Source organism: Paraburkholderia humisilvae (genome assembly GCF_902859855.1).
Classification (GTDB): Bacteria; Pseudomonadota; Gammaproteobacteria; order Burkholderiales; family Burkholderiaceae; genus Paraburkholderia; species Paraburkholderia humisilvae.
On the sequence record NZ_CADIKH010000050.1, the window covers coordinates 1 to 46,632 of the forward strand.

Here is a 46,632-nt window from a genome sequence, read left to right on the forward strand (position 1 = left end):
CACGGGCTCGGTCGTGCCCGGACGCGGCGTGCGCGACACCGTCAGCACGTTGTGCGTGCAACCTTTCACATAGCCGGCGGCCGTCGCGCACGTCGCATCGTCATACGTGTAACCGATCAGCGCGATCCGAAGGGCAGGAAGCTCTTTTTTCTGCGCCGCATTCCACCTGATCCGATGAGCCGAACCTCATCCGGTCCCGCCGGCGGCGACGACTGGGGCAAGCGAAGTTATGCGAGCGAGGCGGACGATCCTCAGGAAGGAAGCGACATCTATGACGTGTATTCCCGCAGCAACCGGAAAGGGCTCAATGGCACGCCCTATCGCGACTGGTGAACCGGAGATGACCAGGCGCAGAAGGAACGACGCGTTCACGCTCATCGAACTGCTTGTCGTCCTGGCGATCGTCGCGACGCTTCTTTCGATCGTCGCCCCGCGCTACATTCATCAGGCCGATCGCGCCAGAGAGGCCGCATTGAAGGAAAATCTGTCGGTACTGCGCCGCGCGCTCGACGAGTACTACAGCGACACAGGCAAGTATCCCGACAAGCTCTCCGAACTCCCTGAGCGTCGCTATCTGCGCAGCTTGCCGCTCGATCCGGTGACCAACCGGTCGGACACCTGGATACCGGTGCTGGGCAAGGACGAAGACGAAAAGACCGTCGTCGACGTGAAAAGCGGCGCTCGAGGCGAGGCGCAAGATGGGTCCGAGTACAGTGCATGGTGAAACATCACCGTTGCGCGAGGCGTCAGCGAGGCGTCAGCGAGGCGTCACCTATTTCTGGGCGCTCCTGCTCGTTCTGTTCATCACACTTGCGCTCGGCACGCTCGTCAATAACGTGAAGTCATCGGGGCAACGCGCCCGTGAAGCCGATCTGCTCGCGGTTGGCGACCTCTATAGGAACGCCATCCGCCAGTACGTCGCGAGCACGCCGGTCGGCGCGAGACGATACCCCGAAAAACTGGACGACCTGCTACGCGATCCCAGGTATCCCGTCGTACGCCGCTATCTGCGCCAGCTCTATCCGGACCCCATCACCGGCGCGCCCTTCGTCGCTATCCCTGCTCCGGAAGGCGGCGTGATGGGCGTGCGCAGCGCATCGCACAAGCAGCCTCTCAAGACAGCTGGACTCCAAGCGGAGACGGCGGGTTTTGTCAGATCCGGCACGTATCGGGATTGGGCGTTCGTCTACGCGCCGTAAGCGCGTTGCTATGCCTCGCCGTCAGGCAACGACTGGCGAATCTCTCGCCATTGAACCAGCTTGGCCGCATAGGACAGCGAGGCATGCGCGGGACTCGTCGAGGGAAGCCTGAGTATCCGGTACCGGCTGGCGTGACTACCGAGCGCGCGCTCGCCGAGCTTCGCCGCCGTGCCGCCGTTGAATGCAATCGCTGATAGCGAGGGCAGCGTCTCTATCAGGGCGAGCAGATCGTTGCTGGCATGTTCGCGTATCTGGCTGTCGAGACTACCTGTGCGCCTTGCCTGTGCCACCACGTCCCAGAGGCCAATCCCGCGCTTAAGAAGCGTATGCAAGCGGTCAGCGTATTCCATATTAACGAGGTGCTCGCCAATGACATCGCCGACCAGGGCCCAGAATCGATTTTGCCTGTGCGCATAGTACTGGTTGTGCGCAAGCGAAGCTTCCCCGGGCAGGCTGCCGAGTATGAGTATTCTCGTGTTGTGGTCCGCCACTGGCGGAAAGCACTTTTTGAGGGTCATGGGGCTTCGGGGATTCGGCGCTCGCGCGATTTCGTGCGCTACAGCACGCGCGTGCCGTCGCGCCCACCATGCGCGACCTGATGCGACCGCGCCGCCGTATGCTCGAGCGGCCGGCCGTGCTCGCGCGGAATCTGACGTTGCGGTTCCGCCGTCCGCGCCTCCGACCGCGCCGCGAGATGCGCCCACAGCGCAGGCAGCATGCATTCGGTGACCATCAACGGCGCGCGATGGCGCTCGAACACCGAACGGCGCGCGACTAGCGCATGCGCGCGCCGTTCGTCGACGCCTTCGATTTCGCGCGCCGCAAGCCGGAACAACGGATGTCGCGCGGTGAGCCGGCGGCTCACCAGCGCCGAACGCGCGACACTGCTGTCGCTATACAACAATTCAGCAAGGGGCCGCGTACGCAGCCGCCGCATCGCCTGCCAGACGCCCGTACTCGCCGCAACCGGCGCAATACTATGCGCCGCGACGAACGGCACACCGTCGACCGACAACACGACTTCGCGCACCCACACCGGCGCGCGCGGCGCGATAGCGAGTGCGCGATACTCATCGGCCCACGGCAATGCGACCGCCTCGCGGGTCACATGCACCGCAACCGCGCCCAGCGTGCGCAAATGCGCGGTCAGCGAGCCGCCGCGAGTCAGCCAGTCTTTCTGGTGGGGGGAAAAGGCCGGAAGTGGAGCGACGCGCCAGTGCGCGTCGGTGGGATCGAAACAGATAGGCATGCGCCAAATTATAGGGTGCGCGGAAAACCGGCGCAGTCACGCCGGCGCGACGCCTTTCCCGCGCGCATATTTGCGCAGCCGACCCTGCTTCAAAGCGGAAACGCCGTGACGATATGCGTATCGCCCGAGTGCTTGACTTCCAGGACTAGCCGCACGTGCGTGGTCTGACTCCCACTGAGGCCGGTCCCGACCGCTTCCTGCACGTCGACATCCACGACGGAGCGCCCGTCGCCGTCCTGTTGCAACGTGACGGTGCCCTGTTGCTTCGCATGTTGGCGAAACATGTCGAAGGCTCGATTGACTTCCTCCTTGATACCCTCCTCGCCTTTCGCGTCGTACCACTTCGACTTGCGTTGCCAGCCAGAAGTCATCGCCGCATTGCAGCCTTCCAGTCCGTGCTGCGTAAGCAGATGGTCCCAATCGACCGATTTGACGTTAAGGTCATCCCCTGCAACAGTAATGGGCATTTCATCTCTCCTGTTCCGCGTGAATTGGAGTCAACATGCCGAATCGCGGAGGCTCGTGCGACCCGGCTGCAGAACAGGTTAAGTGCGCCTTTGCCCCGCTATCTGACGGTTTCTGTTGACCCGCGCGGCGACCGGTCGACTTCATGCGCCAGCCGCGCCGCGACCCGTTCGACCACCGGCGCCCATGCGGCCGCGAACGGCTGCCTGAACAGTTCAACCGAGTCATACCAGCGCTGCGTCTCTGCGACGCCCCAGCACCAATGCGACACGTGATCAAGCATCGCCAGTACCGGCTTGCCTAGCGCGCCGGCCAGATGCAACGGAGCGCTGTCGATGGTGACCAGCACATCGAGCGCCTCGATATGCGCGGCAACATCATCGAAGCCGCGCGAATAATGCGCCGTCAGACTGCAGACGTTGCAGCCCAGTTGTGCGAGCGATTCGCTTTCGACTTCCTTGCCCGGCGTCAGCGGATAAAACGCGACGTTCTTCAACGCGCGCAGCGGCAACAACGCTTCGAGCGGCATCGATCGTTGCGCGTCCCGCCGATGCGTCGGACTGCCCGACCAGACGAGGCCCGCATGCAGCACACGGCGGCCGGCTAGCCCGCTTGCTGCCGCTGCCGCACGCACGCGTGCGTGCCACGCCGCGGTCAAGTCGCTGTCCGCCTGCAAGTACGCCGCGCCGTTCACCTGCTCCGGCTGCAAGCCGAGCGCAAGCGGCACGCTCATCATCGGTAGCGCGTAGTGCGCGTCGGCAGGCAGACCGTCTTCGATTGCGATGCACGAGTCAACGACCCTCGCGAACAGTGGATGCAATGGGCGCCGGCAGGCCAGCACCACGTGCCCGCCTTCGTCACGCACCCGCGCGGCGAGCCGCGGCAGAAAGCGCACCATCTGGATGTCGTCGCCATTGCCCTGCTCGCTATGCACAACGAGCGTCTTGCCGAGCAACGGTTCGCCGCGCCAGCGGCGATAGTGCCGCTCGATCACCTTGACGATGTTGCGCGCATCGCGGTCTGTGCGCGCAAGCCGCGCTTCGTAACGCGGCCATGCGCTCGCCCAGTCATCCCGGCGCAATTCGAGTTCAGCGAGATCGACAGCTGCCTCGACGCAGGTCGGGTCTACTGCGAGCGACGCGCGCAATGCAGCCTCGCTATCGCGATAACGCGCCTGCTCCAACCGATACATGCCGATCGCCGCCTGTACCGCCGCGTTGCCGGGCACAGCCGAATCGACCGCGCGCATCGTCGCTTCGGCCGCCCGTGCATCGCCCAACTGCCATTGCGCGTGACTGAGCTGCCACGCAAGCTCCGCATCCGCCGGATTACGCGACAACGCGCGCCGCGCGACCGGCACGACCGCATCCCAGTCACGTTTCTCGCGCAATGCCAGTGCAGCGTGCAGCGCCAGTGCAGGATGAACGTCCGGATCGAGCGCATAGGCGCGCAGCAACGCCTCGCGACGCTCTTGCGCGGCACGCTCGCCCGGCACGGCGGCAAGCACCTGCGCAAGCCACCACGCCGCTCGCGCATCATCCGGCACACGCTTTTCGTAGGCACGCAACAGGTGAATCGCCGGCGCCGGCGCACCGCATTGCTCGATGATCCACGCGATCCATGCAATCGAGCGATCCGGCGGTGACGTGTCAATCGCCCGTTCGCTCGCCGCGGCCGCCGCCACGTGATCGCCGAGGACATCGGTCAGTAGCGCGAGCCGTACGAAGCGATCGCCGGGATAGGCATCCACGTCCGCGTCAGACGCACTGTGATATGCGCGCTCGAATTGCCCCGCGCTCGCACATAGGTCCGCATGAATCTGCGGCGAAGCGCCGTCTTCCACCAGCGCGCTCGCGCACGCTTGAGCCGCATCGAACCCCTGCTCGCGCAAGGCCGCCCAGACTGCACGCAAAGGCCCGGCATCCAGCACCGACACGGATTGCAACATTTAACACTCCCTGCTTCGAATCAGACAGACAACACCCACTCGCGAAACACACTCATCAAAATGAGCGACACAGTTTCGTTGAAAATTTTTAGTTAGTAAACCATACTTAATTGGCGTTCATGATGGCCGCTTGAACGCAATCGCGTTAAATCAAGAAAAATCTTAAAGGAGTAGAAATTGACTAAGAATTCGAAAGAGACGTCGGATAGAATCGCGCATCTCGCCGCTGTGATACTGGCGAAACTCAATGTATCTCCGATCGAGAAGGAGCTTGCCGGCTCGGCGCTTGCACAGCATCACACGACGAAGCACACCAGTGCCGCGATCGGTAAGGTAGCGGCCAAAGTGCTGGCCGATTCGCGCGCATGCCCGGAAGCCAGGGAACTCGCAGGCTCCGTCCTTTCGCAGGTGCGCAATATTAATGAACGCGCGCCGGCGCGTTGAACCGTTACGCGCGCCTCGCGTCATTGATGAAGCAAAGAAAATGCGCTGCCGAAGCAGCGCATTTTCAGACTTCAGAACCCGGTCAGTTGCGGCGCGGCAACTCGACGCCCGCTCAGACCGCCCGCTCAGCCCGCCCGCGTAAGCAGCAACGCGTTGGTCCGCTTCACGAAGCTCGCCGGGTCTTCGAGCGAACCGCCTTCGGCCAGCAACGCCTGGTCGAACAGCAGATGCGCCCAGTCGTCGAAGTTTGCGCTGTCCGTATGCAAGCCCTTGACGAGCGGATGCTCCGGGTTCACTTCGAGAATCGGCTGCATCGCCGGCGCCTTCTGGCCCGCGGCCTTCAGCATGCGCTGCAGGTAACCGCTCATATCGCCTTCATCGGCGACGAGGCACGACGGCGAGTCGGTCAGCCGGAACGTCAGGCGCACGTCCTTCGCCTTGTCCTTTAGCGCCTCTTTCATCCGCTCGACGAGCGGCTTCAGTGCTTCGCCAACCTTCTCTTGCGCCTGCTTTTCCTCGTCGTTCAACTGACCCAGATCGAGGTCGCCGCGCGCGACGCTGGCAAGCGGCTTACCGTCGAACTCATTGAGGAACGACAGCATCCATTCATCGACGCGGTCCGTCAGCAGCAGCACTTCGACGCCCTTCTTGCGAAACACTTCGAGATGCGGGCTGTTCTTAGCGGCCTGCCACGTATCGGCGGTCACGTAGTAGATTTTCGACTGCTCGGGCTTCATCCGCTCGACATACTGAGCAAGCGATACGTTCTGCTCGTCAGTATCGTTGTGCGTCGATGCGAAACGCAGCAGCTTCGCGATGCGGTCCTTGTTCGCGAAGTCTTCGCCCATGCCCTCCTTCAGCACCTGGCCAAACTCCTTCCAGAACGTCGCGTACTTTTGCTTGTCGGCGTCGGCTTGCGCGTCGGTTTCAAGCGTCGCCAGTTCCTCGAGCATCGACAGCGCGCGCTTGGTCACGCCTTCACGGATCGACTTCACGTCGCGGCTTTCCTGCAGCAGTTCACGCGACACGTTCAGCGGCAGATCGCTCGAGTCGACCACGCCCTTCACGAAACGCAGGTAGAGCGGCAGCAATTGCTCGGCGTCGTCCATGATGAACACGCGCTTCACGTACAGCTTGAGCCCGCCGCGGTGATCGCGGTTCCACAGGTCAAACGGCGCATGCGCGGGCACATACAGCAGTTGCGTATACTCGCTGCGGCCTTCGACGCGGTTGTGCGTCCAGGTGAGCGGGTCCTGATGATCATGTGACAGATGCTGGTAGAACTGCTTGTACTGCTCTTCGCTGATGTCGTTCTTTGCGCGTGTCCACAATGCGCTCGCCTGGTTGACGGTCTCGTCTTCATCCTTCGTGACCATCTCGCTTTTTTCCGCATCCCACTCTTCCTTCTTCATCAGGATCGGCAGCGCGATATGGTCTGAGTACTTCTGGATGATCGACTTCAACCGGTACGACGACAGCAGTTCGTCCTCTTCGGCGCGCAGATGCAGCGTGATGGTCGTGCCGCGCGCGACGCGCTCGATCGTGTCGACCGCGAAATCGCCCTCGCCGGCGCTTTCCCAGTGTACGCCTTCCGATGCGGGCAGCCCCGCGCGGCGCGTTTCGACGGTGATCTTGTCGGCGACGATAAAGCCCGAATAGAAGCCGACGCCGAACTGGCCGATCAATGCCGCATCCCTCTGCTGATCGCCCGACAGCTTGCCGAAGAATTCCCGTGTACCCGAACGCGCGATCGTGCCGAGGTTCGAGATCGCTTCGTCGCGGCTCATGCCGATGCCGTTGTCGTCGATCGTCACCGTGCGCGCCGCTTTGTCGTACGACACGTGGATACGCAGATTCGGATCGTCCTCGAACAGCGCGTTGTTCGCAATCGCTTCGAAGCGCAGTTTGTCGGCCGCGTCCGATGCGTTAGAAATCAGCTCACGCAGAAAGATTTCCTTGTTGCTGTACAGCGAATGGATCATCAGATGCAGAAGTTGCTTCACTTCTGCCTGAAAGCTCATGGTTTCTTGTGCCATGGTCGAAGGTCCTCTCTATTGCGGGTTGATTCGGAATTCAGGTGGAACGGCGGCCTATGCGCAGCACTGCGCCCATGCGGCGCGCGGAACTCGCACACGCCGCGGCACACGCCGATCGTCGGCCAAAGTGGGGGCGCGGCCGCCCATTTCAAGGGCTCAGGAGGCGCGCCGGATCACGCTGTCCAGATACTCGCCGAGGAATGCGGGCAGCGCCGGATCGCCGCAATTCGCCACATTAAAGCGCATCCACGTCGTAGGCGACTGCTGCGGCGAAAAGAGACTGCCCGGCGTCAGCAGGAAGCCCGATTCGTGGCCCGCGGCGGCCAGCGCATCCGCGTCGACACCGGTGTCGGTCCAGACGAACATGCCCGCGCCGGGTGTCTGGAAGAGTCGCATGCCGGTCTTCTCGAGCATCCGGCACGCCTTGTCGCGCACGCCGTCCAGACGCGCGCGCAACCGCTCGACGTGGCGCCGGTAGTGTCCTTCCGTCAGGATTTTATATAGCACGCGCTCGTTGAGCTCCGGCGTCGTCATATTGACAAGCATCTTCTGGTCCGCCACCGCCTGCGCGATCTCGGGCGCGCACGCGATAAAGCCGACCCGCAGATTCGCGGCGAGCGTCTTCGAAAAGCTGCCGAGGTAAATCACGCGCTTCAACTGATCGAGGCTTGCCAGCCGCGTGGCCGGATAGCCGGGCGGACACAGGTCGCCGTAGATATCGTCTTCGACGACGATGAAGTCGTACTCCTCGGCCAGACGCAGGATGCGAAACGCCTGCGCGGCCGTCAGCGATGTGCCGGTCGGGTTCTGCAGCACCGAGTTGATCACGAGCATCTTCGGCCGCCACGTCTGCACGAGCGTCTCGAGCGCGTCGAGATCCGGGCCCTCCGGCGTGTACGGCATGCCGACCAGATGCGCGCCTTGTGACGCGATGCGCCCGAACATCTGGAACCATGCCGGGTCGCCGACGATCACCGCGTCGCCGGCCCGCATATAGAGCCGCGACAGCAGATCAATGCCTTGCGTGATGCCGGACACGAGCACGATGCTGTCCGGCGACGCGCCGATCTCGAGTTCTTCCAGCCGCGTCTGCAATTGCTGGCGCAGTGGCAGAAAGCCTTGCGGCGTGCCGAAGCCGAGCATCTGCGCGCCGCTTTGACGACCGAGCGTGCGCAGCGCGCCCGAGATCAGTTCGCCGTCCAGCCAGCGCGACGGCAGATAACCCAAACCGGGTCCGCGTTCGGGCTGCGTCGACGTATGCAGCATGTTGCGCAACAGCCAGACCACGTCGATCGTGCTCGGCCCCGGCGCGGCCTCGCTGGCCGCCCGGCGTTCGCCGGGTATGGGCGCCGCGAGGCGTTCGCGCACATAGAAGCCCGAACCGCGCCGCGAGTCCAGATAGCCCTGCGCGACGAGCCGCTCGTAGGCCTCGACGACGGTAAAGCGCGACACGCCCTTGTCGATCGCGAGTTTGCGGATCGACGGCATGCGCATGCCGGGACGAAACACGCGTTCGTCAACGCGGCGGCGCGCCCATTGGACGAGCTGGTCGACCAGCGTCAGCGAAGACGCGTCATGCGGGGCGGGAATCTGTTCGAGCGGGACGGACATAGCTGACTCCAACTGTACCGAAGACTACCTGCGCGATTGTACCGTTACTGTGCCGGTGGCAGACGTTACATTCGACTGTCACCGGGCCGGAAAATGGGCGGCGGTCTGGCCCTGGAAGCTGGCCGAGTCCACCCGGCAGCCGTTTGTATCAGGGGCTGCCGGGGCTTGCCAACGGTAACTGTACGTGTCGGATCGAAATACCCCAGCTGCGGCGCTGCGTATAGCCCGACCGGCACGTGAACCGTTATTCTTGGACATTTCACCGCAAACGCGTGCGCAACCGCGCAACGCGACGCTGTCCACGCGCCCGCTGCCCAACTGTTCTTTCGATCCACCATGACTGTCCATTCGCTTCGCCTCGATCATCTCGTCGTCTCGGCCCGCACGCTCGACGAAGGCACGCAGTATGTCGCCGATACGCTCGGCGTCGCGCCGTCCGGCGGCGGTGTGCATCCGCTGATGCGCACCTGCAACCGGCTGTTGAACCTGTGGGACGGCGTCTATCTCGAGGTGATCGCGCTCGACCCGGACGCGCCCGAGCCTGCCGCCGGCGCTGCGCGCCCGCGCCTGTTCGCGCTCGACGATCCGTCGGTCGCGGCGCGGCTCGCGAACGGGCCGTACCTGTCGCACTGGGTCGCGCGTGTCGAGCGGCCGAGACACCTCGCGCGCTGGCAAGCGCAGTACCCACAACGAATTGCGCCGGTCGTGCCGATGACACGCGGCGATTTCACCTGGGGCCTGACGGTGCCGGACGATGGCGCGTTCCCGAGCTGGCAGAACGCCGGCGACGGCATCGTGCCGAGCCTGATCCAGTGGGATACCACGCTGCATCCGTCGGCGCGCCTGCCCGAATCGGGCGTCGCGCTGAAGACGCTCAGCGCGATGCATCCGCGGGCCGACGTGATCGCCGCGCAGCTCGACTGGCTCGGCGCCGCGCATCTGATCACGCTGATGGACACAGACGGAGCCCCCGCGCTGATCGCCGAATTTGAAACACCCGGCGGTGCGCGCACACTCAAATAAGCCGTTCCGGCGCGGATTGCGCGCCCTTGCAACAGATAACCGACTCGGAGACACCCACGCCATGAATTCGCGCGAAACACAAGGCATGCTGCTCGGCCTCGTCGGCGTGATGGTTTTCAGCCTCACGCTGCCGATGACGCGCATCGTCGTCGCCGAATGGCATCCGCTGCTAAACGGTCTCGGCCGCGCGCTCCTCGCGTCCGTGCCGGCGGGCGTGTTGCTCCTATGGCGCCGCGAACGCCTGCCGAACTGGGCGCAACTGAAAAGCCTGTTCATTGTGTCGCTCGGCGTGATCATCGCGTTTCCGGTGTTTTCCGCGTGGTCGATGAAATACGTGCCGGCCTCGCACGGCGCGGTCGTCAATGGGCTGCAGCCGCTGTGCGTGGCGATTTACGCGGCGTGGCTGTCGCACGAGCGGCCGTCGAAACTGTTCTGGGTCAGCGCGCTGGCGGGCAGCGCGATCGTCGTCGCGTTTGCGCTGCATGCGGGCGGTGGTGCGCCGCAGGCGGGCGATCTGCTGATGCTGATCGCGGTCGGCATCGGCGCGCTCGGTTACGCGGAAGGCGCACGCCTGGCGAAACAGATCGGCGGCTGGCAGGTGATCTGCTGGGCGCTCGTGGTATCCGCACCGTTTCTCGCCCCGCCGGTCGCCTGGCTCGCGTGGCAGCAACACGTGCTGCATCCGGGGCCGGTCGCGCTGAGAACCTGGCTCGCATTCGGCTACGTCACGTTTTTTTCGCAATTTCTCGGCTTCTTCGCGTGGTATGCGGGCCTCGCGATGGGAGGCATCGCGCGGGTCGGCCAGGTGCAATTGCTGCAGATCTTCTTCACGATCGCTTTTTCGGCACTGTTCTTCGGCGAAAGCGTCGCGCCGTCGACGTGGTTATTCGCCGCCGCGGTCATCGCGACCGTGATGCTCGGTCGCCGCGCGGTCGTGCATCCGGCGCCGCACGCGGCGCGCGCGGGCTGAGGGGCCGTTCGAAGCGGCGCGGTTTCAGATCATTCACCGATCACATCAACACATGCAGATGAGGAGACCCAAACATGGACCAAAGCGACCTGAGCACCGTGAGCGCCCGCTCGTGGCAACTGTCCGAACGCGCACGCAAACTCACCAGCTCCGCCATCCGTGAAATCCTTAAGGTTACCGAACGGCCTGAAGTCATTTCATTTGCAGGCGGCTTGCCGGCGCCCGTGACGTTCCCCGCGGAACAGATGCGCGCGGCGTCCGACCGGATCTTGCGCGATGCGCCAGCCGCCGCGCTTCAATACAGTGCAACCGAAGGCTATATGCCGCTGCGCGAGTGGATCGCGGCGCGCTATTCGCAAGGCAACGTGCAGATCCGCCCGAGCCAGGTGCTGATCACGACCGGCTCGCAGCAGGCGCTCGATCTGCTCGGCAAGGTGCTGGTGTGCCCGCAAAGCCCGGTGCTCGTCGAAACGCCGACGTATCTCGGTGCGCTGCAATCGTTCTCGCTGTACGAGCCGCGCTACGTGCAGGTGCCCACCGATGACGCCGGCCTGATCCCCGCCGCGCTGACGCCTGACCTGACCGCCGGCGCACGGCTGCTGTATGCGCAGCCGAACTTCCAGAACCCGACCGGCCGGCGCCTGCCCGTCGAGCGCCGGCGCGCGCTGGCCGCATTCGCGCAGAACGCGGCGTTCCCGATCGTCGAAGACGACCCGTACGGCGCGCTCGACTACCGCGGCGAACCGCTGCCGACGCTGCTGTCGATGGCGCCCGATCACATCGTTCACCTCGGCTCGTTCTCGAAGGTGCTCGCACCGGGCTTGCGCGTCGGCTACATCATCGCGCCCGAAGAGCTGCACTTCAAACTCGTGCAGGCCAAGCAGGCCACCGATCTGCACACGCCGAGCTTCACGCAGCGCATCGTGCATGAAGTCGTGAAGGACGGTTTCCTCGATACGCACGTGCCGACCATTCGCGCGCTATACCGCGATCAATGCGCGGCGATGCTCGCGGCGCTCGAGCGCTACATGCCTGAAGGCGTCACGTGGACCCGGCCCGAGGGCGGCATGTTCGTATGGGTAGAACTGCCTGCGGCGATCGATACCATGAAGCTGCTCGAAGAAGCGGTCGCGCAGAACGTCGCATTCGTGCCGGGCGCACCGTTCTTTGCGAACGAAGCGCAACGCAATACGCTGCGGCTGTCGTTCGTCACCGTGCCGCCCGAAAAAATCGATGCCGGCATCGCGTGTCTCGCGGCGCTGGTACGCGCGCGCATCTGAAAACGCGCATTCAACCGCATCCGCGCCGCCCGGCGGCGCTACCATTGCGCTTTTACACCTGTCGAAAGGACTCGTCATGGCTCAAGCAAACGTATACGACAAACTGAAGGAACTCGGCGTCGCCTTGCCGTCCGCCGGCGCACCCGCCGCCGCTTATGTGATGAGCGCGCAAAGCGGCAACACCGTCTATCTGTCGGGCCACATCGCGAAGAAAGACGGCAAGCCTTGGGTCGGCAAACTCGGCGATAGCCTCACCACCGAAGAGGGCAAAGCCGCCGCACGTTCGATTGCGATCGATCTGCTCGCGACGCTTCACGCGCATGTCGGCGATCTGAACCGCGTGACGCGCATCGTCAAGGTAATGAGCCTCGTGAATTCGACGCTCGCGTTCACCGAGCAGCATCTCGTGACCAACGGCGCGTCCGAATTCTTCGTCGAAGTGTTTGGCGAGCGCGGCAAGCATGCGCGCTCCGCGTTCGGCGTTGCGCAAATCCCGCTTGGCGCGTGTGTCGAGATCGAGCTGATCGCGGAAGTCGCTTAACGCCTCATCGAGTGTGGCGCGCAGCGGCCAACCGTTGGCCGCTCGCAAGTGCACACGCCTTTACCCACAACGAGAAAGCCCGATGACCTCGCGCACTGTCCGCTTCAAACAAGTCGACGTTTTCACGTCGGTGCCTTTCAAAGGCAATCCACTTGCTGTCGTGTTCGATGCGGACAGTCTCGATAGCGAACAGATGCAGGTGATCGCACGCTGGACAAATCTGTCGGAGACCACATTCCTTTGCAAACCGACCGATCCCGCCGCTGACTATCGCGTGCGCATCTTCACGCCGGGGCGCGAGTTGCCGTTCGCAGGCCACCCGACACTCGGCACCGCGCATGCATGGCTCGAAAGCGGCTATCGGCCGCGGCAAGCGGGGCGACTGATCCAGCAATGCGGCGTCGGTCTCGTCGAACTGATGGCGTCCGGCGCAACGGCTGCGGCCGACGCGCCGCAGCCCGCTGTCTGGGCATTCGCCGCGCCGCCCGCGCGCATCACGCCGTTGCCCGACACGCACTTCGCGGCACTCGCGACCGCGTTGCGCACCGCTGCAATCGACTTCAGCGCGCCGCCATGTGGTGTCGACAATGGCGCGCCGTGGCTCGTCGTGCGGCTCGCATCGGCACATGCCTGCCTGGCGCTCGAACCCGATGCCCATGCGCTCGCGGCGCTCGCGCATGTCGTCGACGCGCATGGTCTCGCTGTGTATGGTCCGCATGCGGCTGACGGCCCAGCCACGTTCGAACTGCGCTGTCTGATGACAGGCAGCGCCTTCGGCGTCGGTGAAGACCCGGTGACCGGCAGCGCGAACGCCGCGCTCGCTTGCCTGCTGAACGTCCAGCAGCGCCGTCCGGGCGAGCGCTACACGGTTCGTCAAGGCACCGCGCTGGGCCGCGCCGGCGACGTCGCGATTCACTATGACGACGCAGCGGACAAGATCTGGATTGGCGGCGCGTCGGTCACCGTCGTCGACGGCACGTTCCGGCTCGGCTGAAGCGGGCGGACCCGCGAAACTCGTTGCCGTCATCAAAAGAGCCATGCGTGCAACGTGCAGCGACGGGCCCGGTCATCCACCAAGATTGAAATAAATTGATGTACCGCTGCTACAGCGAATTCGCGTAGCACGCGACTATGCGAAACACGTCGGTTCCTTTCGTTTCATGCAACAAGCATCGGCGAGTTCGCATCGGAAAGCGAACTTATGGAAGCGACAGCTCCTATTCATGCAAGTGCCCGCGAAAAAACCGCTCAACGGTTACGCGAGCACCTCGCCTTGCCTCGTTGAAACGCCCACCGGGCAAGGCTCTCCGGACCCCTCGTCCAGCCTGTCGGAACGCGTCGCACGCGCCTTCGGAAGCCCGCGTATACCCGATGCCACAACGCTTTCTTAATCCCTGGGCATTCAGTAATATCGAAATGTAACCGATGACCATCGGATGGTTCGCACGACGCCCCGCCGCTTTCCGCAGTAATTGCGATACTTCGCTTACCATGCACGGGTTACCTACAGCGCAGTCGTCGATCGAAACACAATCACTGCCGTCAGACACAGGGTCACGGTCCATTCGATGAATCAGCTCCCTCATTCCAGCGCACGAGAAGCCAGGCACCGGCTCGATCCGGCCGCCTCGCGCCGTCGCGCGCTGCTCGCGATACCGGCGCTCGGCGTGCTGGTGCTCGTGCTGCTGTGGACTGTTATCTTCGCGCGGCTGTCGGTTGAAAAGGACTCCACATACCGGGAAGCGATGGCGTCGGCCGGCATTCTGTCCGCCGCGCTCGAACAGCATACGGTGAAGGCGATTCACCAGGTCGACCAGATCACGCGCTTCGTCAAATATGAGTTCGAAAAATCGCCTGGCCACTTCGATCTGGCGAGCACGGTCGAGAAAGGCGTCGTGCAAAGCGAGACGCTCGTGCAGGTCTCGCTGATCGATGAGCATGGCAAGCTCGTCGCAAGCACCGCCGAACCGAATCCGAAACCGATCGATCTGTCGGACCGCGAGCACTTCAAGGTGCATGAGCACGAGAACGACGACCAGCTGTATATCAGCAAGCCGGTGCTCGGCCGCGTGTCCGGCCACTGGACGTTGCAGATGACGCGCCGTCTCAATCACCCGGACGGTGCATTCGCGGGCGTCGTGGTGGTCTCCGAAGACCCGAGCTACTTCACGAGCGACTTCTATAACAACGCGGCAATCGGCCGCGACGGCGTGATCGCGGTCATCTCGGACAACGGCACCGTGCTCGCGCGCCGCACCGGCAGCGACGAGCGCGCATCCGGCGTGTTTACCGCGAGCGGCACGTATCCGACGTCCGAGCACGTGTCGGGCACGTACGTCGACCCGATCGACAAGGTCACGCGCATCGTGTCGTACCGGCATATCGATGGTTATCCGCTGGGCGTGCTGGTCGGTCTGTCGCAGGCCGAAGAATTCGCCGACTACAACCATACGCGCAACGTGTATCTGCTGATGGCGAGCTTTATCTCGCTCGCGATGCTCGGCTTCTTCGCCGTCGCAACCGGGCTGATCGGCAAGCTGCTCGGCCGCGAGCGCGAGATGACGCATCTGGTCGAATACGATCTGCTGACCGGCCTGCGTAACCGGTATTCGACGCTGCAAATTCTCCATCATGAAGTTGCGCAGACCTCGAATGTCGGGCGGCTCGCCATCCTGTTCATCGATCTCGACAACTTCAAAACGGTCAACGACACGCTCGGCCACAACGCCGGCGACATCGTGCTGCAAATGACCGCGGCCCGCCTTGCCGACGCGGTCGCCGACATGGGCACGCTGTCGCGCATCGGCGGCGACGAGTTCGTCGTGATCGTCAAAGGCGATGACGTCGAAGAACGCGCGGTCGCGGCCGCTGAAGCGGCCTCCGAAGTGTTCGCGAAACCGTTCGAAGTGCGCGGCAGCACCTTTGTCCTGCATGCCAGCATCGGCATTGCGCTCTACTCGATCGCGAACGAAAGCGAGATCGATCTGCTGAAAAAGGCCGACCTCGCGATGTACAGCGCAAAGGACGCGGGCAAGAACTGCTACCAGTTCTATTCGCCGCAGTTGTCGCATCGCGCAGACCATTTGATGAAGTGGGAACAGCAACTGCGCATAGCGCTCGCCGACGGCCAGTTGTTCCTCGCCTATCAGCCGAAAATCGACCTGACGCGCCGCTGTATCACCGGCTTCGAGGCGCTGGTACGCTGGAACCATCCGCAGCACGGGCTGATTCCGGCAAACGAATTTATTCCGGTTGCCGAATCGACAGGCCTCATCGTGCCGATCGGCGACTTCGTGATCCAGACCGCATGCCAGCAACTCGCGATATGGCAGCAGCAAGGGTATGAATCGCTGTCGCTCGCGGTCAATATCTCCGCGGTGCAATTCTGGCGCGGCGATCTGTTCGATACGATCGCACGCGCGATCGAAGACAGCGGCATCTCGGCGCGCCGCCTCGAACTCGAGATCACCGAGACCGCGATGATGGAATTCCCGGATCTCGTGTCGGAGAAAATCTTCGCGTTAAAGCGTCTGGGCGTGCGTATCGCGCTCGACGATTTCGGCACCGGCTATTCGTCGCTGTCCTATCTGAACCGTTTCTCGGTTGACACGCTGAAGGTGGATCGCTCGTTCGTCCAGGCCGTTCCTGGCGACCGCAGCGTCTGCGTGATGGTGACCGCGATCGTCAATCTCGCGCGCTCGCTCGGGTTGACGGTGGTGGTGGAAGGCACCGAAACGGAAGAACAGATCGCGTGGCTGTCCGCGCTCGGACATATCGAAGCGCAAGGGTTCCTGTTCTCGCGGCCGGTGCCGGCTGATGGAATTCCGGCGCTGCTCGAACGTTTTGGCGTATGCGGCATGCGCACGCGGCAGCCGATACGCGAGCGCAGCGACGACAGCACCAGCGACGCGTCGAGCACCAGCGGCCAGTCCGCCTGATACCCGGCATACCGAACGGATCGCGGCAAGCCGCGCCGGACTCGGGCACGTTCCAACCGCGCCCCGTGGCTATTGTCTGCCGCTATTGCGCGCCGCCGTGCCTCACCGCTTGAGTGGCACGCATGCCACTGCCGGCCAGCACTGTCGAAACGCAAGGAGAAACGGCGGGCCGCCGCACACGCCGCCGCGCGACCAGCATGCAAACCCTGACGACCAACGACGCCGCGCACCGTGACGATCGCGAACCGCTGTGGACGCTATTCCGGGTGGTATTCGGACTGTCCGCACTGTCGTGGGGCGGCCTCGCGCTGATGGCGCAACTGGAGAATCACTATGTTGAGCGAGAGGCGAGACTCTCGCGCCTCGCGTTTTCCGATCTGATCGCGCTTGCGTGGATGGTGCCAGGCCCGGTCGGCTGCAACGTCGCTATTCAGCTTGGCCATGCATTGCGCGGCCGCGCCGGCGCGTGGATCGCCGGCATTGCGAGCGTGCTGCCGTTCTTTGTGCTAATGACCGTATTTGCGATTTTCTATCGGACGCCGCTCGTGCGCGCCGCCGCGTCCCGGACACTGCTCAATCACTTCAATGTCGTGCTCGCGACGCTGATCGCGGTCACCTGGTACAAGCAGACCCGCACGCTGGTGCGCGCACCGCTCGAATGGTGCGCGGCGGTGCTGGGCTGCGCCGTGCTGTTCTATGCGCATAGCGCCGCCGCGTATGTCGCGATGCTCGGCGCCGCGTTCGCCGCCGGCTGGCTAAGCAGCTCGGTGCGTGGCAAGCGCCTCACGACGTCGATCACCGCGAACGACTGGCGGCTGCTCGTCACGCTCACGCTTCTTGTCGCGCTGTTCGCATTGCCGCTGCCGCATCGCTACGAACTCGCGCTATTGTGGCCGCGGCTCGCGGGCGCCGGCATGACGCTGTTCGGCGGCGGGTTTTCCGCGCTGCCGGTGCTCAAGACGCTATTCGTCACCCCCGCCACCGGCCTCTCCGATAGCGACTTCACGCTCGCCTTTTCGCTATCGCCGCTCTCGCCCGGGCCGCTGCTGAACGTCGTACCGTTCTTCGGCTATCTGATCGACGGCTGGCCCGGCGCACTGATCGCGACGCTCGCGCTGTTCGTGCCGTCCGGCTGCCTCGCGGTGCTCGCCCAACGGCATCTGCATCAATTGCGCGCGCATCCGCGCTTCGAAAGCGGCATGCGCGTGTTGCGCGCGGCCACCACCGCATTTCTCGCGCTCGCGGTGCTGCGCATCGCGCGGTACGTGCCCTTCGAGCCCGTCTATCTCGCGACCGCGTTGTTTTCGGCGATGTGCTTCGCGAAGCTGAAACTGCCGGTGTATATCGTCTATGGAACGGTCGCGCTCGCGTGCGCAGCGTGGCTGGTGTCCGGACATCCGCTGTGAGCGTGCCTTTGCAACACTTCAGTGCAAATACGTGACGAAACCGGGAATACGCGGCCCATTCAGGTGTTTTAAAGGAGACTTGCCTGAATGTCCGAGGGCCGCACATGACCGATTTGATTACCCGCGACGATACGTCGATCCGACCCGGCAAAACGCTGCGCATGCTGGGCGTATTCGAAGAGTACTTCTGGCTGCTGCAGCAGCGCTTGCCACGCACGATCGTCGTGGCCACCGAGGTGCAGGGGCGAACCACGGTCGAGCAATGGCGTGCCGCGCTCGGCGCGGTGCAAGCGCACCACACGATTCTATCGGCGCGCATTCGTCAGAAGCCTGGCTTGCGGCCGTGCTTCGAGTTCGTCCCGAACGCGCCGCTCGCGCTGAAAGTCGTGCCGAGTGAGTCCGGCACCCGACTGTTCGAACTGATCTCCGCCGAGCTGGCGACGCGCTTTGTACCCGATGACGCATTGCTGCGCGTATCGATCCTGTACAGCCGGGACCGCACGACGCTCGTGCTCGGCGCCGATCACGCCGCGCTCGACGGCCCATCGCTGATCCTGCTGATTCGCGACCTGGTGCGCGCGCTGGCCGGAGAAGCGCTCGGTAGTCCGCGCGCGATGCCGCCGTCGCACGATCAGTTGCTCGGGCTGCGTACCAGCGACCAATATGCGTTCGCGACGCTGTCCCGTACGGCACGCGACGAGCAACGGCACGGATTGCAACCCATGGCCGACGCAACGCTTGCCGCGGACCATGAACAACCGCTGCTTCAGCAGATCTGGCTCGAGCCGTCGGTGTCCGCGCTGGTTGCACGGCATGCGCGCAACCAACAGGCCACCGTACACGGCGCGCTGTGCGCCGCCGTGATGCTCGCCGGACGCGCGCTGTCGCGATCGTGGCGGGACAATACCGTCCGTTGCTCAAGCTCGATCGACTCGCGTGCGCTGTTTGGCGCGAACGAGCAACTCGGAGTCTTTGAAGCGCAGCGCTGCACGGAGCTCGAACCGTTGACTCCGCCGTCCTTCTGGGAGGTGGCGCGCACCGTCACGCAGAACCTTGCGGTACGCACGTCCGCAGTCGAGTCCGCCGGCGGTTTCTCCACGCCGGTGCTCGATATGATCTCGGCCGGCGCCGACCCGGACCAGCTCGTGATTAGCAACCGCCAACGCGCGCCAACGCTGCGCATCGACAACTATGGGCAGTTGGCCATTCCGTCGGAGTACGGGCGCTTGCGCGTCAAATGGGTGACGCCTGCCGCGATGCATGGCGCGCCGCATACGCAGAGCCTCTCGGTTGCGAGCGTCGATGGGTTGCTGTGCATCACCAATGTCAGCGCCGAACCGGTGCCGTCACTGCTTGGCAACGCGCGGCGCCTGCTGCTCGCACAACTGGGCTGAACAGGCGAGCGAGGCGCTCACTCAAAACCCGCGCGACATTACCGCGACGCCGATCGTCACCACGCCGAGCACCAGATTCACGATGACGAGCCGCCGCACGGTCGCGACCGCATTCGCGCCGTCCGGCCACTTCTGCGCCTGCACGGCGCGGCGGATGCGCGGAAACACCGCAAAGCGGATGTGTCCGAAAATCAGCATCATCACAATGCCGAAACCGGCCATCGTATGCAGCGGCCATGACGCATGTGCGCCGCCGTACTGCGATAGCAGGAAACCGCCGGACAGCAGAATCACGATCACGGACACGCCGACCCAGTTGAAGAACCGCGCGAAGACCGACTCCCACAGCGGCAGCCTCAACTGCGGCGACAGGTCGCCGAGCGCAGGCCGCAGGCAGAAATTGGCGAACACCATGCCGCCGATCCAGACGGCGACGCCAAGCAGGTGGAGAAAGAGCGCGATTTCGATCGCTTTGGTCATTCGTTTTCCTTTGTCGTATCGGTGCGGTGGCCAGGTTGCGCGTTCGACCGCCCGCGTGCCACGCAGTTCATCGCGCGATGCATTGCGATGCGTTGTGATACGTCGCGATGGCTGCGGCGGGTCCGCGGCGAATCGAGCAGCCTCGTTCCCGTACGAGGCATTGTTCGAACCTGTGCGCTGATAACAGTTGCGGCGTGCCGCGCATTCCGTCGAATACGCGAGACACGCCTCCTTTGTATCCGTGCTTTGTATCGTTATCCGTACCGGTTCAGCGCGGCTGCCGGGCCGCCCTTCCCGCTGGCCCTACTTGCCTTCGAGCGCCGGCCGCAACGCCACCACTTTAAGCTTCGTATCCGGCTTGCGGCCCTTGCGCGCGCGCTTAACGACATGCTCCGCGAGCGCCGCGCCGGCCAGCACCTCCTCGCCCGGCTTGCCGCCGCGTCCGGTGCCGATCAGCACGACACCGGCGCGGCCGATCGCAAGCGCCTGCGCCAGCGTTTCGTTCGGATCGAGTGCCATCAGCGTGACACCGCGACCGCCACCCGATAGCGTCTTCATCTCGTCGAGACCGAACACCAGCATGCGCCCCGCGCTCGACAGGCACGCGACCTGCGCCGCATCCGGCAGCATCGGCATCGGTGCGAGCGGCGTCGCGCCTTCGTCGATTGTCATAAACGACTTGCCGGCCTTCACGCGGCTCACCATATCGCCGAGCTTCGCGATAAAGCCGAAGCCGTTGCTCGATGCGAGCAGCAGCACCTGGTCGGCGCTCGCCGCGTAGTAATGCATCAGATGCGTGCCCGACTCGAGTTCGATCATCGTCGTGACCGGCACGCCATCGCCGCGCCCGCCCGGCAACGGGCCGACCGCGACCGAGTAGACGCGCCCGTTGCTGCCCCACGCGATCAGCGTATCGGGCGTGCGGCACTGGAACGCGGCGTAGAGGGCGTCGCCCGCCTTGAACGTGAAGCCGGCCGGATCGAGCCCGTGGCCCTTCAGCGCGCGCACCCAGCCCTTTTGCGATACGACCACGGTCACCGGCTCGTCGACCACGCGCGCTTCGAAGGTCGCACGCTTGTCCTGCTGGATGAGCGTGCGGCGCTCGTCGCCGACCTGCTTCGCGTCGGTTTCGATCTCCTTGATCAACAGCCGCTTCATCGCGCTCTCACTGCCGAGCAATTCTTCGAGCTTCGCTTTCTCGTCGCGCAATTCGGCCAGCTCCTTCTCTATCTTGATCTTTTCGAGCCGCGCCAACTGACGCAGCCGGATATCGAGAATGTCGTCCGCCTGACGTTCGGACAGGCTGAACGCCGTCATCAGAGCCGCCTTCGGTTCGTCCGACTCGCGGATAATCCGGATCACTTCGTCCAGATTCAGGAAGACGATCATCCGTCCTTCGAGAATATGGATGCGGTCGTTGACCTTGGTCAGGCGGAACTGCGTGCGCCGCGTGACGGTCGCGAAACGGAAGCCGATCCACTCGTGCAGGATCTCGCTGATGCCCTTCTGCCGCGGCCGGCCGTCGGCGCCCACCATGACCAGATTCAGCGGCGCGTTTGATTCGAGGCTCGTGTGCGCAAGCAGCGTGTTGACGAACTCGGTCTGATCGATACGGCTCGACTTCGGCTCGAACACGAGACGCACCGGCGCGTCCTTGCCGGATTCGTCGCGTACCGCGTCGAGCAGTGCGAGCAGAGTCTGCTTTGTTTGCAGCTGTTCGGGTGTGAGCGACTTTTTACCGAGCTTGATCTTCGGATTGGTCTGCTCCTCGATTTCCTCGAGCACCTTCTGGCAGGATGTGTTCGGCGGCAATTCGTTGATCACGAGCTGCCACTGGCCGCGCGCGAGCTCTTCGATCTTCCAGCGCGCGCGCACCTTCAGGCTGCCGCGGCCGGTTTCATACGCGGCCGAGATCTCGGCTTCGCTCGAAATAATCTGGCCGCCGCCCGGGAAGTCCGGTCCCGGCAAATGCTGCATCAGCTCCGCGTGCGCGATCTTCGGATGACGGATCATCGCGATCGCCGCCGCCGCGACTTCGCGCAGATTGTGCGACGGGATCTCGGTCGCAAGCCCGACCGCGATCCCCGACGCGCCGTTGAGCAGCACGAACGGCAGCCGCGCGGGCAGCAGCTTCGGCTCTTCGAACGAGCCGTCGTAGTTCGGCATGAAATCAACCGTGCCCTGGTCGATTTCATCGAGCAGCAGTTTCGCGATCGGCGTGAGACGCGCTTCGGTGTAACGCATCGCGGCGGCGCCGTCGCCATCGCGCGAGCCGAAGTTGCCCTGGCCGTCGATCAGCGGGTAGCGCATCGAGAAGTCCTGCGCGAGCCGCACCAGTGCGTCGTAGGCGGACTGGTCGCCGTGCGGGTGGTACTTGCCGAGCACGTCGCCGACCACGCGCGCCGACTTCACCGGCTTTGCGTTGTCGGACAGGCCCATCTCGTTCATCGCAAACAGGATGCGGCGTTGCACCGGCTTTTGCCCGTCGCTCACATCGGGCAGCGCGCGGCCTTTGACGACGCTGACCGCGTAGTCGAGATACGCGCGCTCCGCATAGTTGCCAAGCGTCAGAAAGTCGCCCTGCGCGGGCGACTGCTCGAATAGATCGGGAGTGTTGTCGTCCATCTGGATTCCGTGTCCGTGTTGCCTGCGCGCGTAGCGCCGTACGCTGCGTCAGGTGCTACGCCGCGTGCGCGCCTTTGCGTCAGGCTCAAATATCCGCTTCGACTTCGTTGCCCTTTTCTTCGAGCCAGCTGCGCCGCGATGCCGCTTCGCCTTTGCCCATCAGCATCGTCATGCGCGCGACGGTGGCATCGAAATCGAGCTCGCCCAGCGCAACCGGCGACAGACGCCGCGTGTCCGGGTTCATCGTCGTGTCCCACAACTGCTCGGCGCTCATTTCGCCCAGGCCCTTGAAGCGGCTGATCGTCCACTGCGTTTCGCGCAAACCGTCCTTGCGCAGCTTGTCGAGAATCGCTTCGAGCTCGCCGTCATCGAGCGCGTACAGCTTCTGCGCGGGCTTTTTGCCACGCGCCGGCGCGTCGACGCGAAACAGCGGCGGCCGCGCGACATGCACATTGCCGCGTTCGATCAGTTGCGGGAAGTGCTTGAAGAACAATGTGAGCAGCAGCACCTGGATATGCGCGCCGTCGACGTCCGCATCCGACAGGATGCAGATCTTGCCGTAACGCAGATTCGACAGGTCGACGGTGTCGTCCGGGTTGTGCGGATCGACGCCGATCGCCACCGAGATGTCGTGCACCTCGTTGTTTGCAAACAGACGATCGCGCTCGGTTTCCCATGTGTTGAGCACTTTGCCGCGTAACGGCAGGATCGCCTGGAATTCCTTGTCGCGGCCCATCTTCGCGGAACCACCCGCGGAGTCGCCTTCGACGAGGAAAAGTTCGTTGCGCTCGAGGTCCGTCGATTCGCAGTCGGTCAGCTTGCCGGGCAGCACCGCGACACCGGAGCTCTTGCGCTTTTCGACCTTCTGGCCGGCACGCGTGCGCGCCTGTGCCTGCTTGATGACCAGATCGGCAAGCTTTTTGCCGTGCTCGACGTGCTGGTTCAACCACAGTTCGAGCGCGGGGCGTGCGAACGACGACACCAGCTTGACCGCGTCGCGGCTATTCAGGCGCTCCTTGATCTGACCTTGGAACTGCGGATCGAGGACCTTCGCCGACAGCACGAACGACACGCGCGCGAACACGTCTTCCGCCAGCAGCTTGACGCCTTTGGGCTGCAGGCCATGCAGCTCGACGAAGCTCTTGACCGCCTGAAAAAGGCCGTCGCGCAAACCCGCTTCGTGCGTGCCGCCCGCAGGCGTCGGGATCAGGTTCACATACGACTCGCGTGTGAGCGGCCCTTCCTCGCTCCACGCGACGACCCACGCGGCGCCTTCGCCCTCGGCAAAGGTCTCCTCGTTCGAGCGCGAGCTTTCCGCATAGCGCTCGCCTTCGAAAAGCGGGATCAGCAGGTCGCTGCCCGCCATGCCTTCGAGCAGATAGCCGCGCAGACCGTCCTGGTACTGCCAGCTTTGCCGCTCACCGGTCTTTTCGTTGACGAGCACGACTTCGACGCCCGGCAGCAGCACCGCTTTCGAACGCAGCAGACGTTGCAGTTCGCCGACCGGGACATTGGGTGAGTCGAAGTATTTCGGGTTCGGCACGACGGTGACGCGTGTGCCGGACTTCTTTTCGCTCCGCTCGGCCGCGCGCACTTTGAGCGCCTTGACGACGTCGCCGTTCGCAAAGCCGAGGTCGGCGACCTTGCCGTCGCGCCAGACGGTGACGTCAAGGCTTGTTGACAGCGCATTCGTGACCGATACGCCGACGCCGTGCAGGCCGCCGGAGAACGTATACGCGCCGCCAGCGGCCTTGTCGAATTTGCCGCCCGCGTGCAGCCGCGTGAACACGATCTCGACGACCGGCACGCCTTCCTCGGGGTGCAGGCCGAACGGAATGCCGCGGCCATCGTCGTCAACGGAGACTGACTGGTCGGCGTGCAGCGTGACGGTGATCTGCTTGCCGAAGCCGCCGAGCGCTTCGTCCGACGAGTTGTCGATGACTTCCTGAATGATGTGCAGCGGATTCTCGGTGCGCGTATACATGCCGGGCCGCTGCTTGACCGGCTCGAGGCCCTTGAGCACCTTGATCGACGCTTCGCTATACCCAGCGTTTGCAGCGTTTGACTTCTTCGTAGACATGGCTTGCTCGGATCCGTCGGTTCATCGTTGTCCACAAGTCCTGTGGACATCTGCGTGGACAATGCGTTGAATCTTCAAAAAAAGCGAAACGAAACAACGGAATGGAACGGTTGCCCGACATACGGGCAGTGTGACTGCCTGCGTTGTGGCCCGCCCGCTGCGCCTGCAAACGCCCATGGAGCGGCGCATGCAGGGTGCCGCGGTCCGCAGCAGATTCGCGGGTATTGTACTGATTTCAATGCGCGCAGCAATTTGGAATGGACAGGATTAGCTGTTTGGGGGAGGCTGCGCGTGTCATTGTGATGTTTTTTCTTCACGCTTCCTTACCTTTCGCGTGTTCCACCTCCCGCCGTTGCTACTTTCCGCCTTTGCTACTTTCCTTTACTCTCCAGTTCATCCCACCGCTCCAGCGCCGCCATCAATTCCTCATCGATCTGCGCGTAACGCTGCGTGAGGCGCGCGCCTTCCTGCGCATCCTTCGTGAAGATCGAGCCGTCCTCCAGCTGAGCGGCGATGGTCTTCTGCTCGCCTTCGAGCGCCGCGATCTGTCCGAGCAGCGCTTCCAGTTCGCGCTGCTCCTTGTACGACAGTTTCACCGACCGTTGAGCATTGCGGCCTGCGGCGCTGTCCTTCGGCGCGGCGTCCTTCACCGGTTCCTTCGGCGCGTCGCGTTGCGCGAGTTGCTCCGCACGATCGCGTTGTGTCTGCCAGTCGGTAAAGCCGCCGACATATTCACGCCACTTGCCCTCGCCTTCCGACGCGATCACCGACGTGACGACATTGTCCAGAAACGCGCGGTCATGGCTCACGAGCAGCACCGTGCCCTCGTAGTCGGTCAGCAGTTCTTCAAGCAACTCGAGGGTCGGGATGTCGAGATCGTTGGTCGGTTCGTCGAGCACCAGCACGTTCGCCGGACGCGCGAACAGGCGCGCGAGCAGCAGCCGGTTGCGCTCGCCGCCCGACAACGACGTCACCGGTGAGCGGGCGCGCTCCGGCGCAAACAGAAAGTCGCCGAGATAGCTCATCACGTGCTTCTTCGCACCGTTAATCTCAACCCAGTCGCTGCCTGGGCTGATCGTATCGGCGAGACTTTTTTCCTGATCCAGTTGCGCGCGCATCTGATCGAAATACGCGACCTGCGGGTTCGTGCCGACCCGCACGCGCCCTTCGTCGGGCTGCAGTTCGCCGAGAATCAGTTTGAGCAGCGTCGTCTTACCCGCGCCGTTCGGACCCACGAGACCGATCTTGTCGCCGCGCATCAGTGTCGCCGAGAAACGGTCGACGACCGTGCGCGCGCCGAAGCGCTTTGTCACATCGGTCAATTCCGCGACGATCTTGCCGGACTTCTCGCCCTGCGCGACGTCGAGTTTCACATTGCCTTGCACATTGCGGCGCTCCGCGCGCTCATTGCGCATCTGCACGAGCCGCGCGATCCGGCCGACGCTACGCGTGCGGCGCGCTTCGACACCCTTACGAATCCACACTTCTTCCTGGGCGAGCAGCTTGTCGAACTTCTCGTTTTCGACGCGTTCGACTTCGAGTTGCTGTGCCTTGCGTGTCTGATAGGCGGAGAAGTTGCCCGGGTAGGACAGCAGCCGGCCGCGGTCGAGCTCGACGATGCGCGTCGCGATGCGATCGAGAAACGCGCGATCGTGCGTGATGAACAGCAAACCCGCGCGTTGCGCGAGCAGCAGTTCTTCGAGCCAGCGGATGCCGTCGAAGTCGAGGTGATTGGTCGGTTCGTCGAGCAGCAGGATGTCCGGCCGCATGACTAGCGCTTGCGCGAGCGCGACCCGCTTTTGCATGCCGCCCGACAGCGCGCCGACCTGCGCGTCGCCATCGAGGCCAATCTGCGCGAGCGTGGTGGACACGCGCATGCGCCAGTTCCACGCATCGGTGGCGTCGAGCGACGATTGCAGCGTGTTCATCCGCGCGAGCAGCGCATCGTGTTGCGCGCCTTCCGGCGTCTCGGCGAGCGCGTGCGCGACCTTGTCGTATTCGCCGAGCAGGTCGCGCGCGTGGGCAAGGCCGCCCGCCACCGCGTCGAACACCGACGCGCCCGCTTCGAACTCGGGCTCCTGCGGCACGTACACGGTGACGAGATGGTGTTGACGGGTGATCAGCCCGTCATCGGGCTTGGCAAGGTCAGCGACGATTTTCAGCAGCGATGACTTGCCTGCGCCATTGCGGCCGATCAAGCCGACACGCTCGCCGGCTTCGAGTGAAAAATCTGCGTGATCGAGTAACGCGACGTGGCCGAACGCGAGTTGCGCGCCGGTGATGGTGTAAAGCGACATGAAAGAGAGGCCAACCCTCGATGAGGCGAAACGCTCATTGTACCGGGCGGTTTGCGGCGTGCCTGCCGGACGGACGCGACGCGATAGCGACGGAGCTGCGGCGATGCGGGGCGCGGCCGGGATAACCGCAGACGCTACGCCCGCGTGTGACGCGTGCCCCGGCGCGAATGGGCGACGTCGGTGCGGTCGGTGCGTGCGATGGTAGGTTGGCCGTCATGCATTCCGTTGATTGGCCTGACACGCGTCACTTCATCTGCGATTACTTCACGTGGACGGTGATCGTCTTGCTCCACTCAGGGCCGTACGAGCGATGTGCGCCGTCGCCGAATTGCAGCGTCAGCGTGTGGTCGCCGGGCGGCAGCGTGAGTTCCGTTTCGGTCTGCCCTTTGCCGAAGTGCAGCGACTTGTCGCTGACCGGAATCACGGTGCCTTTCGGCACCGGCTGGCCGTCGATCAGCAGGTGGTGATGGCCGGTGCCTTCGGTCATCGTGCCGGCCGGCGCGATTTTCATCCCTTCGACTGCGAATTTCACCTGTACCGGATTGCTCACCGTCGCGCCGTCTTGCGGTTCGATAAACGATACGCCGTCGGCGGCGCGCGCGGCACCCGACGCGAGCAGCAGACCGGCGCATAGCGCGCCGGCCAACCATCTGTTCGTGAACATCGTGTTCTCCTTGAAGAAGCGGCCCGATACAGCGGCAAGTGGCTCGGAAGGACCGCGCTGTAAAGGATACACCGGTGATATGCGGGTTATACCGGCGCTGCGGCGTGCGCGAACTTCATCGTCGGAAATGCCAACACGGGTGCCGGATGCGACGCGATGTCCGCGAACGCGCACGTGATTTCCGGTAAAATTGTGGGTCGTCGCGCGTTCCCGGCCGAGCAAACGGGCAGCGCGTGGATCAAGCGTTTGAACGGATGGATGAGTGCGTCGTGAGTGAAGTCGTCGAATATAAGAGTTGGGTCTGTTTGATCTGCGGGTGGATCTATAACGAAGAAGAAGGATTGCCCGAAGATGGCATTGCGGCGGGCACCCGCTTCGCCGATATTCCCGAAGACTGGCGCTGCCCGTTGTGCGACGTGAGCAAGGCGGAGTTTGCTGTCGTCGAGTTTTGACGTCGCCGTAACGCGCCATTCTCCGGCCAATTCAGCTTTGTTATACTCTGCCCCCTGCGGCCTACGTTGCGCCGTGCAAGGTCCTCTCCCCGTAGTTCAATGGATAGAACAAGTGCCTCCTAAGCGCTAGATACAGGTTCGATTCCTGTCGGGGGGACCAGAATAAAGGCGCAAGGCATTACGCAACAAGGGATAGTGACCGATTTGGCGTCTTTTCTGGCGTCCAAGCGTTCGTGAGTTAACACTAATCAACCCCATCAAATAACTACAACCATTGGTTGCGAACTATACGCACCTAGCGTATGTTACGAATCATGCAAGCGACCTTCGTCGAGCTTCCGCCCTTTGAAAGATATCGCTCTGACTATTTGTCAGACGATGAATATCGCCTCCTTCAGGATGATGCTCCGCGACCCGGAATCTGGCGACGTGATCAAGGGAACAGGAAGTCTTCGGAAGTTGCGCTTCGGCGACAAGCGGCGCAACAAGGGAAAGCGCGGCGGGTTGCGAGTGATTTATTACTACTGGATCAAGGGCACGCAGTTCTGGATGTTTTCCGTTTACGACAAAGATGAGATGGCTGATCTGTCGGCGGATGAACGCAGAGCATATGCCGAAATACTTGCTTCAGAAATTCGGAAAAGGAGTACGCGCCATGAAAAGGAACCTGTTCGCCGAGCTTAAGGAAGGCATGGAAGCGCTCGCGGCTGAGCGCGAAGGCAAGGTAACGCTTCGCCGGGTGCATGTCGAAATCCCAGACGACGTAGAGGTATCGCCGGCAGAGATTAAGGCGGTGCGTGAGGCTACGCGATCATCTCAAGCTGTCATGGCGCGCCGACTTCGCGTCAAGGAGCGAACCTATCAGAACTGGGAGCAGGGGCGCGTTAAACCGAACGCCCAAGCGGCAGTTCTGATCAAGCTGGTAGAGAAGCACCCAGAGACGATTGCGATGCTCGAGAGCCTCTAGAGCAATCCGCATCGCACCACCAAAAGAACCCGGCCCAGCGCCGGGTTTTTGTTTCCAAGCCGCGCGGCTTCAAAATCCTCCGGCTTTAATCAGTTTCCTTTTCCAGGTCGATATGCTTCCTGGTGTCGGGCCTCATGTCCGGCGTATCTTCCCAACACCGGAGCCTGTGCAAATGAAGAAGGAAGCGAAGCATAGCCGGACAAGCGGGCGTTGGTCAGGAGAGCCTGTCCAAGACGCTGACCCCGGGTTCCAAGCAACGTCTCGATACCATATTCAAGCTGCTCCACGCGCTCGGCATCAAACTGAGCGCCACGCCGCAAGCCGCGCACGCCCGATCGCCACGCCCCTTCACAAAAGCCGCCCTGCGCAAGCCCGGCGGCTTTTGCTTTATGGCGGGAATATCCGGCATACAACGGCTTTAGAACCGAATTTATAGTGAGGCAACTGTAGATTATTTTTTAAATCACCATCGGTCAGTGCTTCGACGGCTCTACGCGAAGTCTCCGCGCGCCCTACGGCCCATTCCCCAGCGGCCCCCGATTGCACACATGAGAATTCGGCATAAACGTATGCGCGCCTGAATGCGACGCCGCCGCGTTGGCGGCCATTTGAAGCGCGAGCCTCCCCACGTCGACCGTCGGTTTTCCATCGCCAAACTGGATCGGCGCCGCAGTCCATTCGCGGCAATTCGCATCGGCCGTGTTCGACGATGTCGCTGTCATGCTGTAATCCAGATTGTCCTTGATGACATCCGCGTGCGCCGCGCTCGACGCAAACAACCCGAGCAACACGACAACGAAACTTTGCGTTTTCATGGTTTTATCCCGTGTACGCAATCGGTCGGGGATACATGTTTGGCTGAATGACCGTTTTCGCTCCGAATAGTACGCGCACTTCGAGGACATCGCCTGAATACAAAAAGGCCCGCGCCGTTCGATCGGCGCGAGCCTTTCCGAGTGTCGAAACGTCGAGCGCTTCACTCAAGCGAACGCAAAGCTCACTTCACGTTCGTTTGGCGACCGACGACCGACGGACACAATTACGAGTGGCTATACGGCGAACCCAGGAACGGGTTGTACACCGGCGCACGCGCACCCGAATCCGAGGTACCGGCCGTTGCGGCACCATAACCGGTCGTATCCGTCGTCACGCGTGCTTCCGCCTTCTGAATGGCCGCCGGGTAATGCGCGTCGCTCGAGTCGAACGGGCTGTAGCCAGCCTTTTCGAGTTGCACCAGTTGCGCGCGAACTTCAGCGCGTGTCACAGGCCGGTTCGATTGCGCAAACGACACAGCCGGCACAGCCAACACCGCAGCGAGAGCAACAGCCTTGATGAGCGATTTCATGATCATTACCTCCAGGATTGGTTTTCGTGGCTACGGTCTGATCAGTCAGCACCGTTTGAATGCAGTCTAGACACCCGAGACCCCAGGGGAAACCCTAATCTGAGGAAATGATCGTTTCTTCAGGTGTGACAATCGTATAGGCGCACGCTGCTTCGGTTACCGCGTTCCGAGCCGCTAAAGTTCGCGACGCCCGCTGCCGACAACCCGGCAATGGAATCCGACAAACATCTCCCGCTCAAGCGAGGCACGTCCCGGTACGACGAAGCCATCGCGCTTGAAAATTCCGTGAGAGCCATCCGTAAGGCGCGCGGTAAACACAACCCGGAAGACTTTCCTGAAGGCACGCCTGAATGGCATGCGGTCATCGAAAGCTTTCTGATCGATTTGCTGTGGGCATCCGGTAACGGTCTGCACGACGACGAGTAGTGTTTCGAGTGGTTCTCACGTCGTTCTCGCGGCTTCCGCTCTGACCCGTTACCTTCCGTGCCCTTCCGCAGGCGCTAGAGACCGATCTTGCGCGCGCCACTGCGCATATCGTCGATAACAGGCACCACCGCGAGCGTCAGTAGCACCATCGCGAGCGGCAAAGTCGACACGAACCCCAAGTGCTTGAAGCCTGTCGCACCCGCTAATCCCCCGACCATAAACGACGCAAGCAGCGAGCCGAGCAGCGCAAGCTTCTGTCGGTCCGCGCGCACCGCATCGACTTCGCCGGCAGGCCGACGGCCATTCCAGTAGAACAGCTTGCCCAGTTCGATACCGATATCGGTGATGAGGCCCGTCATATGCGTGGTGCGGATTTCCGCGCGGGAGATCTTCGTGATCATCGCGTTCTGCAAGCCCATCACGAAGCACAGCAGGCATACGGTGACCGGCAGAAAAAATAGCCGATGACGTTCAAGGTTCGACCCGAGCAAGCCGAAACACAGCAGCAGCACCGCCTCGATCGCAAGCGGTGTCGCGTAGACACTGCGCAGCCGGCGCCGCCGACCCCAGTTGATCAGAATCGCGGATGACGCCGCGCCGACCAGAAACGACGCAAGCGCACTGAACCCTGCGACGACCAGCGCGATATCGCCGAGCGCAAGATTGTCGGCAAGCGACGAAACGATCCCCGACATATGCGACGTGTACTGCCCGACCGCCAGGAATCCGCCCGCATTCGCCGCGCCCGCGACAAACGCAAGCGAACGGCCGAGGCGCCGATTGGTCGCATCGGTGCGTTCGGGTGCGGTAAAACCGCGCAGATAGTTGATGGGCATGCGGATAGACCGGAATGTGCGCAGATGGCAAACCGGTGAGCCCCGCGGCTCCAGCCTGCACAACCCGCGTCAGGAAGCGCACGAAATCGTAGCACGTGATGCCTCGTGCGGTTTGCGCGCGAAACCGCGTCGCAGTCGCTAGCGAATACACGCGAACCATCCGGCCACGAAAAAATGCCCAGCGGTGCGGCTGGGCAAAATCGCCGGTAAGCCGGCGATGGAGGTTCTATTCGTTAATGTCACACGACACATCGGCCAATCGCGATTGGCGCCGATCCGTCGCGCGCGTCGCGCATCGAACGATCCGGATGACCTACCTGTTCACCCGTGAATCGCTCGATGCGCGCTCAGCTTAGTGGTGCTCGTAGACGTAGATCGGCGGCGAATAGGAGCTCAGCGTCACTTCCTTGCGAGCGCCCGCTTCGGACGTACCGCTCGTCGCCGAACCGTAGCCGCTGTCTTGCGCGACGACGTTGCTCGCGCTCACACGTGCTTCCGCTTGCTGAACCGTGGCCGGATAATGCGCGTCGCTCGAATCGAATGGGCTGTAGCCTGTTTTTTCCAGTTGTGTCAGTTGAGCGCGAACTTCAGCGCGCGTCACAGGTTGGTTCGATTGGGCGAACGACACAGCCGGAACAGCGAGCACGGCAGCAAGCGCAACAGCTTTGATGAGCGATTTCATGATCACGACCTCCAGGATTAGTTTCGATTCGGTTGCGACGCAGTGCGTGCAACCGTTGAATCCAGTCTAGGAGCGTGGAGGTTTAGGGTAAACGCCTAAATCCCCAATTCATTGTTTCGCACGGCGGGACAAACTGAATGGATGAACAATCGGAGCGGGCGTTGAACCGCGCGCGCGAGGCCGGCGCGCGTCGCTTTACGCAAATGCGGACAGCGTCCGGCAAACAGCGCCGGCCGCATCGACATCAATGGCGATGACGCCAATCCCCATGATAGGTATCGAGCCAACGCAGGCGACGCCCACCCGAGTCGTCGTGATGCGTTGATTTGTTGTGACGATGCGCAGTGACCCACAACGCAACACACACGATCACCATGACCGATGGCCCCAACAGATAGGCCAATGTCGATTCGCTCATCGCAGCCTCCATCTCGACGACATCCGTTCCAACATTCTAGGCAATGCGCAGCGATGTTTCGAAGCATGAAATCATCTTCATCTCCGCAATAAATTGAATAGGCGCCGTGCCACATTCAGTGCCACCGGCCTGTGTGCGCCCGACCACTTACCGGCACAGGTCGGTTACGCCAGACGTATTCCAACCTTTTATCATGGCGTCACCGCCCCGCTTCACGAACCGCCATGCCCTATCCGTACAACATCGCACTTGCTGCGGGCCTGATGCTGATCGTCGTGTCATGTGGTCTCGCGCTCGTTCTGACCTGACCCGATCGGCAAACCGCTGCGTGTTGGTCTTTTATCCAACCGGGCCGAACACCGCGCCCGAGCCGCGCGCACAGGCGAAAATTCTTCGCAAACCTCGCTAAAGTTTCTTGCGTCCGCGCCGTTACTACGGCCTATGGACCGCCACCCGCACACCCCGTCCGGATTCTCGATGTCGACGCTCATCGACCAGGACATCGCGCATATCGGCCGCGTGATGCGGCCATCGATGCAAGGCGACTTTGGCGGCGCGATCCTGCCAGCGGCCTACTGGCGCAAACGTCTGAACGAACTGCTCGCGCGCGATCATCTGACCAGACCGCAGCTTTGCGCGATCGACAGCCTGCTGTCGCAGCTCGAACAGCTCGCTGCGTCCGAGCTACGGCCGCTGCCTATGGTGAACCCGGCCAGCAGGCCGACGACCAGCGCAGCTAACAACCTGTCGAGCGCACCGCCGGCGCAATCCCGCGCGACCCCTCGCGATGGCGCGCGTCGCAGCCGCTGACGTCACTAGCACACCCGCCGCAGCACCACCAGGCCGCCGTCGACAGGTTGTCGCGCCGAAGCGCCATCGGCGTAAATGGGGCGCGCGATACGTGATAATGTCCGCAAAAATACCCAGCAAGGACATCCTGTGACCCAGGCCTCACCGCTTGACCTGTTGAAACAGGCGCGCATCCGCTTTACGCAACGAGAAATCGCCGCGCACGTCGGCAAGGACATCAAGACGGTGCGACGCTGGGAAAAGGGAGAAACGCCCTGCCCCGCGCGCATGGCGCCCACGTTGCAGGCGCTGCTGCAAGCGAGCGGGACCGTCAACGTCCTGTATCGCGATGCCGCGCCGCGCTTCAGCTTTGTCGACCTGTTCGCCGGCATCGGCGGCATCCGGATGGGTTTCGAAGCGCACGGTGGAACGTGCGTGTTGACGAGCGAATGGAATCCGTTTTCGCAGAAAACCTATCGTGAGAACTTCGGTGAGAACTTCGGTGAAAGCGTCGCCGCCGGCATCGCCATCGGCGCCGTCCCCTCGGCCGCAATCTCGACGCCGTCCGCTCACACGTTGATCGGCGACATCGTGTCATTCCCCGTGGACGCCGTGCCCGATCACGACGTCCTGCTCGCCGGTTTCCCGTGCCAGCCTTTCTCGATCGCGGGTGTCAGCAAGAAGAACGCGCTCGGCCGCCCGCATGGCTTCGAATGCACGACTCAAGGCACGCTTTTCTTCGACGTCGCACGCATCATCGCCGCACGCCGGCCCGCCGCCTTCCTGCTCGAAAACGTGAAGAACCTGTTGTCGCACGACAAGGGCCGTACCTTCGATGTGATCCTGCAGACGTTGCGCGACGAGCTCGGCTACGAAGTGCACTATCGGGTGATCGACGGCCAGCATTTCACGCCGCAGCATCGCGAGCGCATCATCATCGTCGGTTTTCGCGGTGCGACATCCTTTTCGTGGGATGACTTGCGCTTGCCGGCGCAAGGTCCGCGACTCGCCTCGATCCTGCACCGCGGCGACGGCAGCGAGCCGGTTCTGCCGTGGGACGGCGACCGCTTTTTCGATCATCGCGCGCGCACAGTGCAATCGAAGTACACGCTGACCCCCAAACTGTGGGCCTACCTGCAGGGCTATGCGGAAAAGCATCGCGCGGCAGGCAACGGTTTCGGCTACGGCCTCGCATTTGCCCATAGCGTGACGCGCACCCTGTCCGCGCGTTATCACAAGGACGGCTCGGAAATTCTCGTGCATCAGGGCGACGGCGCGCGGCCGCGCCGGCTCACGCCGCGCGAGTGCGCGCGGCTGATGGGTTTTCCTGACACGTTCCGCATTTCAGTCAGCGATACCCAGGCGTACCGGCAGTTCGGCAATAGCGTCGTGATGCCGGTGATGCGCGAGGTCGCCCGCATCATGCTGCCGCATGTGCACGCGTTGCGCGAGCGCGGTCCGCTCCGCGCGCTCAATGGAAGACCACTACCGGCGCAAGCACAGGTGGCCTGATGGTCGACATCGTCGATGCGGCGACGCGCAGCCGGATGATGTCCGGCATTCGCGGCCGCAATACGAAACCCGAAATCCTGATTCGCAGCCTGCTGCACCGGCGCGGCTTTCGCTTTCGCCTCGATGTGCGCGACCTGCCCGGCCGCCCCGACATCGTGCTGCCGCGCTATCACGCGGTCGTCTTCGTGCATGGCTGTTTCTGGCACGGCCACGATTGTCATCTGTTCAAGTGGCCGCAAACGCGCGTCGACTTCTGGCGCGAAAAAATCGGCCGCAACCGCAGCAACGATGCGAAGGTGACTGCCGCGCTGCGCGAGCGGGGCTGGCGCGTCGCGACGGTCTGGGAATGCGCGTTGCGAGGCGCGAACCGGGACCTTGACGGGGTATTGCAACGGCTCGTCGACTGGCTGCAAAGCGACGCCCCGACGCTCGACGAACGCGCATGACCGCGCGCCGCGACGCCATCATGCACGCGCGCTACATCGCGTATCGCGAGTGGGCCATTGAGGGTCTTCAGGCGCACCGCCACGTATTGCGACGCCCAAACGCGTCAGCGCGCGGTGATAAACTCGATTGACTAGCCGGGGCCCGCCCGAGAGAGCCCGTCCCTCTCCCGAACCTACTTGAAAGAGGCATGCGATGGCTGATTTCCGAATCTGGTCGGATGACTTTCCCGCCAACGGCTTCATGCCGAAAGCATCGGAGTTCAACGACAAATCGTTCGGCGTCGACGGCGAAAACATCTCCCCCGCGCTGCAGTGGGAAGCGCCGCCCGAGGATGCGCAAAGCCTTGCGCTGACCGTCTACGATCCCGACGCGCTGACCGGCAGCGGCTTCTGGCACTGGGTGGTGGTCAACCTGCCGGTGGACGCGCGCGGACTGCCACGCAACGCGGGCAAGGCGGACGGCAGTCTGTTGCCGCACGGCGCCGTGCAGGTGCGCAACGACTATGGCACGCAAGGCTACGGCGGCGCGGCGCCGATGCGTGGCGACAAGCCGCATCGGTTTATCTTCAGGCTGCATGCATTGAGCGCGCCTCAACTGCCGGTTACACCGGACACGTCCAACGCGGTGGTGCGCCTCATCATGCATCAGAACGACCTCGACTCGGCGACCTATACAGGACTCTATGAACTGAAGTAACACGCGTGCACGTCCACCGTCAGACGAACACGGGCGGCGCGCAGCGCGATCCGCATCGCATTGACCGACGGTGCGAACGAACGACGCGCGCGTGATATTCACCGGGAGGCCGGCTCATCAATATCATCAACGGCCTCGTCCCGATTCATCCTCTTTGAGCGGCCGCGAGGCCATCAAGCCAAACCCGATCGCAACACCGCCCCCGTCGATGCGAGCACACCCTTCCCGCGACACCCGATCCCCCTCTGCCGATACTCCCGCTTCGCGCGGCCGCACCGCGCAAGACAACGAACAGGGCCTGCCCTTGCCGCAACGTTATTGGGCGATCCTCGTCGTCGCGTTCGGTATTTCGGTGTCGGTGCTCGACAGCGCGATCGCGAACGTTGCGCTGCCGACCATCGCCCGCTACCTGCATGCGAGCGCGGCCAGTTCGATCTGGGTGGTTAATGCGTATCAACTGGCGGTCACGATCTCACTGCTGCCGCTCTCGTCGCTCGGCGACCGGATCGGTTACCGGCGCGTCTATCAGGGCGGGCTGGTTTTGTTCACGATCGCATCGCTCGGCTGCGCACTCGCCGACTCGCTGCCCACGCTCGCCCTGGCGCGCGTGATCCAAGGCTTCGGCGCCGCGGGCATCATGAGCGTGAACACCGCGCTCGTACGGATGATCTATCCACCCGCGTCGCTGGGCCGCGGCATTTCAATCAACGCGATGGTGGTCGCGGTGTCGTCGGCGGTCGGGCCGACTGTCGCGGCGGGCGTGCTATCGGTCGCATCATGGCAATGGCTGTTCGCGATCAATGTGCCGATTGGCATCGCCGCGTTTGTGATCGGCATCAAGGCGCTGCCCGGCAACGTGCGCCATGACTCGCCGTACGACTACGTCAGCGCCGTGCTGAACGCGTTCGTGTTCGGTCTGCTGATCTTCGCGGTCGACGGGCTCGGGCATGGCCAGCGGGTCGCCTATGTCGTGCTCGAAGCGCTCGCGGCGCTCGCGATCGGCTACTTCTTCGTGCGGCGCCAGTTGACACAACCCGCGCCGCTGCTGCCGGTCGACCTGCTACGCAACCCGCTGTTCGCGCTGTCGATCGGCACGTCGGTCTGCTCGTTTTGCGCGCAAATGCTGTCGTTCGTGTCACTGCCGTTCCTGATGCAGAACGCACTCGGCTTGTCGCAAGTGCAGACCGGTCTTCTGATGACGCCCTGGCCGCTCGTGATCATCGTCGCCGCGCCGATATCCGGCGTGCTGTCGGACCGAATGTCGGCCGGTCTGCTCGGCGGCATCGGTCTCGCGGTGCTGACCTGCGGTCTGCTGCTGCTTGCGACGCTCGGCTCGCATCCTCAGCCGTTCGATATCGGCTGGCGAATGGCGTTGTGCGGCGCGGGCTTCGGCATCTTCCAGTCGCCGAACAATCGGACGATTCTCGCGTCGGCGCCACGCTCGCGCAGCGGCGGCGCGAGCGGCATGCTCGGCACCGCGCGTCTGACCGGGCAGACATTGGGCGCCGCGCTCGTCGCGCTGATCTTCGGTGTCGTGCCGCAGCACGGGCCGGTGGTCGCGCTATATGTCGCCGCGTGCTTTGCCGCGGTGGCGGCAGTCGTCAGTTCGCTGCGCGTGACGCAAACGGGCAAGACTGCGTCCGCATAACTTGCACGCGTCGTTGCCCGCGGCGCGCGCACGCGTTTGCGCTGGCGGCGCCGCAGCGTGCGCCACCAGCGTCAATCTTCCGCGTGACCGATGAGCCCGCACGATATCGTGCGTGATCACGCGTGAATCGCACTCGCCGCCGTCGAACCTGTCCAAGCTGATGTCCGGCGCGTGATGTGCCGGACGCTCTGGTCTGGTTCATACGATAGGGGGCACCATGTCACTCATCGTCGCTGGACGTTTCACGACCTTCCCTGCTGCTGAATCCGCCGCGCAACAGTTGTTCGAACGCGGCTTCGTCGGCGAGGACGTCACGCTGTTCTTCGTCAATCCGCGCGGCCAGCACGCGCTGCATCCGCTCGACGAAACGCCGCCCACCACCGCCAGCCTGCTCTCGCCGCTGTCGCATCCCGCGCATCACGGCGCGACATACGGTGCAGTGGTGGGTGCGATCATCGGCGTGGCGATTTTCACGGGCTTTGCGGCTTCATTACCGGTGGTTGTCATTGCTGCGGGCGTTGGCGCGTATATCGGCGCCAAAGTCGGCGCGATGATTCAGGCGCGCAGTGGACCGCGCGTCCATCATGAGCGGGTTCACCGTGAATTGCGCGCGTCGGGCGTGCTGGTAGCGGTGCATGTGACGCCGGAAAACCAGCTCGAAGCGGCGCAGGTGCTGCGCGCAGCGGGCGGCGCCGACATCGAACGCGCGAGCGGGCACTGGCAGCAAGGCCGTTGGGCCGATTTCGATCCGCGCAGCACGCCCGACCTGCTGACCGAACTGAATCAGCAGCAGGCCTGACGACGGGCGGCTCGCAAATAGAAACGGCAGCCCTTCGGCTGCCGTGGGTCATCGCGTATTGAGCGAATCGGCACGCGCGCGCGACACAATACACGCGCGGCGACGTGACGGCCGGCCGCTAGGCCGTCACGTCAGCGCGCTTTACCGCTTTTTCGGTCACCGACGACGCGGTCGCGACATGCCGCAAATCGGCGAGGAACGTATCGCGCCAGACCGACAGATTGTTCTCGCGCAGCGGCGCCATCATGTCCGCATGGCGCGCCTGCCGTTCGGCGAGCGGCATCGATAGCGCGCGCTCGAGCGCCTCGGCCATCTGCGACAGGTCGAACGGATTGACGACCAGCGCACCGGGCAATTGCTCGGCCGCGCCCGCAAACTGCGACAGCACAAGCACGCCCGGATCGGCGGGATCCTGCGACGCGACGTATTCCTTTGCCACGAGATTCATGCCGTCGCGCAGCGGCGTCACATAGCCGACCTGCGACTGACGGAACAGCGCCATCAGCAGATTGCGTTCGTACTTGCGGTTCAGGTACTGGATCGGCGTCCAGTCGAGCTGCGCGAAACGGCCGTTGATGCGCCCCGCCTCGCCTTCGAGGGTCTGGCGGATGCGCTGGTACGTCTGCACGTCCGAGCGCGTCGGCGGCGCGATCTGCACGAGCGACACGCGGCCGTGCCAGCCGGGTGCATTGAGCAGCAGACGCTCGAACGCCTGGAAACGTTCGACCAGCCCCTTCGAATAGTCGAGCCGGTCGACGCTCATGATCAGCTTGCGGTTGCGCATCGCATCGCGCAGGCTCTTCACCGGTTTGCGGTCGGTGAACTGCACCGATGCTTTGGCGATCGCGTCCGGATAGATACCGATCGGATACGCGCCCACCTTCAGGAAACGGTTGTACGCGTGAACCATGCAGTCATCGCTCGCGGCGCCGTGGCGGCCGCGCTCAATGTAGTCGACGAACGACTGCCGGTCCGCGTCGGTCTGAAAGCCCACGACGTCGTAGCTGCACATATCGCGCACGAGTTCTTCGTGCGGCGGCACGGTCAGCAGCACCTGAGGCACCGGAAATGGAATATGCAGGAAAAAACCGATCGGGTTCTTCACGCCCAGTTCGCGCAGGCAGCGCGCAAACGGCAGCATGTGATAGTCGTGCACCCAGATGATGTCGTCGGGCCGGAGCATCTCCTTCAACTGCCTGGCGAGCGACGCATTCACCCGCAGATAGCCGGCGTATTCCTGACGGTCATAGCGCGACAGGTCGTTGCGATAGTGAAAGGTCGGCCACAGCGTCGCATTCGAAAAGCCGCGATAGTACTGGTCGTAGTCACGCTTGGAGAGCGCCACGGTCGCGTAGGTCACGTTGCCCTGTTTCTCGATCACAGGCGCGGACGGTTCACCCGCTATCTCCCCGCTCCAGCCGAACCAGACGCCGCCGGTCTCTTTCAGCGCATCCAGTACGCCGATCGCAAGACCACCCGCGGCGGGCCGGCCTTCCTGCGTCGGTGCGACCCGGTTCGACACTACGATCAATCGGCTCATACAACTCCCCCTCATTCAGTTGACGTTCCATGCGACTTGCGCCGAAACAGTGCACGCAAAAGCCATGCCGCATTGCGACATTCCGGAACACAAAAATGTATGCAAATGTGACAAACGAGTAAAAACACCCACGCACGAAGTCACGCGGAGCATTTTCCTCCACCGGCACATCGATCGGGAGAACTCAGGCGTCCTGCTCGGTGCCGAGATCGCGCTGGTAGTCGAGGTCTTCCTTGCGTATGCCCCCCTGGTTGTGATCCCCGTCGGGCGGAGCATCGGGGGCGGCGCGATTTTGCGCCGCCGGGTCCGGGGCATTGGGCGAGCTGGCGGGAGCACTGCCGGGGCGCGGTTCGCGCTTCGAGTGGCGCGCGGAGCGCCGCAAGGCGGGGTGTCTCATGATCGATGCCTCCAGGGGAAGGCCGCCACCGAGACGGTGGCATCACCAAAGTCTAGAACTCGGCAACCTAAATTGCCGGTAAAAAGTTCGTTGGTTTTGTAACGAGTACATCAACTTGGCCAACCGCAACGTGACCGGGCGCTCTGCGGCGGGTGGACCGGCGGAGGATCGCCAATCGGCAGAGGAATCGGTTCCCCCGGCATGCGGTCAGGGTCCGGCGGTGCGTCGTCGTCGCCTTCGTCGGGTTCATCCGGTCCGGGTGGGTCAGTCGGCTCCGGACGATGCAGCGAAGTCATCGCCCGATATCCGTATGGCGCCTGCGAGGCCTGCAGCAGGATTGATACAGCGACACTGTCGCGTTGCGGCATGAGAGCCTCCTCGTTCACGTCGATCGGAACGCAGCAAAGGCTGTGCCGTTTTTGACCGATGGTTATGCGTCCGCCTTGCCCAACGCCCGCGGTTCTTCAGCGCCGTCGTTCTCGTCGCCACGGCCCGCGTCGTTGCCGTATTCGACGAGCCGGTTGTACAGCGTCTTCAGACTGATGCCGAGAATCTCCGCTGCGCGCGTCTTAACGCCGCCGCACTGTTCGAGCGTCGCGAGAATCAGTTGACGGTCCGCTTCGGCCAGCGACGTACCGAACGGTATCGTGATCGCGGTGCCCGCGGTCGACTTCGACAGCGTGATCTGCAGCGGCACCGTCGCCGTGCTGTCCGAGTCCGAGCCCGACATGATATGAGCGCGCTGCACGTAGTTCTTCAGTTCGCGCACGTTGCCCGGCCACGGATACGACAGCAGCATGTCTTTGACCGCCGGCGGAAAGTGCTTGCGCGTGCCGTGCTGCTCATTGAGTTCATCGAGGAACGCTTGCGCGAGCAGTTCGACGTCCTTGCCGCGCTCGCGCAGCGGCGGCAAGCTGATCGGAAACACATTTAGACGGTGATACAGATCCAGACGCAGCTTGCCTTCGAGCACCGCCTGCTCCGGATCGCGATTGGTCGCGGCGATCAACCGCACATCGGTCTCAATCTCCTTGGTCGTGCCCACGCGCATGAACATGCCGGTTTCGAGCACGCGCAACAGCTTGACCTGCAGCTCGATCGGCATCTCGGTGATTTCATCGAGAAACAGCGTGCCGCCGTTCGCGCGTTCGAAATAGCCTTTGTGCTGGCGATCCGCGCCGGTAAACGAGCCGCGCTCGTGACCAAACATCTCGGACTCGATCAGATTTGGCGAAATCGCGCCGCAATTCACCGCGAGAAATGCGTGCTTGCGACGCAGGCTCAGCTGGTGCAGCGTCTGCGCGGCCACTTCCTTACCGGTGCCGGATTCGCCGACCAGCATCACCGATGCCGCCGTGGGCGCCACGCGGCTGATCTGGTCATACACCTGCTGGATCGCCGCCGAATTGCCGAGCATCAGGCCGAAGCGGCCCATGCGGCGCAACTCGCCGCGCAGCGTGCCGATTTCGGCTTTCAGATCGCCCGCGCGCGGCAGGCGGTTCAGAATCGCCTTCACGCGCTGCATGTTGATCGGCTTGACGAGGTAGTCGGCCGCGCCCATCTTCAGCGCGCTCACCGCGGACTCGACGGTCGCATGGCCGGTGATCACGATGAATTCGACGCCGGAGCGTGGATCGAGATCCTCGAACAGATCGACGCCCGTGCCGTCCGGCAGTTTCAGATCGGTGAATACAACGTCCGGCATTTGCCGGACCAGCTGAATGCGGGCCTCGCGCAGATCGCCTGCGGTCGCCGTGGTCAGTCCGTCTTCGGTAATGATCGCGGCTAGCGCTTCGCGCGTACCCGGATCGTCATCGACAATCAGTGCATGTGGCATCGCGTTTCCGAAACCTAAAGAGGCGGGTGATCGATGGCGCGAACGGCCACACGGCGCGGTGCACGGCGCACGACCCGAACCGGGCCAAAAACCGCAACCGGCAACCGGTCCGGCCACGCGCCTGCCCCGCCACCGTGAACGGTCGCGAGCTTACATCAATGCTATGTGCGAAACGGCCGGTTTGATCGGCCGCCTATGAAAAATTTACCAATTTAATGCAATATCGCAACAATTGCCGCCAACCGATGGGATAAAACGGCTCATTGTTGTCGATTTACCCATTATACGGTCATATCCCGAAAATCCATACTGGATGCGCCTGTTTTAGCCAGGCACTCGCCTGCCGCCGTCGGTCACGCCGTACCGGCGTGGCTGCCCGCGACGGTCGCTCGCGTCGAGCGGTTTCGCGCGGGTTTCGAGCGGCGCTTACGTGGACGCGAAGCGCGAACCGACGGGCCACGCCGCGCCGCGGCTCGCAACCTGCGTCAGCTACGCGGAAACGGCCACGCGCCGCCCGCTGCGGCATGATCGGCGCCATTGCCTACGCGCGCATGGGTGCCGCCTGGCAGGGTCGCGGGCTGCACAGTTTCCGCTTCGGCGATCGAACCGCCCTCGCCTTCCCAACGCGTCAGATCGCGCGCGGCCATCGCCTGCGCCATACGGCGTTTCTGTGTCCAACGCAATGCGAGCATGCCGCCGATCGCGAACACCGCGCCCAAGATCCCGATTCTGGGTCGAGCCATATTGACCTCCTCGATGATAAGAATCGTCGCAAACAAGCAAGTTTCGTCGCCGCGTTCGCGCGGCCTTCAGCGCGCGACCAGCACGCCGAGCAGAAAGCCGACGCCGGCGGCAGCGCCAAGTGCCTGCCACGGGTTGTGCCGGACGTATCGTTCGGTTTGCACGGTCACGCTGCGATAACCGCGCTGCGCGGCAACTTGTGCATCGGCCAGCGCTGCCCGCAGCGTATCGACATGCGCACGCAAGCGTTCGCGCAGCGCATCGACGCCTTCGCCAGGCAGCGCCGTGGCGAGCCTCAGCATTTCCTCTGAATCCGTCAACAATACGCTCAGGTCCTCGACGATTTTCTGCTTGCCGAGGGCGAACTGTTCGGTGGTGGCTGTCATCGCGATCTCCGTGTGTTTTGACGATCGTTGTTTCGTCGATTCCTGCATCGATAGATGGCACCGCCCTGCGGTGCCGATTGCGTGTTTTTCATTCCATGGACGCGTTCGGCCATTGCTTTCGTACGCCACCCGACAGTCGACGCAACAGCCATACCCGACAATCCTGTGCAAATGTGTCGATACACGGCACCATGTCGAAGTTCCTCGCAAGATGCGCGTCAATGTTGCCGGCTGCCGCGCACCGCGAACTTTTTTCCGCTCTTCGCATAAGAGCACGATAGATGCAAGCGCCTTGCCGGGCACCGCGCGCCAGTGGTTAAATTGGTTTTTGCGAGATAACGGATCGCACCCGGCGCATTCAGCCCAGGTCAGTCCGCGTGCTCGCGGCCTGCGCCATCACATCCTCGAACCGCATTTGCACAGGACACCCTGGTTATGGCGTCAACCGATCTGGACTCGCCCGCCGTCGGCACTCCCGCCGGCGGCAGCGCAACGTCACAGGCGAAACAGCGCGGCGCCGAAGGCGTCGCAGGACTGAAGTCGTATGGGACGCTGTACGGCTCATCCCCCGTGATGCTCGATCTTTATGAGCAGATCGCGCGTGTGGCCGCGACCGACGCGACTGCGCTCATCATCGGCGAATCCGGCACGGGCAAGGAGCTGATCGCCCGCACGATTCACGAACATAGTTCGCGCCACGATCGCGCGTTCGTCGCGGTCAATTGCGGCGCGATTCCGGACGAGTTGATCGAAGCCGAACTGTTCGGCCACGAGAAAGGCAGTTTCACGGGCGCCGTTCAAGGGCGCATCGGCTACTTCGAGCACGCGAATGGCGGAACGCTGTTCCTCGACGAAGTCACCGAGATGTCGCCGGTGCGCCAGGTGAAGCTGCTGCGCGCGCTCGAGACCGGCACGTTTTTTCGCGTCGGCGGCACTGAGCTGATTCACAGCGACGTACGCGTGATCGCCGCGACCAATCGCGACCCTGCTGTCGCGGTTAAGGAAAACGGACTGCGCGAAGACCTGATGTACCGGCTCGCGGTGTTTCCTCTGCGCGCACCGCCGTTGCGCGAACGCGAAGGCGACCGCGAACTGCTCGCCCAACATTTCCTCACCGCGTTGAATCAGCAGGAAGGCACGAACAAGGTATTCAGCAAGCGCTCGATGGAGACACTGCGCACCTGGTCATGGCCCGGCAACGTGCGCGAGTTGAAGAACGCGGTGTATCGCGCATTCATCCTTGCCGAGAAGTCAGTTGAGCTGCCGCACCCGCATCTGATGTCGCGTGTGAAAAAGCCCGTCACGCTCGGCGACTCGATGAGCGTGTGGATCGGCACGCCGCTCGCCGACGCGCAGAAGCAGATCATCCTCGGCACGCTGAAGTACTGCGGAGGCGACAAGCGGCGTGCCGCGAAGGCGCTCGGCGTCAGCCTGAAGACGTTATATAACCGGCTGAGCACCTACGGCGACGAAGAAGACGCAAGCCAGGACGACAGCGCCACGTGATGGCGTGGTGGCGTGATGGCTGCGAGCGCGTGGCAGGCGCCGCGCACATAAACAGAAAGGCACGGCACACGCATCAGCTTTTGCAATTGCTTGCATTTTTTCTGTGCCAATGACAAATGGCGTGCTGCACAATCCTCCTGCTTGACAGACATGTGGTCCGACCCGCGGCGGCTGCCTCCTGAAGCGGCGCGACGGGCGAGCAGGAGCAAGAACAAGGAATGCAAAAAGTCATCTCCGGCGCCTTACCGGCGCCGCGTCCGCGCGCGCTATTGGCCGCGCTCGTCGTCACCGCAGTTGCGACCGTATTGAACGGCTGCTCTTCCCTCTACTCCGAAAGCGCGACAACGGGCGCCGGTATCGCCGGCGCGGCCATCGCCGGCTCGCTCACGAACAACGCGGCCGTGGCGACCGGCATTGGCCTCGGGGTTGTCGCGGCGGCACACGCCGGCGTTCAGTATTCGGAACGCGTGATCCATCGCAATACACAGGACGGCATCGCGCATGTCGCGGGGCCGCTCGAGGTCGGTGGCGTCGCGCAGTGGAACGTCACGCATTCGGTGCCGCTCGAGGACGACGAACACGGCCGCGTCACGGTCAGCCGCGTGATCAGCAGCGGCGCACTCGATTGCAAGGAAATCGTCTTTTCGGTCGACCGGTCGGCGACGCAGACTACGCCTGCATCGAGCGCGTTTTATGTCGCTTCGATCTGCCGCGACGGCAATGCGTGGCGCTGGGCGTCGGCCGAACCGGCCACTGAACGCTGGGGTGCATTGCAATGAATGCGCGCGCGGACAGGCTGAAAGACCATGATGGGCGGGATGACCGCGATGATGTCGGCGGGCGGCCGGCTGCACCGCTGCGTTCATGGCGGCATGGATGGCGCGTCGCGTTCGCAGTGGCACTGTGCGCGGGCACCGGCACGCTCACGAGCGGGTGCAGTTCCACTTCGCTCGGCGCGGCGGGCGGGGCGGCCGCGGGCGCCGCAACCGGCATCGTGACGGCGAATCCGGCAATCGGTATCGGCGTGGGCATCGCGGTGCAAGCCGCGACGACCGAAACCGTCAATCGTTATTACCGCGTGATGCATACCGATCAGCAGAACGTCATCGCAGCGCTGGTCGGCACGATGAAGGTAGGCGACACGCGGCCATGGAACGTCAAGCACACGCTGCCGATCGAAAACGGCCATGGGCAGGTGCGCGTCACGCGTGCATTCTCGTCGGCGCTGGCGGACTGCAAGGAATTCGTGTTCTCGGTGGCCGACAGCGATGAAGCCAACGCGCCGGAACACTGGTATACCGCTGCCGCGTGTCAGTTGCAGCAAGACAGGCGCTGGTGGAAATGGGCGTCGGCGGAACCCGCGGTCGATCGGTGGGGCAACCTGCAATAGACTTCGGCCATGCGCGCTGGGTGCCCGACCTGATCAGGACTCGACGTCCTCGAGGCTGAATATCTCCGACTGGTCGTTATACGAAAAGATCTCGCCGTAACGCCCCCAGTTGATCACCGCATCGAGCGTCTCCTCCGCGGCGCTATCCGAGAGGAAATCCTCCAGCTC

At 63.3% G+C, this 46,632-nt stretch carries 47 protein-coding genes, 1 tRNA gene and 1 pseudogene; 27 read left to right on the forward strand and 22 right to left on the reverse strand.

What is annotated here, in order from left to right:
• The 3 genes and pseudogenes from HV796_RS43480 to HV796_RS32210 form a co-directional block, all read left to right on the forward strand.
• A pseudogene (locus HV796_RS43480) lies at positions 1–333 on the forward strand (hypothetical protein); the annotation flags it as partial.
• A complete protein-coding gene (locus HV796_RS32205; protein ID WP_246356147.1) occupies positions 308–724 on the forward strand; it encodes a type II secretion system protein in 417 nt (138 codons plus the stop codon). The pseudogene HV796_RS43480 and the gene HV796_RS32205, both read left to right, overlap by 26 nt.
• On the forward strand, positions 699–1,199 hold the full coding sequence (locus HV796_RS32210) for a type II secretion system protein (protein ID WP_175231946.1): 501 nt from the start codon (positions 699–701) through the stop codon (positions 1,197–1,199). Before HV796_RS32205 ends, HV796_RS32210 begins: the two co-directional genes overlap by 26 nt.
• An 8-nt stretch (positions 1,200–1,207) precedes the next feature.
• On the opposite strand, the gene HV796_RS32215 is transcribed toward HV796_RS32210, so the two are convergent.
• From HV796_RS32215 to HV796_RS32230, 4 genes are all read right to left on the reverse strand, one after another.
• Positions 1,208–1,717, reverse strand: coding sequence for a DNA-deoxyinosine glycosylase (locus HV796_RS32215; RefSeq protein ID WP_175231947.1), 510 nt, complete (start codon positions 1,715–1,717; stop codon positions 1,208–1,210).
• 38 nt (positions 1,718–1,755) lie between these two features.
• Positions 1,756–2,448, reverse strand: coding sequence for a chorismate--pyruvate lyase family protein (locus HV796_RS32220; protein ID WP_175231948.1), 693 nt, complete (start codon positions 2,446–2,448; stop codon positions 1,756–1,758).
• Between the two features lie 89 nt (positions 2,449–2,537).
• Positions 2,538–2,915: a hypothetical protein gene (locus HV796_RS32225; RefSeq protein ID WP_175231949.1), complete on the reverse strand. Its 378-nt coding sequence runs from the start codon at positions 2,913–2,915 to the stop codon at positions 2,538–2,540.
• 98 nt (positions 2,916–3,013) lie between these two features.
• The gene (locus tag HV796_RS32230; protein ID WP_175231950.1) at positions 3,014–4,861 is read right to left on the reverse strand and encodes a tetratricopeptide repeat protein; all 1,848 of its coding nucleotides are present in this window, start codon (positions 4,859–4,861) and stop codon (positions 3,014–3,016) included.
• 177 nt (positions 4,862–5,038) lie between these two features.
• On the opposite strand from HV796_RS32230, the gene HV796_RS32235 reads away from it, so the two are divergent.
• A complete protein-coding gene (locus tag HV796_RS32235) occupies positions 5,039–5,305 on the forward strand; it encodes a hypothetical protein (protein WP_175231951.1) in 267 nt (88 codons plus the stop codon).
• Between the two features lie 125 nt (positions 5,306–5,430).
• On the opposite strand, the gene htpG is transcribed toward HV796_RS32235, so the two are convergent.
• A complete protein-coding gene (gene htpG / locus HV796_RS32240) occupies positions 5,431–7,341 on the reverse strand; it encodes a molecular chaperone HtpG (RefSeq protein WP_175231952.1) in 1,911 nt (636 codons plus the stop codon).
• Between the two features lie 156 nt (positions 7,342–7,497).
• Entirely contained in the window at positions 7,498–8,952 is a 1,455-nt protein-coding gene (locus HV796_RS32245; RefSeq protein ID WP_175231953.1) for an aminotransferase-like domain-containing protein, read from the reverse strand.
• Between the two features lie 336 nt (positions 8,953–9,288).
• On the opposite strand from HV796_RS32245, the gene HV796_RS32250 reads away from it, so the two are divergent.
• The 8 genes from HV796_RS32250 to HV796_RS32285 all read left to right on the forward strand — a co-directional run bounded on the left by HV796_RS32250 (position 9,289) and on the right by HV796_RS32285 (position 19,504).
• Positions 9,289–9,975, forward strand: coding sequence for a VOC family protein (locus tag HV796_RS32250; RefSeq protein WP_175231954.1), 687 nt, complete (start codon positions 9,289–9,291; stop codon positions 9,973–9,975).
• Positions 9,976–10,036: 61 nt separating this feature from the next.
• On the forward strand, positions 10,037–10,945 hold the full coding sequence (locus HV796_RS32255; RefSeq protein WP_175231955.1) for a DMT family transporter: 909 nt from the start codon (positions 10,037–10,039) through the stop codon (positions 10,943–10,945).
• Positions 10,946–11,019: 74 nt separating this feature from the next.
• Positions 11,020–12,225 carry an aminotransferase-like domain-containing protein gene (locus HV796_RS32260; RefSeq protein WP_175231956.1) on the forward strand — a complete coding sequence of 402 codons (1,206 nt, stop codon included), beginning with the start codon at positions 11,020–11,022 and terminating at the stop codon, positions 12,223–12,225.
• A gap of 76 nt (positions 12,226–12,301) precedes the next feature.
• A complete protein-coding gene (locus HV796_RS32265) occupies positions 12,302–12,766 on the forward strand; it encodes a RidA family protein (RefSeq protein WP_175231957.1) in 465 nt (154 codons plus the stop codon).
• A gap of 82 nt (positions 12,767–12,848) precedes the next feature.
• Complete coding sequence (locus tag HV796_RS32270; protein ID WP_175231958.1) at positions 12,849–13,760, forward strand: PhzF family phenazine biosynthesis protein; 912 nt, start codon at positions 12,849–12,851, stop codon at positions 13,758–13,760.
• A gap of 574 nt (positions 13,761–14,334) precedes the next feature.
• The gene (locus HV796_RS32275) at positions 14,335–16,704 is read left to right on the forward strand and encodes a bifunctional diguanylate cyclase/phosphodiesterase (protein ID WP_175231959.1); all 2,370 of its coding nucleotides are present in this window, start codon (positions 14,335–14,337) and stop codon (positions 16,702–16,704) included.
• Positions 16,705–16,901: 197 nt separating this feature from the next.
• Positions 16,902–18,110 carry a chromate transporter gene (locus tag HV796_RS32280; protein WP_175231988.1) on the forward strand — a complete coding sequence of 403 codons (1,209 nt, stop codon included), beginning with the start codon at positions 16,902–16,904 and terminating at the stop codon, positions 18,108–18,110.
• 104 nt (positions 18,111–18,214) lie between these two features.
• Positions 18,215–19,504, forward strand: coding sequence for a hypothetical protein (locus HV796_RS32285; RefSeq protein WP_175231960.1), 1,290 nt, complete (start codon positions 18,215–18,217; stop codon positions 19,502–19,504).
• Between the two features lie 21 nt (positions 19,505–19,525).
• On the opposite strand, the gene HV796_RS32290 is transcribed toward HV796_RS32285, so the two are convergent.
• The 5 genes from HV796_RS32290 to HV796_RS32310 all read right to left on the reverse strand — a co-directional run bounded on the left by HV796_RS32290 (position 19,526) and on the right by HV796_RS32310 (position 27,650).
• Complete coding sequence (locus tag HV796_RS32290; protein ID WP_175231961.1) at positions 19,526–19,984, reverse strand: CopD family protein; 459 nt, start codon at positions 19,982–19,984, stop codon at positions 19,526–19,528.
• Positions 19,985–20,287: 303 nt separating this feature from the next.
• Positions 20,288–22,609 (reverse strand): DNA topoisomerase IV subunit A, encoded by a 2,322-nt coding sequence (gene parC / locus HV796_RS32295; protein ID WP_175231962.1) that lies wholly within the window; start codon positions 22,607–22,609, stop codon positions 20,288–20,290.
• Between the two features lie 85 nt (positions 22,610–22,694).
• On the reverse strand, positions 22,695–24,689 hold the full coding sequence (locus HV796_RS32300; RefSeq protein ID WP_175231963.1) for a DNA topoisomerase IV subunit B: 1,995 nt from the start codon (positions 24,687–24,689) through the stop codon (positions 22,695–22,697).
• 371 nt (positions 24,690–25,060) lie between these two features.
• Positions 25,061–26,986: an ATP-binding cassette domain-containing protein gene (locus HV796_RS32305; RefSeq protein ID WP_175231964.1), complete on the reverse strand. Its 1,926-nt coding sequence runs from the start codon at positions 26,984–26,986 to the stop codon at positions 25,061–25,063.
• A 259-nt stretch (positions 26,987–27,245) separates the two neighbouring features.
• Complete coding sequence (locus HV796_RS32310) at positions 27,246–27,650, reverse strand: DUF4399 domain-containing protein (RefSeq protein WP_175231965.1); 405 nt, start codon at positions 27,648–27,650, stop codon at positions 27,246–27,248.
• A 254-nt stretch (positions 27,651–27,904) separates the two neighbouring features.
• On the opposite strand from HV796_RS32310, the gene HV796_RS32315 reads away from it, so the two are divergent.
• From HV796_RS32315 to HV796_RS45680, 5 genes are all read left to right on the forward strand, one after another.
• Positions 27,905–28,102, forward strand: a complete 198-nt coding sequence (locus tag HV796_RS32315; protein ID WP_175231989.1) for a rubredoxin — start codon at positions 27,905–27,907, stop codon at positions 28,100–28,102.
• An 85-nt stretch (positions 28,103–28,187) separates the two neighbouring features.
• Positions 28,188–28,262 (forward strand) — tRNA-Arg (locus HV796_RS32320).
• Between the two features lie 185 nt (positions 28,263–28,447).
• Positions 28,448–28,786, forward strand: a complete 339-nt coding sequence (locus HV796_RS32325; protein ID WP_246356148.1) for a type II toxin-antitoxin system RelE/ParE family toxin — start codon at positions 28,448–28,450, stop codon at positions 28,784–28,786.
• Positions 28,758–29,069, forward strand: a complete 312-nt coding sequence (locus HV796_RS32330; RefSeq protein WP_175231966.1) for a helix-turn-helix domain-containing protein — start codon at positions 28,758–28,760, stop codon at positions 29,067–29,069. The genes HV796_RS32325 and HV796_RS32330 overlap by 29 nt, the downstream gene beginning before the upstream one ends.
• A gap of 191 nt (positions 29,070–29,260) precedes the next feature.
• Positions 29,261–29,491, forward strand: coding sequence for a helix-turn-helix domain-containing transcriptional regulator (locus HV796_RS45680; protein ID WP_343053026.1), 231 nt, complete (start codon positions 29,261–29,263; stop codon positions 29,489–29,491).
• 90 nt (positions 29,492–29,581) lie between these two features.
• Here HV796_RS45680 and HV796_RS32335 read toward each other — a convergent pair whose 3' ends face one another.
• Positions 29,582–29,884 carry a hypothetical protein gene (locus tag HV796_RS32335; RefSeq protein ID WP_175231967.1) on the reverse strand — a complete coding sequence of 101 codons (303 nt, stop codon included), beginning with the start codon at positions 29,882–29,884 and terminating at the stop codon, positions 29,582–29,584.
• A 224-nt stretch (positions 29,885–30,108) separates the two neighbouring features.
• The gene (locus HV796_RS32340; RefSeq protein WP_175231968.1) at positions 30,109–30,414 is read right to left on the reverse strand and encodes a DUF4148 domain-containing protein; all 306 of its coding nucleotides are present in this window, start codon (positions 30,412–30,414) and stop codon (positions 30,109–30,111) included.
• Positions 30,415–30,624: 210 nt separating this feature from the next.
• On the opposite strand from HV796_RS32340, the gene HV796_RS32345 reads away from it, so the two are divergent.
• Positions 30,625–30,840: a hypothetical protein gene (locus tag HV796_RS32345; RefSeq protein WP_175231969.1), complete on the forward strand. Its 216-nt coding sequence runs from the start codon at positions 30,625–30,627 to the stop codon at positions 30,838–30,840.
• Between the two features lie 74 nt (positions 30,841–30,914).
• Here HV796_RS32345 and HV796_RS32350 read toward each other — a convergent pair whose 3' ends face one another.
• The 3 genes from HV796_RS32350 to HV796_RS32360 form a co-directional block, all read right to left on the reverse strand.
• Positions 30,915–31,676, reverse strand: a complete 762-nt coding sequence (locus HV796_RS32350; RefSeq protein WP_175231970.1) for a YoaK family protein — start codon at positions 31,674–31,676, stop codon at positions 30,915–30,917.
• Between the two features lie 352 nt (positions 31,677–32,028).
• The gene (locus HV796_RS32355; protein ID WP_175231971.1) at positions 32,029–32,358 is read right to left on the reverse strand and encodes a DUF4148 domain-containing protein; all 330 of its coding nucleotides are present in this window, start codon (positions 32,356–32,358) and stop codon (positions 32,029–32,031) included.
• Between the two features lie 244 nt (positions 32,359–32,602).
• Positions 32,603–32,776: a hypothetical protein gene (locus tag HV796_RS32360; protein WP_175231972.1), complete on the reverse strand. Its 174-nt coding sequence runs from the start codon at positions 32,774–32,776 to the stop codon at positions 32,603–32,605.
• 477 nt (positions 32,777–33,253) lie between these two features.
• Between HV796_RS32360 and HV796_RS32365 the strand changes: the two genes are divergently transcribed.
• From HV796_RS32365 to HV796_RS32390, 6 genes are all read left to right on the forward strand, one after another.
• Complete coding sequence (locus tag HV796_RS32365) at positions 33,254–33,586, forward strand: hypothetical protein (protein ID WP_175231973.1); 333 nt, start codon at positions 33,254–33,256, stop codon at positions 33,584–33,586.
• A 129-nt stretch (positions 33,587–33,715) separates the two neighbouring features.
• A complete protein-coding gene (gene dcm, locus HV796_RS32370; RefSeq protein ID WP_175231974.1) occupies positions 33,716–35,077 on the forward strand; it encodes a DNA (cytosine-5-)-methyltransferase in 1,362 nt (453 codons plus the stop codon).
• Positions 35,077–35,523: a very short patch repair endonuclease gene (locus tag HV796_RS32375; protein ID WP_175231975.1), complete on the forward strand. Its 447-nt coding sequence runs from the start codon at positions 35,077–35,079 to the stop codon at positions 35,521–35,523. Before dcm ends, HV796_RS32375 begins: the two co-directional genes overlap by 1 nt.
• 193 nt (positions 35,524–35,716) lie before the next feature.
• Entirely contained in the window at positions 35,717–36,220 is a 504-nt protein-coding gene (locus tag HV796_RS32380; RefSeq protein ID WP_175231976.1) for a YbhB/YbcL family Raf kinase inhibitor-like protein, read from the forward strand.
• 208 nt (positions 36,221–36,428) lie between these two features.
• A complete protein-coding gene (locus tag HV796_RS32385; protein WP_175231977.1) occupies positions 36,429–37,868 on the forward strand; it encodes an MFS transporter in 1,440 nt (479 codons plus the stop codon).
• Positions 37,869–38,085: 217 nt separating this feature from the next.
• On the forward strand, positions 38,086–38,667 hold the full coding sequence (locus HV796_RS32390; RefSeq protein ID WP_175231978.1) for a DUF2273 domain-containing protein: 582 nt from the start codon (positions 38,086–38,088) through the stop codon (positions 38,665–38,667).
• Positions 38,668–38,785: 118 nt separating this feature from the next.
• On the opposite strand, the gene otsA is transcribed toward HV796_RS32390, so the two are convergent.
• From otsA to HV796_RS32415, 5 genes are all read right to left on the reverse strand, one after another.
• Positions 38,786–40,207, reverse strand: a complete 1,422-nt coding sequence (otsA, locus tag HV796_RS32395; RefSeq protein ID WP_175231979.1) for an alpha,alpha-trehalose-phosphate synthase (UDP-forming) — start codon at positions 40,205–40,207, stop codon at positions 38,786–38,788.
• A 184-nt stretch (positions 40,208–40,391) separates the two neighbouring features.
• Positions 40,392–40,604, reverse strand: a complete 213-nt coding sequence (locus HV796_RS32400; RefSeq protein WP_175231980.1) for a hypothetical protein — start codon at positions 40,602–40,604, stop codon at positions 40,392–40,394.
• A 430-nt stretch (positions 40,605–41,034) separates the two neighbouring features.
• On the reverse strand, positions 41,035–42,441 hold the full coding sequence (locus HV796_RS32405; protein ID WP_175231981.1) for a sigma-54-dependent transcriptional regulator: 1,407 nt from the start codon (positions 42,439–42,441) through the stop codon (positions 41,035–41,037).
• A gap of 485 nt (positions 42,442–42,926) precedes the next feature.
• Positions 42,927–43,184: a hypothetical protein gene (locus HV796_RS32410; protein ID WP_175231982.1), complete on the reverse strand. Its 258-nt coding sequence runs from the start codon at positions 43,182–43,184 to the stop codon at positions 42,927–42,929.
• A gap of 66 nt (positions 43,185–43,250) precedes the next feature.
• A complete protein-coding gene (locus HV796_RS32415; protein ID WP_175231983.1) occupies positions 43,251–43,568 on the reverse strand; it encodes an ElaB/YgaM/YqjD family protein in 318 nt (105 codons plus the stop codon).
• A gap of 435 nt (positions 43,569–44,003) precedes the next feature.
• Between HV796_RS32415 and HV796_RS32420 the strand changes: the two genes are divergently transcribed.
• The 3 genes from HV796_RS32420 (at position 44,004) to HV796_RS32430 (ending at position 46,464) form a co-directional block, all read left to right on the forward strand.
• Positions 44,004–45,074, forward strand: a complete 1,071-nt coding sequence (locus tag HV796_RS32420; RefSeq protein WP_175231984.1) for a sigma-54 interaction domain-containing protein — start codon at positions 44,004–44,006, stop codon at positions 45,072–45,074.
• Positions 45,075–45,292: 218 nt separating this feature from the next.
• On the forward strand, positions 45,293–45,853 hold the full coding sequence (locus HV796_RS32425) for a hypothetical protein (RefSeq protein WP_175231985.1): 561 nt from the start codon (positions 45,293–45,295) through the stop codon (positions 45,851–45,853).
• The gene (locus HV796_RS32430) at positions 45,850–46,464 is read left to right on the forward strand and encodes a hypothetical protein (protein ID WP_246356150.1); all 615 of its coding nucleotides are present in this window, start codon (positions 45,850–45,852) and stop codon (positions 46,462–46,464) included. The genes HV796_RS32425 and HV796_RS32430 overlap by 4 nt, the downstream gene beginning before the upstream one ends.
• 33 nt (positions 46,465–46,497) lie before the next feature.
• On the opposite strand, the gene HV796_RS45945 is transcribed toward HV796_RS32430, so the two are convergent.
• Positions 46,498–46,632 (reverse strand): AAA-associated domain-containing protein (locus tag HV796_RS45945; RefSeq protein ID WP_175231986.1); only part of this gene is annotated, 135 nt, incomplete at its 5' end.

Bases quoted from the DNA above. Each gene is read 5' to 3' on its own strand.
- HV796_RS32205 (WP_246356147.1), top strand. From the start codon at position 308: ATGGCACGCCCTATCGCGACTGGTGAACCGGAGATGACCAGGCGCAGA.
- HV796_RS32210 (WP_175231946.1), top strand. From the start codon at position 699: ATGGGTCCGAGTACAGTGCATGGTGAAACATCACCGTTGCGCGAGGCG.
- HV796_RS32215 (WP_175231947.1), bottom strand. From the start codon at position 1,717: ATGACCCTCAAAAAGTGCTTTCCGCCAGTGGCGGACCACAACACGAGA.
- HV796_RS32220 (WP_175231948.1), bottom strand. From the start codon at position 2,448: ATGCCTATCTGTTTCGATCCCACCGACGCGCACTGGCGCGTCGCTCCA.
- HV796_RS32225 (WP_175231949.1), bottom strand. From the start codon at position 2,915: ATGCCCATTACTGTTGCAGGGGATGACCTTAACGTCAAATCGGTCGAT.
- HV796_RS32230 (WP_175231950.1), bottom strand. From the start codon at position 4,861: ATGTTGCAATCCGTGTCGGTGCTGGATGCCGGGCCTTTGCGTGCAGTC.
- htpG (WP_175231952.1), bottom strand. From the start codon at position 7,341: ATGGCACAAGAAACCATGAGCTTTCAGGCAGAAGTGAAGCAACTTCTG.
- HV796_RS32245 (WP_175231953.1), bottom strand. From the start codon at position 8,952: ATGTCCGTCCCGCTCGAACAGATTCCCGCCCCGCATGACGCGTCTTCG.
- HV796_RS32250 (WP_175231954.1), top strand. From the start codon at position 9,289: ATGACTGTCCATTCGCTTCGCCTCGATCATCTCGTCGTCTCGGCCCGC.
- HV796_RS32255 (WP_175231955.1), top strand. From the start codon at position 10,037: ATGAATTCGCGCGAAACACAAGGCATGCTGCTCGGCCTCGTCGGCGTG.
- HV796_RS32260 (WP_175231956.1), top strand. From the start codon at position 11,020: ATGGACCAAAGCGACCTGAGCACCGTGAGCGCCCGCTCGTGGCAACTG.
- HV796_RS32265 (WP_175231957.1), top strand. From the start codon at position 12,302: ATGGCTCAAGCAAACGTATACGACAAACTGAAGGAACTCGGCGTCGCC.
- HV796_RS32270 (WP_175231958.1), top strand. From the start codon at position 12,849: ATGACCTCGCGCACTGTCCGCTTCAAACAAGTCGACGTTTTCACGTCG.
- HV796_RS32275 (WP_175231959.1), top strand. From the start codon at position 14,335: ATGAATCAGCTCCCTCATTCCAGCGCACGAGAAGCCAGGCACCGGCTC.
- HV796_RS32280 (WP_175231988.1), top strand. From the start codon at position 16,902: ATGCAAACCCTGACGACCAACGACGCCGCGCACCGTGACGATCGCGAA.
- HV796_RS32285 (WP_175231960.1), top strand. From the start codon at position 18,215: ATGACCGATTTGATTACCCGCGACGATACGTCGATCCGACCCGGCAAA.
- HV796_RS32290 (WP_175231961.1), bottom strand. From the start codon at position 19,984: ATGACCAAAGCGATCGAAATCGCGCTCTTTCTCCACCTGCTTGGCGTC.
- parC (WP_175231962.1), bottom strand. From the start codon at position 22,609: ATGGACGACAACACTCCCGATCTATTCGAGCAGTCGCCCGCGCAGGGC.
- HV796_RS32300 (WP_175231963.1), bottom strand. From the start codon at position 24,689: ATGTCTACGAAGAAGTCAAACGCTGCAAACGCTGGGTATAGCGAAGCG.
- HV796_RS32305 (WP_175231964.1), bottom strand. From the start codon at position 26,986: ATGTCGCTTTACACCATCACCGGCGCGCAACTCGCGTTCGGCCACGTC.
- HV796_RS32310 (WP_175231965.1), bottom strand. From the start codon at position 27,650: ATGTTCACGAACAGATGGTTGGCCGGCGCGCTATGCGCCGGTCTGCTG.
- HV796_RS32315 (WP_175231989.1), top strand. From the start codon at position 27,905: ATGGATGAGTGCGTCGTGAGTGAAGTCGTCGAATATAAGAGTTGGGTC.
- HV796_RS32330 (WP_175231966.1), top strand. From the start codon at position 28,758: ATGAAAAGGAACCTGTTCGCCGAGCTTAAGGAAGGCATGGAAGCGCTC.
- HV796_RS32335 (WP_175231967.1), bottom strand. From the start codon at position 29,884: ATGAAAACGCAAAGTTTCGTTGTCGTGTTGCTCGGGTTGTTTGCGTCG.
- HV796_RS32340 (WP_175231968.1), bottom strand. From the start codon at position 30,414: ATGAAATCGCTCATCAAGGCTGTTGCTCTCGCTGCGGTGTTGGCTGTG.
- HV796_RS32345 (WP_175231969.1), top strand. From the start codon at position 30,625: ATGGAATCCGACAAACATCTCCCGCTCAAGCGAGGCACGTCCCGGTAC.
- HV796_RS32350 (WP_175231970.1), bottom strand. From the start codon at position 31,676: ATGCCCATCAACTATCTGCGCGGTTTTACCGCACCCGAACGCACCGAT.
- HV796_RS32355 (WP_175231971.1), bottom strand. From the start codon at position 32,358: ATGAAATCGCTCATCAAAGCTGTTGCGCTTGCTGCCGTGCTCGCTGTT.
- HV796_RS32360 (WP_175231972.1), bottom strand. From the start codon at position 32,776: ATGAGCGAATCGACATTGGCCTATCTGTTGGGGCCATCGGTCATGGTG.
- HV796_RS32365 (WP_175231973.1), top strand. From the start codon at position 33,254: ATGTCGACGCTCATCGACCAGGACATCGCGCATATCGGCCGCGTGATG.
- HV796_RS32375 (WP_175231975.1), top strand. From the start codon at position 35,077: ATGGTCGACATCGTCGATGCGGCGACGCGCAGCCGGATGATGTCCGGC.
- HV796_RS32380 (WP_175231976.1), top strand. From the start codon at position 35,717: ATGGCTGATTTCCGAATCTGGTCGGATGACTTTCCCGCCAACGGCTTC.
- HV796_RS32385 (WP_175231977.1), top strand. From the start codon at position 36,429: ATGCGAGCACACCCTTCCCGCGACACCCGATCCCCCTCTGCCGATACT.
- HV796_RS32390 (WP_175231978.1), top strand. From the start codon at position 38,086: ATGTCACTCATCGTCGCTGGACGTTTCACGACCTTCCCTGCTGCTGAA.
- otsA (WP_175231979.1), bottom strand. From the start codon at position 40,207: ATGAGCCGATTGATCGTAGTGTCGAACCGGGTCGCACCGACGCAGGAA.
- HV796_RS32400 (WP_175231980.1), bottom strand. From the start codon at position 40,604: ATGAGACACCCCGCCTTGCGGCGCTCCGCGCGCCACTCGAAGCGCGAA.
- HV796_RS32405 (WP_175231981.1), bottom strand. From the start codon at position 42,441: ATGCCACATGCACTGATTGTCGATGACGATCCGGGTACGCGCGAAGCG.
- HV796_RS32410 (WP_175231982.1), bottom strand. From the start codon at position 43,184: ATGGCTCGACCCAGAATCGGGATCTTGGGCGCGGTGTTCGCGATCGGC.
- HV796_RS32415 (WP_175231983.1), bottom strand. From the start codon at position 43,568: ATGACAGCCACCACCGAACAGTTCGCCCTCGGCAAGCAGAAAATCGTC.
- HV796_RS32420 (WP_175231984.1), top strand. From the start codon at position 44,004: ATGGCGTCAACCGATCTGGACTCGCCCGCCGTCGGCACTCCCGCCGGC.
- HV796_RS32425 (WP_175231985.1), top strand. From the start codon at position 45,293: ATGCAAAAAGTCATCTCCGGCGCCTTACCGGCGCCGCGTCCGCGCGCG.
- HV796_RS32430 (WP_246356150.1), top strand. From the start codon at position 45,850: ATGAATGCGCGCGCGGACAGGCTGAAAGACCATGATGGGCGGGATGAC.